Source organism: Streptosporangium sp. NPDC023963 (assembly GCF_040639135.1).
GTDB lineage: Bacteria > Actinomycetota > Actinomycetes > Streptosporangiales > Streptosporangiaceae > Streptosporangium.
Genome location: NZ_JBEZZK010000002.1, coordinates 127,375 through 185,045, shown reverse-complemented (window position 1 = coordinate 185,045; position 57,671 = coordinate 127,375). Strand labels below are relative to the sequence as shown.

Here is a 57,671-nt window from a genome sequence, read left to right as displayed (position 1 = left end):
CGGTATCTCGACATCAAGGCTTTGACTTCAAGAAAGGGAGGCAGCCGAGAATGTCCGACTTCAAACCCGGGCTCGAAGGCGTTGTAGCTTTCGAGACGGAGATCGCGGAACCGGACAAAGAAGGGGGCGCCCTTCGTTACCGGGGCGTCGACATTGAAGAGCTGGTCGGCCGCGTCTCTTTCGGACACGTGTGGGGCCTGCTTGTCGACAACGAGTTCCAGCCGGGTCTGTCCCCGGCCGAGCCCTTCCCCGTCCCCGTCCACTCCGGTGACATCCGCGTCGACGTGCAGAGCGCGGTGGCCATGCTGGCCCCCGCGTACGGCTTCAAGCCGCTGCTCGACATCGACGACGAGCAGGCCCGCGCCGACCTGGCCCTGGCCAGTGTGAACGCCCTGAGTTTCGTCGCGCAGTCCTCGCGCGGCCTGGGGAAGCCGATGGTCCCCCAGAGCGAGGTCGACAAGGGTGAGAGCATCGTCGAGCGGTTCATGATCCGCTGGCAGGGCGACCCCGACCCCAAGCACGTCAAGGCCATCGACGCCTACTGGACGTCCGCCGCCGAGCACGGCATGAACGCCTCCACCTTCACCGCCAGGGTCATCGCCTCCACCGGAGCCGATGTCGCCGCGGCGCTGAGCGGTGCGGTCGGCGCCATGTCCGGGCCGCTCCACGGCGGTGCGCCCGCGCGCGTGCTGCACATGATCGAGGGCGTCGAGCAGGTCGGCGACGCCAAGAAGTACGTCCAGTCGGAGCTCGACAAGGGCCAGCGCCTGATGGGCTTCGGTCACCGCGTCTACCGTGCCGAGGACCCCCGGGCACGCGTGCTCCGCCGCACCGCCAAGGAGCTCGACGCACCGCGTTACGAGGTCGCCGCGGCGCTGGAGAAGGCCGCGCTGGAGGAGCTCCACGCCCGCAAGCCCGACCGGGTGCTCGCCACCAACGTCGAGTACTGGGCCGCGGTCATCCTGGACTTCGCCAAGGTTCCCTCGTCCATGTTCACCTCGATGTTCACCTGCGCCCGCACCGCGGGCTGGGCCGCCCACATCCTGGAGCAGAAGCGCACGGGCAGGCTTGTCCGCCCCAGCGCCGACTACGTGGGTCCGTCCCAGCGCTCGGTCCAGGACGTCCCCGGAGCCGCCGAGGTCGTCCACTCCTTCTGAGTCCCCTCCCGTACGGCTGTCGCGCGGCGTCTCGCGCGGCAGCCGTCGCCGGTTCCGGCCCCCGCGCCCCCCGGGCCCCCCGCGCCGTCCCGCCCGGCTCGGACCGCCCGGCCCCGCGATCACCCAGCCCTGCCCAAAACCCTCCCACGGCTCGTCTCAAAATCCGGACCCCGTCCTGGTCCGATCCTCGGGCTCAGTAGGCTGGTCGGGTGGCTGACATCGTGATTCCCTCTGACATCAAGCCCGCCGACGGCCGTTTCGGCTGCGGGCCCTCGAAGGTGCGCCCCGAGCAGCTGTCGGCTCTCGCGGCCTCCGGATCCGCTGTCCTGGGCACCTCCCACCGCCAGAAGCCGGTCAAGTCGCTGGTCGGGCGCGTTCGCGCGGGGCTCTCCGAGCTGTTCTCCCTTCCGGAGGGGTACGAGGTCGTCCTGGGCAACGGCGGCACCACCGCGTTCTGGGACATCGCCGCCTTCGGGCTGATCCGCGAGCGGTCCCAGCACCTGCACTTCGGTGAGTTCTCCTCCAAGTTCGCCTCCGTGGCGGCCAAGGCCCCGTGGCTGGGCGATCCGACCGTGATCAAGTCGGAGGTCGGCAGCCACCCCGAGGCCCGGCTGGAGGAGGGCGTCGACGTCTACGCGCTCACCCACAACGAGACCTCGACCGGCGTCGCGATGCCGATCAGGCGCGTGGGCGAGGAGGGCTCGCTCGTGCTGGTCGACGCCACCTCGGGGGCGGGCGGCCTGCCCGTCGAGGCGAGCGAGTTCGACGTCTACTACTTCGCGCCGCAGAAGAGCTTCGCCTCCGACGGCGGCCTCTGGATCGCCCTGATGTCCCCGGCCGCGCTGGCCAGGGTCGACGAGATCGCCTCCGGCGGTCGCTACGTCCCCGAGTTCTTCAGCCTCCCGGTGGCGATCGACAACTCCTCCAAGGACCAGACGTACAACACCCCGTCGGTCGCCACGCTCTTCCTGCTCGCCGAGCAGATCGAGTGGATGAACGGCAACGGTGGCCTGGCCTGGACGACCGCCCGCACGGCCGACTCGGCCCAGCGCCTCTACACCTGGGCGGAGAAGACCTCCTACACCACCCCGTTCGCGGGTCCGGAGTTCCGCTCCAACGTGGTCGGCACGATCGACTTCTCCGACGGCGTCGACGCCTCCGCGATCGCCAAGGTCCTGCGGGCCAACGGCATCGTCGACACCGAGCCCTACCGCAAGCTCGGCCGCAACCAGCTGCGCGTCGCGATGTTCCCCTCGATCGACCCCGACGACGTCGAGGCCCTGACCACCTGCGTCGACTACGTCGTCGAGCGCCTGTAGTCCCCGGCTCCCGCCCGGGAGCCGCGACGCTTTCCCGCCCGGGCCGGCGGTGACGGCGGTGACGACCGCGGTCTCCGCTCCCGTCCCGGAAGCCGGACTCCCGGTTCCCCGGGCGGGAGGCCGGGTGTACTCGGCCTTTGTGGTCGGTACGGCTAGGGCAGCGTGCTCGGGGTCCCGCCCGTCCCCGGGGCGTGCGCCTGCTCCCCCGCGCGCCGCGCCAGCTCGTGCAGCAGGCGCAGGGCGTCGTCCGGATCCACCCCCTCCGCGAACCGCGAGAGCACCGGAGCCCGGTCGGGACTCCCGGCCAGGGCCGCGAGCATCAGCCCGGCCACGTGTTCGTCCCGGGAGCGGCTGGCGGTGTAGCGGAAGGCGTTGCGCACGGGTGCCCGCTCCAGCAGGCCCTTCCTGACGAGGCGCTCGGCGACGGTCTGCACCGTGGTGTAGGCCAGGCTCCGTTCGGCGTCCTGATTCAGCATGTCCTGTACCTGGCGAACCAGCAGTGGCTGCTTACAGCCCCACAGCACGTCCATGATCGCGCGTTCCAGGGATCCCAGGTTCACCCGCGGCCACCTTTCGAGGGTCGCGCCCGGCTGTGATGGCCCTGGAACATGTACGGGCACGCGGCCAGGCAGGTTCACACATGAAATTTTGTCACATTGTCACTTAAATCAACCGATGCGGCCATAGCTGGTGAATTCCAGCAGTATTTTCTGTCGCTTGGTCATGGAAGAAACCACCCGCCGGCCATGGAAGAAACCGCCAGGAAAAGGCGTCCGGCCGAAACACGCCGACGCCGGATTCGGCCGCCGGGCCGCCGGCCCTTCGCCCGCACCGGTGCCGGCCTCGCCGGTGGGCGCCGCTCAGGAGCGACCTCATTCGCCCGTGGAGACCGCGTCCGGCCGACCCTGACTCCGGAGATTCCAGCGGTGCCACGAAGCGCCACATAGCGCCTACAGCCCCATACAGCGCCCTTCTGCGGACGAGGCCCCCGAGTTCGGGCGGCAACGGGTCGCGGGGGCGGGGGCGGGAAAGGCCCCCGCCCGGAACTCACAGGGCCCGGAAAGGCCCCCGCCCGGAACCCGCGAGGCCCGGAAAGGCCCCCGCCCGGAACTCACGAGACCCGGAAAGGCCCCCGCCCGGAACCCGCGAGACCCGGAAAGGCCCCGCCCGGGAAGGCGGCCGGTGGGCGGGCGCCTCAGTAGGCGGGGGTGACGGCCCGGCGCCTGCGGCGCACCACCCAGGCCGCGATGACGCCACCGACCAGCCCGAACAGGTGCCCCTGCCAGGAGATGCCCGACTCGCCGGGGAGCACGCCCCAGATGATCGAGTAGTAGGCGATCGCCACACCGACACCGATCACGATGTCGAGGGCGCGACGGTCGAACAGGCCACGGGCGACGACGAATCCGAAGTAGCCGAAGACCAGACCGCTGGCGCCGACCGTGATGGCCGACGGCGAACTGGTGAACCAGACGCCCAGACCGCTGACCAGGACGATGATCAGGCTGGCGGCCAGGAACCGGCCGATCCCGCGCAGCGCGGCGAGGAAGCCGAGGATGAGCAGGGGCAACGAGTTGGCCATCAGGTGGCCGAACCCGGCGTGCAGGAAGGGGGCGAGGAAGATGCCGCCCAGGCCCTCGGGGTTCCAGGCCCGGATGCCGTAGACGTCGAACTCCCCCGGCAGGACGTAGTCGGCGACCTCGATCACCCACATGGCACCGACCACGAGAACGTTGATGATCGCGGCACCCAGCGCACCCGCGGCCAGATTTCCCGCCCTGCGCTTCAGAAGATCGCCGGAGGATCGGCCGGTGGGGGACATCCCGGTCGGGTGGTCGTTCATGCACTCTCCTGGCCTTGGAGCGGTGGCGTGGATGTCAAGTGCCCCCGCCGCACCCGTCCACACCTTTACCGTACGCACTCCTGGCCGTGAACGCGCCGGGCGCGACCCCGTGGATCGCGCCCGGCACACTGTGTTTCCGCGTTTCCGCGTTTCCGCCTCTTCCGAAAGGACTACTCGCCCTTCCACCGGGGAGCGCGCTTCTCGGCGAAGGCCGCCGCCCCCTCCATGGCGTCCTTGGAACTGAACACCGGGCTGATGATCTCCCCTTGTTTCGTGAACATCTCGTCGCGGCTCCAGTCCGCCGACTCGACGATCACGCGCTTGGTCGCGGCGAGCGCCAGCGGGGCGTTGGCGGCGATCCGCTTCGCGAGCTCGACGGCCGTGGCCAGCGCCTCGCCCGCGGGCGTGACGTGGTTGACCAGGCCGAGCTCGTACAGCCGGGAGGCGGGGAAGTGGTCGCCGGTCAGGGCGATCTCCATCGCGATGTGGTACGGGATGCGCCGCGGCAGCCGCATCACGCCGCCCGCCCCCGCGACCAGCCCTCGCTTGGGCTCGGGAAGCCCGAACTTGGCGTCCTCGGAGGCGATGATGATGTCGCAGGCCAGCGCCAGCTCGCAGCCTCCGGCCAGGGCGTAGCCCTCGACGGCGGCGATGAGCGGCTTCCTCGGCGGCGCCTCGGCGATGCCGCCGAAGCCCCTCCCCTCCACGACCGGGAAGTCCCCGGTCAGGAACCCCTTCAGGTCCATACCCGAGCAGAACGTGCCGCCGGCGCCGGTGAGGACGTAGGCCGCCACGTCCTTGCGCTCCTCCAGCTCGTCCAGCGCACCGGCGACGCCCCGGGCCACCGCGCCGTTGACGGCGTTCCTGGCCTTGGGGCGGTTGATCGTGATGACGGCCACGCCGCCGTCGACTTCGACCAGAACCTCGTCAGACACCGGGTGACTCCTACTTGGGCTGGAAGCGGATGCCGCCGTCGAAACGGACCGTCTCGGCGTTCATGTAGTCGTTCTCGATCAGCGAGCGGACCAGGTGCGCGAACTCGGCGGCCTGTCCCATGCGCTTGGGGAAGACCACCGGCGCCACGAGCTTGGCCTTGAACTCCTCGGCGTTGGCCGAGAAACCGTAGATCGGGGTGTCGATGATGCCGGGGCAGATGGTGTTGACGCGCACGCCGATGGCGGCGAGGTCGCGCGCGGCCGGGACGGTCATGCCGACGATGCCGCCCTTGGAGGCCGAGTAGGCGACCTGGCCGGTCTGCCCCTCCAGCGCCGCCACCGAGGCGGTGTTGATCACCACGCCGCGCTGGCCGTCCTCGTCGACCGGCTCCGTCTTCGCGATCGCGGCGGCGCCGATGCGCATGAGGTTGAAGGTGCCGATCAGGTTGACCTCGATGACCTTGCGGTACGAGGCCAGATCGTGGGGTGAGCCGTCACGGCCGACGGTCCGGCTGGCCCAGCCGATGCCCGCGCTGTTCACCACGACGCGCAGCGGCCTGCCGGTCGCCACGGCCGCGTCCACGGCCGCCTGCACCTGCTCCTCGTCCGACACGTCGGCCTTGACGAAGACGCCGCCGAGCTCGTCGGCGAGTGACTTGCCGCGCTCCTCGTTGAGGTCTGCGATGACGACGGTGGCGCCGTGCGCGGCGAGGTCGCGGGCCGTGGCCTCGCCGAGGCCGCTGGCACCGCCCGAGATGATTGCTGCTGCTCCGTTCAGGTCCATGAGCGGACTTTAACGCGCGGACCGAATGAAGTTCTACTGGGGGTGGCTAAAACTCTCCGCCACCGATGTCCATGGCCGGTACCGGCTAGATCTCCCCGACGGCGCTGCTCACGTCGGGATAGACCTTGATCCGCCGGTCGAGCCCCGTCGTGCGGAGGATCCGGGCCACCGGCGCCTGGGGGGCCGCCAGCGAGACCCCGCCGCCCTCGCTCGTGGCCAGCCGCCACGCCTCGATCAGCACGGAGAGGCCGCTGGAGTCCATGAAGGACAGGGCGGTGAGGTCGAGGACCAGCCGCGCGCCGTCCAGCTTGATCGCGTCACGGACCTCGTCCCGCAGGAAGGGAGCGGTGAACAGGTCGAGCTCGCCCTCGACAGCCACCACCACGGCGTCCCCGACGGCGCGGCGAGCCAGCCGTAGCTTCATCAGTCCTCCTCGCGCCCGAAGGGCAGACCTACTTTACTTCGCCGTCACTCCGCGCGAGGTCATGCGCGATTGTTCACAGCAAGTTCGCGCCGACCGCGCTCCGGTGTACAGGATCCCAGGTCTGAAGATCCCGGAGTCAGGGCGCGGCGAAACCGTACGGCAGTTCGAGCCGGTGCGCGGCGAGGAGGCTCGCGTCGGCGAGGATCTCGCGGGTCGGCCCGTCGGCGGCGATGACGCCTCCGGAGAGGATGAGCGAGCGTTCGCACAGCTCCAGCGCGTACGGCAGGTCGTGGGTGACCATCAGGACGGTCACGTCGAGCCCCCGCAGGATCTCGGCGAGCTCGCGCCGGGAGGCCGGGTCCAGGTTGGACGACGGCTCGTCGAGGACCAGGATCTCCGGCTCCATGGCCAGCACGGTCGCGACCGCGACCCGGCGGCGCTGGCCGAAGGACAGGTGGTGCGGCGGCCGGTCGATCGTCTCCAGCATGCCCACGCGCTCCAGCGCGTTCTTGACCCGCCGCTCCAGCTCCTCGCCCGCGACCCCCATGTTGGCCGGGCCGAAGGCCACGTCCTCGCGGACGGTCGGCATGAAGAGCTGGTCGTCGGGGTCCTGGAAGACGAGCCCGACCCGTCTGCGGATCTCCATGAGCGACCCCTTGCCGACCGGCAGCCCCGCCACGGCCACCGTGCCGTGCCCGGCGGTCAGGATGCCGTTGAGGTGCATCACCAGCGTGGTCTTGCCCGCGCCGTTCGGCCCGAGCAGCGCGACCCGCTCACCGCGCTCCACCCGGAGGTCCACGCCGAACAGCGCCTGCGTGCCGTCGGGGTACGCGTACGCCAGACGGCTCACCTCGAGCGAGGGCGGCGGCGGGGACGCGGCCGAGGTCGGCACAGGCGGCGAGGACGGCACGGTCACGCGAACCCCCAGCTCCCGAGTAGCACGGCGAGTGCCGCACCCGGCAACATACCGGCGGCGAGCCACTGCCGCGAAGCGGCGGAGAGATCCTGGATGACCGGCATCGATCCGGTGTAGCCCCGGCTGAGCATCGCCAGGTGCACCCGCTCGCCCCGCTCGTACGAGCGGATGAACAACGCCCCCGCCGACCTGGCGACCACCGGGATGTGCCGCACGTCCCTGGCCGCGAACCCGCGCGACTCCCTCGCCACCCGCATCCGGCGCATCTCGTCCAGGATCACGTCCATGTAGCGGAGCATGAACATGGCGATCTGCACCAGCAGCGGCGGCAGCCTCAGGCGCTGGGCGCCCAGCAGGATCAGCCGCGGCTCGGTGGTGGCCGCGAGCAGCACGCTCGCGACCACGCCCAGGGTCGCCTTGGCCAGGATGTTCCAGGCGGCCCACAGGCCCGCCACGCTGAGCGAGAGGCCCAGGAAGGTCACCCTCTCGCCGAACCCGATGAACGGGATGGCCAGCGCGAACACCACGAACGGGATCTCGACCACCATCCGCCGCAGCACGAACCCCGCCGGGACGCGCGCGAGGGCCGCCACGGCGGCCAGGAGCACGGCGTACAGCCCGAAGGCCCAGAACCACTCGCGCGGGGTGGCGACCACAACCAGGGCGAACCCGGCCACCGCCACCAGCTTGCACTGGGGCGGCAACCGGTGCACGAGCGTGTCGCCCGGCCGGTGCAGCTGGTGATGGTGCCCCGCTCCCATCAGACGGAGACCTTCTCGTCACGGTCGTCCCTGCCGGTGCCGCCCTCCTCGCGGCGGCGCACGGCGTAGAACACCCCGCCGCCGACGGCCAGGGTCACCCCGACGCCGATCAGCCCGGCCACGCCCACCGGGATGCCGCCCACGTCCCCGTAGTCGGCGAGCGGCTGCTCGCCCAGCGCGTGGTCGGCCGCCTGGCCGATGAAGCCCTTGTCCTCGGCGACCCGCTCCAGGCCGTCGGGCGAGGAGGAGGCGTAGAAGCTGACGAGGCCCGCCAGCAGCGCCGCCACCGCGACTCCGGCGGGCAGGAACCAGCCGGGACGGCGGGCGGCGACCGGCGCCGAGGACCCCGGGGTCTCGGGGGTGACGGTCACGTCGCCGTCCGCGCCCCGCAGGACCAGCGGCGCGACGAGCTCGCGGGCGCCGTACACCAGGTCGGGCCGGATCGCCAGCACGGTGCTGACGGTGACCGCGGTGATCAGGCCCTCTCCCACGCCGATGAGCAGGTGCACGCCGCCCATGGCGGCGGCGACCGTGCCGATCTCGATGGGCGCGGTGCCGCCGGCCCAGAACAGCAGGGTGAACGCCAGCGCCGAGGCCGGCACCGAGACCAGCGCCGCGACGAACGCGGCCGCCACCACGGCACCCCTGCTCCGCACGCTCCGGGTGATCAGGCGGAAGACGCCCCATCCGACCAGCACGGCGACGAGGCCCATCAGCGTGATGTTGACGCCCAGCGCGGTCAGCCCGCCGTCGGCGAAGAAGAACGCCTGCACCAGGAGGACCACCGCCACACACAACACCGCCGTGTACGGGCCGACGAGTATCGCGGCGAGCGCGCCGCCGAGGAGGTGGCCGCTGGTACCCGCGGCGACCGGGAAGTTGAGCATCTGGACGGCGAAGATGAAGGCGGCGACCAGTCCGGCCATCGGGGCGGTGCGGTCGTCGAGCTCACGGCGGGCGCCACGTAGGCAGACGGCCACGCCGGCGGCGGCCACCACTCCCGCCGACACCGAGACGGCGGCGTTGAAAAAGCCATCGGGTACGTGCACAACAAGCCTCCGAGATGCGGATTTGCTCCCAACTTTAGGCCATGGGCTTGTAGTTGCAAGAATGTGGCATTAACGAACGATACGTCTGATGAAAGTTCTGGGGCCGAGAGTGCGGACCACCGTGCTGAGCCGGCCCTTCCCCGCCGTGGCGTAGGGCCTGACACTCCACCGGATCGCGCCGCGCCACCACGTGCGCGGCTGCTCGATCACCTCCGGCACCGCCTCGATCCTGAAGCGCGCGGGCGGCCCGCCCAGGTCGAGCTCCAGGTAGGCGTCCCAGGTGCCGGGCCCCAGCCGCCCCATCGCCTGTGAGGCCGTGAACGTGCCGCCCGCGCCGACCGTCACCGGCTCGCGCCGCTCCCGGCTCGACTCGCGCTCCCGCCAGACCAGGGAGCGCACCGCGTCGGCCGCCGGGGCCGCCGGGGCCACCGCCCCCACGCTGACCTCGCCGTCGAGCACCAGCCGGTGCCCGGCCGCCCAGCGGGCGCGCACCAGCCTGGCGCCGCCCGGCACCGCGACCACGTGCCCGCCGATGTCGAGGCTGAGGTTGCCGTACGGGTGGGTGAAGTACGGAAGGGCGACGACGTCGCCGACCACGCGCGGCGCGGGCGGTGCGATCAGCCCCTCCCCGTCGGCGCCCAGGCGCGCGAGCCGGGGAACGCCCTCGAAGGCGACGCTCACGTGGACGTCCCAGATGCCGGAGGACAGGGTGGTGACGTCGACGATCCCGGTGAACCCCGCGCAGTCGCCGGTCACCGGGACCACGACCTCGTCGGACGGGCCGGGGTCCACGTGCCGGCGCCGCAGCACCAGGGCGAGGTCCCCGCCGGTGATCTCCGGGCGGTCGTGGCGCTCCAGCGTGCTCAGCGCGACCTTGCCCGAGATCGCCAGCCGCCCCTCCCGTTCGCGCTCCCAGCCAAGCGCGGTGAGCTCCCTGCGGACCGAGGCCGACTCGATGTGCGCCAGCCGCACCAGGCGGTCGATGTCCTGCAGCGCGGCGATCCGGCTCCGGTCGATCGCGGGGAGCCGTTCGCGGACCCCGTCGGTCAGCCACCGCTCGCACATGTCGGCGACCTCGGCGGCGATCTCCTTGCGCTCGACCTCCCCTGCCTCCAGAAAGGGCCTGCCGAGGTTGCCGAAGGCGTCCATCCGGAAATGACGCCGCAGGAGGTGGTCGCGGAGATCCCCGGGGCGTACGTGGGCGAGCATCAGCTCGATCGGCCGTCTGATCATCCGCAGCCAGGAGACCGGGTCGCGACTCCCCTGCCGCTGCATGATGCTGGTGCCGTCCGGCCGGGCGACCAGGTGGTAGCAGTCGTAGTCGGCGACCACCGAGATCACGTTCGCGTGACAGTAGGCGTGGGTGGTGAAGACGACGTCCTCCCCCACCAGGAGGGTCTCGTCGAAACGGATGGCGTGCCGCTCCAGCATCTCCCTGCGGAACAGCTTGAAGCAGCTCAGGCTGTTGTAGACCGCGCTGTCGCCGAGGGGCACCCGCTCGGCGTTCTCCTTGAACATCGAGATCGGCACCTTGCGGTCATGCCCGACGATCTTGCCGAGCACGATGTCCGAGCCGTTGCGGTCGGCCATCGCGAGCATCCGCTCCAGCGCCTGGGGGCCGAGATAGTCGTCCGCGTCGCAGAAGAAGACGTACCTGCCGCGCGCGTGGGAGAGCCCGACGTTGCGCGGGCGCCCCGCGCCGCCGGACGCCTCCTGCCTGACGACGCGGATCACCCCGCGGTGGCAGGAGGCGTACAGGTCGAGCAGCGCGTCACCGCCGTCGGTGGAACCGTCGTCGACGACCACCACCTCCAGGGCGACGCGCTGGATCAGCAGCGAGGTCAGGCACCTGTCGAGATAGGGCCTGCAGTTGTGGAGGGGGACGATCACGGTGACGTCGACGTCGGACCGGATCGCCTCCTCGCTCGTGATGTCACGGCCGCCCCGCTCCGTGCTCGTGATATCGCAGCCGTCCCGCTCCGTGCGGACTCGCTGGAGGATCGTTACTGTCACCGCCGCGCCCCTCGTCGGTCACTTTCCGCTTATCTAGCGTCTCAGTATGTGACGAAGGGCCGTCCGTACGGGGCGAATCCACAGGGTTGCCCCCTCGGATCTGCCGGCGCGGGAGACCGCGTAGGGGGTGAAACGACCGTTTCGTACGCCTTGCGGCGTACCGCGGACCTCGCTGGACCTCGCTGGACCTCACCGGATTTCGTCACCGGCCCGGGCGGGGGCGTCGCGGCCGCCGACGTCCTGACCCTCGCCGTCCCGACCGTCGCCGTCCCGACCGTCGCCGTCGAGGTCGTCACGAGCGGGGTCATCACGACCGCACGGCCCCCGGGCCGCCTCGAGCGCGCGCCGGCGCCGGCGGCGCGACAGCCAGGCGAGGACGTACAGAGCCGCCGCGACCGCGATCAGCGCCCCGAGGAAATGGAGCGGGAAGATGACCAGCGTGAGGCTCCGCCGGGAGGTCCCGCCGCTGCCGGAAACCGACACCGTCGCGCGGCAGACGCACATGAACGGCGGATCCGCCCACCTGGCGGTGACGCTCCTGCCGGCCCCGCGGGGCAGCGTGAAGTCGGGGAACGGCACGTCGTAGCCGTTCACCCCCACTTTCAGGCTCCGCGGGGCGAGGAAGTCCCGGTGAACGGTCCCGACGTTGTCGACGGTGGCGGTGAAGTCGATGGGACCGCCCGTCGTGAAGCCGCTGGGAGTGGTGAGGTCGCCGACGTTCACGGAGGTGTCGATCGGCCCCGGAACCGTGAGGTAGATCGGCGTCCCGATCACCCGGTCGAGCTTGATGTCGCCCCCGCCGGCTCCGGCGGGGACGGCGAAGAGCAGGGCCACCTGGTACCCGCCGGACTCGGGCCGGGGCGGGGGGTCGATCCGCACGGTGACGCGCCGCTCCGCGCCGGGGGCGAGACGGAAGTCCGCCGGCGTGACCCTGAGCCAGCCGGCGGCGGAACGGGGGGCGTCGCGCTCGAAGACCATCTCGCCGGTCCCGCCCACCCTGAAACTCGCCTTGTCGACGACCATGTCGACCGCCGACCGACCCCGGTTGACCACCTGGAACGACTGGGGGACGTCGATCTCCTCCGGACCGACGACCAGGCGTGCCGGACTCACCGTCAGGGAGAAGTCCGGATCCGGGGCCGGGCCGGACGCGCCGGAAGCCCCGGAACCCGTCACCGACGCCATGCAGCCCATCACGAGAAACGCGACGATCCCGCGCCGAAGCCCTCCGGCCACCGCACATCCCCCTACCGTCGTGGAACGCCGCCGGGGCTCGCCCGGGCCCCCACGCCCCGGCCGGACACTTCGCCGGACGCTCGGCCCGCCACCGCACTCGCCGTCACCGCGCCCGCGAGTACCCGCAAGATCCCGGACACCCCTCGGCCAAAGATCCCCTCAAGATCTTTTTTACGCATGGTAGTTATTTGATCACAGATTGCGCAAGCTCCGGGGGACGTGTCGCCCGCGCCGCCGGCGCCTCGCGACTCTCGCCCGCGCCGGATCGGCCCGATCTCCGTCACGCGGTTCGGCGCGGCGAGGACTCCGGACGGGAGGCGACCGCTCGCCGCGGTGAAGCACCGATCAGGACTGGACGTACAGCGCGACATGAATCGCGCCCGATGTGTCAGTCATAGTCGGTGCACGTCGCGTACCAATCGCCGGTCAAATGATCGAACGAGGACACGCCGAGATCCTCCACACGTCCATCCGGGACATGGGCGAACCCGCACGTGACGAGCATTCCACCGGCATCGGCAATATCAAGACGCGTGACGCCCTTCCAGCGCTGCGCGGTGTCGACGGTGAAGAGGCCGACGCGCTCCTCTTCGAGCGACAACCCCTCCTGTTCGGGGAGCGACCGCGCATAGCCGGTGAGAGCGGGCTCGGAGATCAGGAAAGCCGCCCGCATCGGAAGCCGGGAGTTCGCCAGGGCGAACGCGAGCACTCCGATGAGGGGCATCGCGATGATCCATGGGCTACGCCGGTAGCCGCTGTCCCGGGTAATGAGGAGAGAGATCCATATGAGGCCGGACAGGAGCCACGCGGGGAGGGCCGACAGAGCAAGAAACTGGTTGCCACCGGGATAAGCCGCAGCGAAGAGCGTCAAAACGGCACCCACGGCAGCGGGACCGAAGACGAGCGCCGATCGCCACCATCGACTTCTGTCGGGTGCCTGATGCTGGAGATCCGCGGCTGAGGGGGTGGCTGCCATGCGAGGGACCCTAGCCCGGTGGACAGGATGATGCTCGGAATGTCTTCCGCGCAGGCCATCCGTGACGGGCGTGATCTGCCGGCATGCCGGTCAGGGCCGCGACAGGGCCATCGCGGAGGCTTGGGCAAGGCGCCCAAGACGGGAAGATCCGGCTTCCACCTCAACCACTTAAGGTTCTTGCGATGTAACGCCGACCATCCCGGAGGCGTGACTGTTGCGGGTCGCCATTCGGAATGCGGGACGCTCGGCCGTCAGATGTCAGGCAGTGTGGCCTCGATGAGAAAGCGGTGATTACGAGTGGTGAATGCGCCCTCTGAGCAGATGCGCTCATGGAGACTCCGCAACGGCCGTTCGTAGTGTTCGAGATCGAAGTCGTGGATTTGCCACGGGACGGCTCGTAGGTGGAAGACCACGGCACCTACGTCATGGAAGGCATGGTCGATCATCTCTTCGCGAGCGTCCAGAACACGAAACCCGTGGCGCTGAAGGCGATCCACCGCGACGGCCGGCGTCCATGCCTCTGGATCGGGGGCAGGTGCGCCAAGGGCGAGGTTCAGTTCCAGATCATTGCGGGTGCCGACCTGTTGGGTGAGAAGTCGACGACGGTGGCGCAGCCGCCGCCTTGATGAGGGAGTGTTTCGGGTCGCCGGCGCCCTGGTCGGGATCGGTGGCGGGAAGATCCGGCCCTCTCCACCTACGGACCTTGCGTTGAGAACCTGGATCATCCCTGAGTCTGAGACCCCTGCCGGAGGCTTCTCGGTCTTGTCACTGCTCGTCTGCGGGGACCCCGTAGAGGTGCTGGCGGACGGTGGTGTCGTGTTCGAGGATGTGGTCAACGGTGTGCCAGTAGGCGGAGAGCCAGGGGTGCTGAAGAGCTTCGTCGCGATCGAGCTTGTGACCGTAGAGAGGTTCGTCGGGTACGACGGAGGCGGCTGGAACGAGGGTGCATGCGGGGTCGGGGTTGTTCGCGACGGGGCCGACACGGCATCCGAAGGTGACGCGGTTGGAGCCGGTGGGGGTCACGGGGTCGTCTGGGTCCCATGCGTCGTCAAAGACGACATCGATCCATGCCTCGTGAACTCCATCGTGGTGGTAGCAGGAGGCGTAGTAGATGGCGTAGGCGCCGTCGTCGCTGTTGATGAACCCTGTTACGCGTTCGAAGGGAGTTCCGCAGCAGTCGCAGGTTCCTGTGTGGACCTTGCGTTCTGGGTCTATTTCGAGTCTCACGGGTCGGATTATGATGGCACAGTCTTGGCTGCGTGGGATGTCGAACGTCGCATGGCGGCCGAGATTTGCACGGGTGGCGGCGGTGCGGCCCATCGACGGCGGGTGGGATGGGTATGGCGGGTGCGAGGTGCGGCGCGCGGCCCTGAGTCCCGCCGCCGGCTGGGACCGGCGCCCACGCCGCATGCCCGGCCGGCGGGCGGCGGGCCGTGCGGCGGCGCGCAGCCCCGCCCCTTCGATAACCCATGAGAACAATCCGGCAAGTCACTCGTGTGGCTGTGACGATCCGAGCAGACGAGCATCAAGGAAGCCGACGTGCGGCGCCGGCGCAAGGAACGGCTCGGCGTCGTCGGGTTCCCCGGCCTCTCGCCCGTCACGTTTCAAGGCGCGTTTAGGGTGTGGCCATGAGCCGATGGACGCGCGCCGCCGCCGACACCGGCCTGGCGATGCTCGTCGGGATCCTGGTGGGCATCGCGATGAGCGTGGCGACCGAGCCCGTCCTCGGATCACGGCCTCCCGACGCGATCGCCTACGGTCTCGCCGCGGTCGTCGGAGGGGTTCTCCTGTTCCGCAGACGTTCGCCGCTGGGCGTGCTCCTCGCCACGGCCGCGTGCCTCCTGCTGTACTACGGGCTGGAATATCCAGGAATCACCCCGTCCGTTCCCCTGGCCCTCGCGCTTTACACCGCGGCGTCGGGAGGACTGCTGGTGTGGTCGCTCGGTGTCGCCGCGCTCTTCGTCGTGCTGGGGCTGACGATCCGCCCCCTGCATCTCGGCGAACCGATCCTGCCTGTCCTCACGGATATGACGGCTCAGGCAGGGCTGCTCCTCGCCGTCGTCCTACTGGGCGAGACCATGCGCAGCCGGAGGGTACGGCTCGCGGAGGCCGGGGAACGGCTGGCCCTGGTGGAGGCCGGACGGGAGCGCGAGGCGGCCCGGCGGGCGGCGGAGGAGCGGCTGCGGATCGCCGGGGAGATACACGACGTGCTGAGCCACACGATCACCGGGATGACCATCCAGGCGGCGCTGGCCGACGAGATGCTCGACAATCGGCCGGCCGACGCGCGGACGGCTCTGCGCGCCATCCGCACGGCCGCCAGGGAGGCCACGATCGAGCTCAGGTCGACCCTGGGACTCCTCAGGACGAACGACGGCGAGACCCCGCCGCGCGTACCGGCTCCGGGCCTGGCCCAGGTCGGCGAGCTGACCGGACGGGCGCGGAGCGCCGGTCTGGAGGCGACGGTCATCGTGAAAGGCGAGGCACGGCGGCTGCCTCCCGCCGTGGACCTCGCCGCGTTCCGTGTCGTGCAGGAATCGGTGACGAACACGATCCGGCACGCGAACGCCGGCACGGTACAGATCACCCTGGCCTACGAGCCGGACGCGCTCGAGGTCGAGGTCGTCGACGACGGACGTCCCCGCGAGGGGCGTGACCGGAGAGACGAACACCCGGAAGCCGGGGGGACCTCTGGATACGGGCTCAGCGGAATGAGGGAGCGCGCGTCGTCCCTCGGCGGAACGCTCACGGCGGCGCCCCTTCCCGATGGCGGATTCTCCGTCCTCGTCAGGTTGCCGATCGGAGACCCCGCGTGATCCGGGTACTGATCGCCGACGACCAGACGATGGTCCGGGTGGGCCTGCGCGGGCTCCTGGAGAACTGCGACGACATCAGGGTCGTCGCGGAGGCCACGACAGGGGAGGACGTGGTCCGGCTCGTACGCGAGCTGCGTCCCGACGTGGTGCTCATGGACATCAGGATGCCGATCATGGACGGGCTGGAGGCGACCAGGCGGATCGCCCGGGACGACACGCTGTCCGCGGTTCGCGTGATCGTGCTCACGACTTTCGATCTCGACGAGTACGTCATGGACGGCCTTCGCGCGGGCGCGAGTGGCTTCCTCACCAAGGATGTCGAACCCGCCGACCTCCGGCAGGCGGTGCGCGTGGTCGCCCAGGGAGAGGCGCTGCTGTCCCCGGCCGCGACCCGCCGGTTGATCGCCCGGTTCCTCGCCCAAGAGCCGGCCCCTCGGGACACGGACGCGCTCGGCAGGCTCACGGGCAGGGAGCGCGAGGTCATGGCGCTCGTGGCGGCCGGGCTGAGCAACGAGCAGATCGGTGAGCGCCTGTCCATGAGCCCGGCGACCGCACGCACCCACGCTCACCGGACGATGGTGAAACTCGGCGCGCGCGACCGGGCCCAGCTCGTAGTGATCGCCTACGAAACCGGCCTGGTCCGCCCCGGACACGCCTGACAACCAGAACACGCCAGACAATCTAAATATCCAGCCAGAACGCACTCGACGGCCGGGACACACCCGGGGGAACACCCGGCGGCAACGGCGCACCGGCGGCCAGGACACACCCGGCGCCGTACGGCTCCCGTCCGGCCGTCCATACGGTGATTCGCGTAGCCGGTGTCGGCATCGGGCGGATGCGAGCGCCCCCGCCGGGAACCTAGCGTCGGCGCCCATGTACGAGTTCGCGGTGAATGTCGACAGCATTTTGGTGATCCTGCTCCTCGTCGTCTGGAGCGCCGCAGGTATCCTCGCGGGAGGTCTCCCAACGCGCCGCCGGGCCCGGCTCCTCCTCGCGCTGATCGGCGTGGGGACGGTCGTCACAGTGGCCCGGGGCATCGGCACCGGCCTGCTGTGGTCGAACGGCTGGGTCTTCGTCGCCGACCGGGTGCTGGTGGCACTGCCCCTGCTCGCCGTCCCGATGGTGGCGATGTTCGCGCTGGCCGTCCCAGCGCTACGGCGGATCGCCGGTCGACGTCAAGCGACGGACGGAACGGCGGAGACGGCGGAGACGGCAAGGACGGAGAGGACAGAGAGGACAGAGAGGACGGAGAGGACACCGGAGACGGCGGGAGCACCGCCGGCGCCCTTCCCGGTTTCCGTCCGGGTCTCCGTGCGGACGACCGCGGTGGCAGCCCTGCTCGGCGCCTTCATGGAGTACCTCTCCCGTCCGCTCCCGCCGTACGGCGCGGACATGGCGATCTACGCGGGCGTCCTCCTCGTGGCCGCGGCAGCGTCCCGGGGGCGAAACCCCCGTCCTCGCCGGGCCGGGACCAGGCGGGCCGTGGCCGTCACCGCCCTGGTGGCGACGGCCATCACCGGCGCGGGCGTCTACGAGATGCGGACGAGCCTTCTGCCCGACCGGATGTCCATGATGGGCCACGGCGACGTGGACTACGGAGGAGGTCCCGGCGGTTCCCACCACGGGAGCCGGGCATCGGGCGCCCCGGCCGTCAAGGCCGTCGACGCCGCCGACCTCACCGGCCCGCGCACGGGCACCCCCGACCGCGCGTTCACCCTGACGGCCCGGGAGACGAGCATCCGGCTCGGCTCCGGCGCCGTGCTCGACGCCTGGACCTACAACGGCCAGGCACCCGGGCCCGCGCTGACCGTACGCGAGGGCGACCTCGTCCAGGTGACGCTCGTCAACAGGCTTCCCCGCGAGGGGGTCACCATCCACTGGCACGGCCTGGACGTGCCCAACGCCGAGGACGGCGTCGCGGGCGTGACCCAGGACGCCGTACAGCCGGGTGAGAGCCACGTCTACCGGTTCCGCGCCGACCAGGTGGGCACATTCTGGTACCACACCCACCAGAGCCCCCTCGTCGGCGTGCGGCGCGGGCTGTTCGGCTCGCTCGTGGTACTCCCCCCGGAAGGCACCACGGGCGAGGACATCACCGTGATGGCCCACAACTGGGAGCGTCCCGACGGGCTGGTCGCGGCGTTCGGCACGTCGGACACGCTCGACCGCCGACCGGTGAGACCCGGCACCCCGGTACGGCTACGCGTGGTCAACACCGACAGGAACGCCTGGTCGGACGTCGAGTCCAGGAACCTCGTACTGCTGGGCACGCGCTTCCGGGTGGCCGCCATCGACGGAGTCGACCTCGACGGCCCCTCCGAACTCGGCGGGGTGCGGCTCTCCGTGCCCGAGGGCGGCCGGTACGACCTGACCTTCGTCATGCCGGATCGGCCGGTCCTCCTGGCCGACCTCGCCAACCCCCGGGCCGGACTGCTCCTGAGCCCCGGCTCCGACGGCCCGGTGACCGCGCCCTCGATTCCACCTGACGCGCCGCTCTTCGACCCCGCGACGTACGGCACGCCGGCTCCGGCCCCCTTCACTCGCTTCGACCGCGATTTCACGGTCATCATCGACGACAGGATCGGCTTCCACGACGGCACCCTCCATTTCCTGCCCACCGTCAACGGGCGCGGCTTTCCTCACACCCCCGTCCACATGGTCCGGCAGGGTGAAGTCGTTCGTATGACGTTCGTGAACCGCAGCCACCAGGTCCACCCGATGCACCTGCACGGGCACCACGCCCTCGTGCTTTCCCGAAACGGCCGCCCGACCACCGGGAGCCCCTGGTGGATCGACACCCTGGCCGTCCAGCCTGGCGAAACCTACGAGATCGGATTCCGCGCGGACAATCCCGGCGTCTGGATGGACCACTGTCACGACCTCGGCCACGCGGCCGACGGCATGGTGACGCACCTGGCCTACGAGGGGGTCTCCACTCCCTACGAGATCGGACACGGAACCCCCAACCAGCCGGAATGATCGGGTCGCGAGCCCAACTCGCGTCCGGGGAGCGGGCCGGGGCCAGGGGTCAAGGTGGAGCGCCCCACCGGACGAACGACCCTGCCCCCTGGCCCTGGTCTGCTTGGCTTGCCCTGGGACGACGGCGACGGGAAGATCTGGCCGGCAATCACCTACGAACCCGACTCCCATCCTTGACGATCATCCCGAAGCCGGAGTTCCCCCGTCTTCTGTCGACATAGTCGACTACAAGGCCACCAGCACAGAGATGAGCACGAGGGCGGCGAAGAGAGCGATGACGATGCCTAGGCTGAACAGGAAGCCGGATCCTCCGAGCCCTTTCCTGTTAGAGCCGCTAAGGTCGACCACTACGGTTTTGGCAATCACGTCATGTAGGCATCGGCGCTTCGAATCGCCGAATATCCACAACATGTCGACCAGGTTGAGCAGCATCCCGATATACGGCACTGACGTCATAACGGGGTAGATAAGAGCGCGAATTCCCGCATGACGGAGGCTCGGCGGTTCTCCGGTTGCACTGGACACTACCTTCAAGCGACAGAGTCGCTTGCCAAGCGTCTGACCCCACAGCGCGTGCTGTACCCAGAAGTAGGCGGCGAGGAGGACGGTGATCGCGACTTCGACCGGCCAATTGGGATTCCCCGCGTAAGGGTTGAGATAACTGATGAGGACCGATTCGTCAGACACCTCGACATCTTCAAGCAGCGGATAGACCGGCGAGACTGCTATGAAACAGATCAGGCCGTCGATAAGGGAGGCTGCAAAACGGTGACGTCTCGCAGCGAGAGTTCGTGTTGTTAGAGCTTGGGGGGCGGTTGTCATGCCAGTCAGTGTGCCGGATGACTTTGACATGTGAAACCAGAGAGGCTGGAGATTACGAGGGGCGGCGCGGCGCCGGGGTCGGCGCGTTGGTTGGGTACGGCGGGTGCGCGGTGCGGCTACGGCCCGGGGCGCCGCCGGCCGGGACCGGCGCCCACGCCGCACGCCCGGACGGCGGGCGGGTGGAGGGCCGTGCGGCGGCGCGGCGCGCCGCCGCTTGACACGGGCGGCGCTGATCTACCAGCACGCCAGCCAGGACCGGGACAAGGTCATCGCCAAGGCGCTCGGGCAGGCGTTCAAGCGGGCACGGGCAGGCGGGCACGAGAAGCCATCGGGCACGGAACGGGCACGGAAGATCATAAAGTTCCCCTGAACGGCGAAAGGCCAGGTCACCGGATATCGGTTGACCTGGCCTTTCACATGCGAGCCGACGAGGGGAATCGAACCCCTGACCTACAGTTTACAAGATCTCGGCACGCGACCCTGTGACCTGCTGCGGCGCTGGTCAGAAGCGGTCTCACCCTGTCCGTGAGTCCCCGTCATTCCCCCTTGTTCCCCTGCCTTACTGGCACGCGAATGGCACGGTCACCTAGTTCCTCCAACTGGCCAGAGGTTGAGAATGTTCCTGGCAACAGCTGTCACCGGCACGCCGGTGGTGTTGATGACAATGGTGTTCTCGGAGCCGTTCGCCGTGATCGTTTTGACTTGGGTCATCGTACGTTCCAGTTGCGCTTCGGCTCCCGAGCCGATCTCTCGTCGGTAGACACGGTCCTTCAAGGTCTGTCCGTCAGCTGTAAGCCGGATTGTGGTGATCTTCGCGTCTGGGAGAGCTTCGGTGATCCAGGCAAGTTCACGATCTATGTCAGTGAAGACGCCGGTGAGAATGAGACGGGTGTGCCCAAGGGCCATGTAGTTGGACCACAGAGCGGAGAGGTTTCGTCGAGCCAGGTCGGCCCCATCTGGTGATGGATGCACCCGGTCAAGCTCATCGGTGTCCAGCAACGCGTGTGAGACGTCAGCCTGGGTGAGCTGGTGGGCGACCTCATAGGCCGTGGAGGACTTTCCGACCCCAGCAGGACCGCAGATCACAAGAACTTGATGCGAAGCCATGGGCGTACCTTGTCGTCGGTGCTTCTCGGCGTCCACCGGTTTTGTGACCTGACCGTCTCGCCGCCGCTGGCACGGCTTGAGAACCCCGTGCGGACGCACGCACCCCGCCTCGCCGAATCTTCCCGTCTGCCTCGTCCCACCCCGGAGGGGCAACAGCTCGGGGACGGAGGGGCAAGGTCGTCTTCGCGTGTACGTCAGCCGGTAGGCGTTTCTCGTTCATGGAATGCCAACGGTCACAGACGGCCTTGATCCGGAGGAGTCGAGATGTTGGGCTTGCCTGGGACGAGGCAGACGGGAAGATCCTGCTTCTACCCCAGCCACCTACGAGCCGGGGTCCTACTCATGACGATCATCCCGGAGCCGAGCACCCCCGCCGGAGGCAGGTTCTGCTCCGGGCCGCTTTTCGAGTACCGCGCATACGAGTGCGCCGATCATCAAGCCTATCCCTGCCTTAACCTGGATGTCCTGTACGTCATGGACTCCTCCATGAACGACCGAGAAATAGGTGACTCGGATGAGAATCAAGGAGCCGAGGACAAGGAAGGAGGTCCGAAGAGCGCGGGCCGCAAAAGGTCTGGGCGCGCCTGAGCGACGATTCCGCAGGTAGTAGCTGCCAAAGATAAGTAGCAAAGCGAGCAGGGTGGTCAAGAGGAAAAAGCTGGTATGTCCGAGTGTGTATGCAAAGGCGGGTTCAGACACGGATCGCACAAAGTTATCAACGGGCTCAAAGGGGTCCACGGCAGAAGCATAGGGCAAATCAACCATCCCACAGTGAACAATCTAGTAGTGAGATCCAGCATGTCCCTGGATGATCGACATGACGGTGACAGAGTTCCCGTCGGACTGCTACTCAGACGATCTAGTTAGCAGGGAACCTCTCGATACAACTCCACTCGAATGCCAGCGCTGAGCATAGCCGGGCGCCGACCGCATAAGACGAAGACAGTAGGACGCTCCCGACTGAACGTGACGGTGCGGCGGCGTGCTGCTGGAGTCGGCGAGCGGCTTAGGTACGGCGGGTGCGCGGGTCGGTGGACGGCCCGGGGCGCCGCTGGCCGGGACCGGCGTCCACGCCGCACGCCCGGGCGGCGGGCGGCAGAGGGCCGGGTACGGCAGCGCGGCGCGCCGCCGCTTGACCTTGATCAGGGAGTGCTTCGGGTCGCGGGTGCGCTGGTCGAGATCGGCGGTGGCAAGGTGCTGGACGAGACGCCCAAGTCGCGAGCCGGTCGGCGGATGGTGTCCATTCCCCTGGAGATCATTCCGGACCTGCGGGTGCACCTGGAGATGTTCGCGGAACCGGAGGAGAACGGGCGCGTCTTCACCGGCCCCAACGGCGGGCCTTTGAAGCACTCGGGATTCCGCCGGACGTGGAACAGGGTCCGTGCGGCTGCCGGGCTTCCCGATCTCCATTTCCACGATCTCCGCCACGTCGGCAACACCCTGGCCGCCTCCAGCGGGGCGACTCTCAAAGAGCTGATGTCCCGGATGGGGCACTCCTCCACGCGGGCGGCGCTGATCTACCAGCACGCCGGTCAGGACCGTGACAAGGCCATCGCGGAGGCTCTGGGCAAGGCTCTCAAGGTGGCACGCAAGACGGCCACGAAGAAGGCCAATGGCACGCGGGTGGCACGGAAGGGCAAGAAGTCCGCTTAACGATCAAAGGGCCAGGTCACCGTATGCCGGTTGACCTGGCCCTTTGCTGCGAGCCGACGAGGGGAATCGAACCCCTGACCTACAGTTTACAAGACTGTTGCTCTGCCGATTGAGCTACGTCGGCACGGTCGCCAGACGAGTGTAGTCGGCTTACTCCCCGTACGTCACCGAGGTATGCCCTGCCGATCGCGAACCGTTAGGAACGGCGGTGGCGGGCGACCTCGTAGAGGGCGATGCCGGCGGCGACCCCGGCGTTGAGGGACTCGGCGGCGGCGTGCATCGGGATGCGGACGACCAGGTCACACGACTCGCGGACCAGGCGGGACAGGCCCTTGCCCTCGGAGCCCACGACGACGACCAGCGGGCCGTCGAGGAGGTTGGCCTCACCGATGTCGACCGTGCCCTCGCCGTCCAGGCCGATCACGAACAGGCCCGCCTCGCGGTACTCCCGCAGGGTGGCGGTGAGGTTGGCGGCGCGGGCGACCGGCAGGTTGGCCAGCGTGCCCGCCGAGGTCTTCCAGGCCCCGCCGGTGACCCCTGCCGAGCGGCGGGAGGGGATGACCAGGCCGTGGGCGCCGAACGCGGTCGCCGAGCGGGCGATGGCGCCCAGGTTGCGGGGGTCGGTGACGCTGTCGAGAGCGACGATCAGCGGGACCTCCGCGGCCTCCTGGGCCACGCGGACCAGGTCGTCGGGGTGGGCGTAGTCGTACGCCGGGATCTGCAGGGCGATGCCCTGGTGGATCCCGCCCTCGGTGAGGCGGTCGAGCTTCTCCCTGCCGACCTCCAGCATCGCGATGCCCCGGTCGGCGGCGATGCGGACCGACTCTTTGACGCGGTCGTCGTTGTCGATCCGCAGGGCCACGTAGAGCGTGCTGGCCGGAACCCCGGCCCGCAGCGCCTCGACGACGGGGTTGCGCCCGCCGATGTGCTCGGGCGCGTCGTCGCTCCGCCGGGTGCGGACCGGGGTGCGCGGGGAGGAGGACCTGCCGGTCTTCTCCTCGCGCTCGATCCGCTCGGTGCGCGCCTTGTCCTTGTGCCAGTGCCGCAGATGCGCCGGCGGGGTGGCTCCCCTGCCTTCCAGGCCACGACGGACGTTGCCGCCCGTGCCCTTGGTCGGACTCTTCTTCTTCGCGGGTCGCCCGGACCCTTTACCCCCACCAGCCATGGTCTATAGCGTACGGCCTGGTTTCACCGCGAGAGTTCCCAGCGTGGCCCCTGGGGGGTGTCCTCGACGTGGATACCCGCGTGGGAAAGCTGGTCACGGATGCTGTCGGCCGCCGAGAAGTCCTTGCGCGCCCGCGCCGCCTGCCGCTGTTCCAGCGCGACGGCGACCAGCGCGTCGACGGTCGCCCGCATGCCGGTCTCGCCGCCCGAGGAGCGCCACTGCTCCGAACGCGGGTCGAGACCGAGGACGTCGAGCATGTTCTGCGTCTCGGCGAGCAGCCTGGCCACCTGCTCCTTGTTGCCCTGGGCCAGCGCGACGTTGCCCTCGCGGACCACCTCGTGCACCACGGCGAGCGCCTGGGGGGTGCCCAGGTCGTCGTCGAGGGCGTCGGAGAAGGCCTGGGGAAGCGGCGCGTGGGCGTCGACGTCGTGGATGACCTCGGCCGCGCGGGTGACGAAGCCCTCGATGCGCTGGTAGGCCGAGGCGGCCTCGAACAGCGCCTCCTCCGAGTAGTCGATCGAGGAACGGTAGTGCGGGGCCGCCAGGTAGTAGCGGAGCTCGACCGGGCGGACCTTCTTGGTGACCTCGGGGATCAGCAGGGAGTTGCCGAGCGACTTGCTCATCTTCTCCGCGCCGATCTTGAGCATGCCGTTGTGCATCCAGTAACGGGCGAAGCCGTCGCCGGCCGCCTGGGACTGGGTCAGCTCGTTCTCGTGGTGCGGGAAGATCAGGTCGACGCCACCGCCGTGGATGTCGAAGGTGGGCCCGAGATACTTGGTCGCCATGGCCGAGCACTCCAGGTGCCAGCCGGGGCGACCCCGGCCCCACGGGGTCGGCCAGGTCGGCTCACCGGGCTTCTCGCCCTTCCAGAGCGCGAAGTCGCGCGGGTCGCGCTTGCAGGAGTCGGTGTCGGTGTCGCCCGCGGCCCGCATGTTCTGGAGCTTCTGGTTGGACAGCGAGCCGTACCGGTCGGCGTAGGACATGACGTCGAAGTAGACGTCGCCCTCGGCCGCGTAGGCGTGTCCGGCGGCGATCAGCCGGTCCATCAGCTCGATCATCTCGGGCACGTGACCGGTGGCGCGGGGCTCGACGGTGGGGGGCAGGCAGCCCAGCACCTCATAAGCCCAGGTGAAGGCCCTCTGGTTGCGCTCGGCGACGACGAACCACGGCACGTTCTCGGCGGCGGCGACTCTGATGATCTTGTCGTCGATGTCGGTGACGTTGCGGCAGAAGGTCACCTCGTAGCCGGACCTGATCATCCAGCGGCGGAGCACGTCGAAGTTGACGCCCGAGCGGATGTGCCCGATGTGCGGGGGAGCCTGCACGGTGGCACCACACAGGTAGATCGAGGCCCGGCCGGGTTCGACCGGGACGAATTCGCGGACAGTGCGTACGCTGGTGTCGTATAGCTGCAGGCTCACGAAGGCAAGGCTAATGCCTCACCTCCCCTCACAAACCGAGTTGCGGGACGTTGAAGACACTCAGCAGAGTGTTTTATGACCATTAGCGGCGAATGTCGCTCCGTTGATCTGGCAGAACGGCATCGCGACAGAGGGCGCGGCCGATAGTGATCCTGGCGATCACCCTCTCCACCTGGAGATTCCGCTCGCCCCCGGTGTTCGTGCGTCATCTCCTGGACGAGCGCCCCGTCGGGATCATCCTGTCGAGGTGGCCGTCCCTCTCACCTCCACGCGGCGATGACGCAGCGATAACGTGGATGAGTAGCGGTAAGGCCCGGCAGGGAGCCTGCCCTCTGCCTCGACCGCCCTCGGAAACTTCTCCGATCATGCTAGATGCCGATTCTGTAGGCTCAAAGGGCCATGGACGTCAAATCCCCCGGGGCGGCAGGCTCGATCTCCCGCCCGTCCCCGCTCCCGCCCCTGCCCACCGCAACCGCCGCCGAGCCGAGCCGGGTGGCCGTCGCCCTGCGCCGCGCCGGGATCGCCGTCACCGGAGTCGGCGTGGCCGCGCTCACCGCCGCGGCCTGCGTACTCTCCTTCGAGGATCTGCGCGCCCTCGCCGTGGCGGGCAGGGCGCCCGCCGGCCTCGCGTATCTGTATCCCGCCGCCTTCGACGCCCTGCTCGTCATCGCGATGATCGGCGTGCTGCTGCTGCGCGGCGGCTGGTGGCCGGTGCGGCTGCAGGCGGGCGTGATCCTGACGCTGCTGTTCGCCGGCGCGGCCGCCGCCGAGGTGTCCACCGCCATGCGGATGGCGGTGGACGAGGGGCGCGCGGCCGTCGTGGTCGCCGTCGCCCCCTGGGTGATGCTGATCCTGGCCCTGTGGCTCTGGCTCCTGCTGATCAAACACGCCGCCGCCCGGAGGGCCGCGAGCGACGCGGCCCCGTACGGCCTGTCCTCGTCCGAGCGCGACATCGTGCCGTTCCCCGAGGCGAGCCGGGCGGTCCCGAACCGCCCCGGCGCGCCCGACCCCGAGGAGCGGTGGCAGGACCCGCCGGCCCACCCCGAGCACCCCGGCCAGCCCGGCCAGCCCGGTCAGCCCGGCCACGAAGACCATCCGGGTCATGAAGACCATCCGGGTCACGGGAAACGTCCGGGTCATGGGGACCACCCCGGTCACGGGGACCGTCCGGGTCACCCAGTGCATCCGGGGCATCTGGTGCACCACTCCGCGGCGGAGATCATGCTCGACCCGCATTCCGCGCCTCCCCTGGAGACCGCCCCGCACCACGACCTCCCGGTGGGAGAGCCGGTGGTCGGTCCCACCGCGGCACCGGAGACGCCCGAGGTCACCGACATCCCGCAGGACCCGCCGCCTTCGCGGGAACCCGTGGCCCCCCGGCCGGGCAAGCCGATGCGCTGGGGCGACCTGGTCCGGCCGCGCCAGGGCGACCTGCTCGTCCACCCGCCCCGCCCGGCCGTACGGGCACCCGAGCCCGAGAGCGGCGGCAGGGTCAGCGAGCGGGTGGAGACGTGGGACAGCGACACCGACCTTCCCCGGGAGCAGGCGGCCGAGGTGAGCGAGCGCGACGCCGACACCCAGCCGATCCTCGCCGTGAAGGACCGCCCGGCGAGTGTCCCGCCGGGCGGGACGGCCGCGGAGCAGGCGGCGCCGACGCCCGCGGAGACGGCCTCGGGGGGCGCCGCGAAGGCGCCTGCGGCGAGGGAGAGGCGCACGGGCCGCAAGGCCGGAAAGTCCCCTGACCCGGCGCACGGCGCCGAGGCCGCCGAGACCGGGGAGGAGGCCGAAGCGCGGTCGCACGACGAGGACGGCGCCGCGGCACCGCCCTCCGGGCGGATGCGCAGCACGCCCGTACCCCCGGGTGAGTGAGAGATCGAGGGCGAGCGGGGGACGGACCTGATCGCGGGAGGCGGATCTGATCCGCTTCCAGGTGGCCGTCGAGCACGACACGAACCCCGAACCTGACGTTCCGGCGACCCGGCTCCCCCGCGATCCGACGGCCCGTCGATCCGTTGGCCCGGTGCCGCCCGTTGGCCCGGTGCTGCGCGACCGGCCGCGGACGCCCGTCGGGCAGGGCGGCAGGGCGTCGAGCGTGACCACGGCCGGCGGCCCCGGTGCTGCGGTCGTACGCCCGTCGGGTCAGCTCCGGGGCCTGGGAGGAGCTGACCCGGTCTTCGGGCCGTCGCTCAGCAGGGGCTCTCCGCCGGGTTGGCCGAGAACGCTGAGATCGGCTACGTGGTCGGCGTCCTTTCGGCCCCGCCGCACGCGCTGGGTGGGTGGTCCAGGCGTTCGAACACCACGTTCTCCGTGTGAGAAGGCCGGTGGTCCCGGGCCTTCATCGCCCGGTCGGCCACGCCTCCGGGCCGTTCCCCGGGCGGTCCGTCGCTCCGCGGGTGGTTCCGCTCGTGGTGGACGCGTGGTGGGTCCGCCGGGGCGGCTACTCGCGGTGAATCCGCCGGAGCAACTGGCAGTCGGCCGGGGCGGTACGGCCTCAGGCCCCGTTCAGGCCCCGTTCAGGCCCCGTTCAGGCCCCGTTCAGGCCCCGCCGTCGCCCGGCCGCCGGACAGGCCGGCCGGGCGACGGCGGGGCCGGGGCCGCACGCCGCGATGGAACCGAGCGGCGGTCTCCTGCCGGAACCGCCGTTCACCACCGGGTGCTGGACCGGCCCGCAGCTATTCGCTCACACATGTGTGAACGGCGCCCCGCTGCGGACCGGCGATTTGCTCACCTCCGGGCCCGGGTCAGGATCGGCCGGAAGCCGGTTCGGCAGGCTGCTCGAACCGGCCTTGAACGACCGAGACCCGCTCGGCAGGCCAGATGGAACCGAGCGGGTCTTCTCCCGGAGCGCGATGACATCGTGCGCGTCACCGCGATTGCCTCCGGACCGGAGGGGGTCCAGTCGAGTCTCGGCGAGGTCACCGGAATGGTTCACCCGGGTGTTCGCTAGACCCTGGAGCGCTTGAGACCCGCGACCAGGCCGACACCGACGATGGCGAGGCCCACCTGCATGACGAGTTCGATCCAGTCGATACCGTCCGTGGTGGCGACGCCGAGGACCTGGGCGAGGGCGGTACCGATAAGCGCGGCGACGATGCCGACGACGACGGTCAGGATCACTCCGATCGCCTGCCTACCGGGAAGCAGGAGACGACCAAGGGCGCCAACGACCGCGCCGATAACGATTGCCCCGAGAATGGACGCGATAGTCATGTTCAACCTCCCAGTGATCGTGAGACCTTCACTCTCACAGGGAGGTGGCTACCCCCTGAGTCACGGTTATTCCTACCGGCGGCAAAAAATCCTTCAGTGCGTCTTTCTCGCCTGCATCTGGACGACGAGGAGCACCGCGAGCACCGCGAGTGCCAGCTGGATGATGTGCTCCCACCAGTCGATCCCTCGCGTGTTGGCCAGACCGAGCGCTCCGGCGATGAGCGAGCCGATGAGCGCGGCGACGATGCCGACGATGAGCGTCAGGCCGATGCTGATGTTCTGACGCCCGGGAAGGATGAGACGCGCCAGGGCACCGATGATGGCGCCGATGATGATTGCGGAGACAATCGAGACGATCATGTCCGGCTCCCCCTGTTACGAGACACGGTCACCAAGGGGTTACCCAGCGCATTCATTGATCACGCTAAAAGAAGGGGTGGCCCGTACCGCGCCAGGAAACGGGCCACCGCCTCGATATGGATCGACGAGCATTCCGCGCCGCCCGCCGGAACGTTTTCCACGTTCCGTACAGAAGACGCCTGACACCCGCTACAGGTTCACCACGATCGCGGTCGCGACGGCCGCCACGCCTTCGCCGCGCCCGGTGAGGCCGAGCCCGTCCGTCGTGGTGGCGCTGACGCTCACGGGAGCCCCCACGGCGGCGCTGAGGGCCTTCTCGGCCTCGACGCGGCGGGGGGCGAGCTTGGGACGGTTACCGATCACCTGGACGGCCACGTTGCCGATCTCGAAGCCCGCGGCACGCACCTTGCGCGCGGTCTCCTCCAGCAGGGCGGCACCCGAGGCGCCGGCCCACCGGGGATCGGACGTGCCGAACAGGCCGCCGAGATCGCCGAGACCCGCCGCGGACAGCAGGGCGTCACAGGCGGCGTGGGCCGCGGCGTCACCGTCGGAGTGACCGGCCAGGCCGGTCTCGCCGGGCCAGTGCAGACCGGCGAGGTGAAGCTCGCGGCCAGAAGCGAACGGGTGGACGTCGACCCCGACGCCCACCCGTGGAAATGTCTTGTTCAGGAGTTGAGAACCTCGTCCAGCAGGGCCTCGGCCTTGTCCTCGTTCGTCTTCTCCGCGAGCGCGAGCTCGCTGACGAGGATCTGCCTGGCCTTCGCCAGCATCCGCTTCTCTCCTGCGGAGAGTCCGCGCTCCCTGTCTCGCCGCCACAGGTCGCGAACGACCTCGGCAACCTTGTTGACGTCACCGGACGCCAGCTTCTCAAGGTTCGCCTTGTAGCGTCGGGACCAGTTCGTGGGCTCTTCGGTGTGAGGCATTCGAAGCACGTCGAAGACGCGCTCAAGGCCCTCTTGTCCGACGACATCGCGAACACCGACGAGTTCTGCGTTGTCAGCCGGCACCTGGACGGTAAGGTCGCCCTTGTCGACCTTAAGAACCAGGTAGGTCCTTTCCTCACCCTTGATGGTTCGGGTCGTGATCGCCTCGATCCGAGCAGCCCCGTGGTGGGGGTAGACGACAGTGTCGCCGACCTGGAAAGTCATGTGACAAGTACCCCTTCCGCTGTACTCAAGAGTACCACGTATCCACAGCCTCCCGGAACAGTGAAATCACCATAACTGCAGGTCAAAGCCGCATCTTATGACTTGACAAGTGCTCAAGTGTGTGAATCAGAGGGGCAAAAAGCACTTATGACCTGCGTTCAGTGGCTTCGGATGATGAGGCGGGTCGGCGGGAAACCCGGTAAACGTCGCCGATAGGGTTGCCCTTGCCCTATCTCACGCGTGACAAGGAGAACTCGCACCGTGACCCGCAACATCCGCCACCGGGCGATCGTCGCCGCGGCGTTCCTCGCAGCCGCTCCGGTCCTGGCCGGCTGCGGTGCCGGATCCGACGCGATCACCAACAAGCCCTACTCGCCGACCGAGGCGCTCTCGGTCAAGACGAAGGGCATCGACATCTCCCAGGCCTTCTTCCTGGGTCCGGACTCCGGCGCGACGCTGCCGGCCGGGGCGGCCACGCCGCTCTACCTGTCGGTGGTCAACACCAACGCGGGCTCCGACCAGCTCGTCGGTCTCGGCATCGACCCCGCCCTCGGTACGGCGAAGGTGAGCGCACCCGTGACGCTCCCTCAGGACCAGCGGGTGAACGTCGGCAAGCCGACCCCCACGATCCTCATCGAAGGGCTGAAGAAGCCGCTCAAGGGCGGCGAGGGACTCAAGGTGCAGCTGCAGTTCGCCAACGCCGGCATCGTGCAGCTCACGATCCCCGTCATCACCCGCAGCCGCGAGTTCACCGCCTACCCGCAGGCTCCCGGCGCCTCCGCGGCCCCCACGCCGTCGCCCACCCCCTCCGCCACCACCGGGGACGAGCACTCGGGCCACTGACCCTCCGGGGCCGGTGACGGCCTCCGGACACGCCGAGGGGCCGTACGGCGCGGGCACGCCGTACGGCCCCTCGGATCGTCCGGAGTCGAGCGGTCGCCCGGGGCGGGCACGCCCGGCCGGGCGGCGCCCCAAAAGCGGGCGACCGTCCGGGAGCGGGCGGGGTGGCTCAGACCTCCGCGGCTCAGACCTCGGCAGGTCGGAGCTCCGCGGCTCAGACCTCCGCGGCTCAGACCTCGGCGGGGTCGAACTTGTAGCCCAGCCCCCGCACGGTGAGGATGCAGCGCGGGTTGGAGGGGTCGGACTCGACCTTGGCCCGCAGCCGCTTGACATGCACGTCCAGGGTCTTGGTGTCGCCCACGTAGTCGGCGCCCCAGACCCGGTCGATGAGCTGGCCCCGGGTGAGCACCCGCCCGGCGTTGCGCAGCAGCACCTCCAGCAGCTCGAACTCCTTCAGGGGCAGCTGCACCGGCTCACCGCGTACGGCGACGATGTGGCGGTCGACGTCCATCCGGACCGGACCGGCGGCCAGCACCGCCGACTCCAGCTCCTCCACGTCGCCCTGGCGGCGCAGCACCGCGCGGATGCGGGCCACCAGCTCTCTCGAGGAGAAGGGCTTGGTGACGTAGTCGTCGGCGCCGAGCTCCAGCCCGACGACCTTGTCGATCTCGCTGTCCTTGGCGGTGAGCATGATGACGGGCACGTTGGAGCGCTGCCGGAGGGAGCGGCAGACCTCGGTACCCGGCAGGCCGGGGAGCATCAGGTCGAGCAGCACCAGGTCGGCGCCGTTGCGGTCGAAGGTTTCCAGCGCCTCCGGCCCGGTGGTGGCCACGGCCACCTCGAAGCCTTCCTTGCGCAGCATGTATGACAGGGCGTCGGAGAACGATTCCTCGTCCTCGACAACGAGCACGCGAGTCACTGCGCGGCCTCCAGGGGAATCGTGACTGTTGCTGGTTCCGTGACCGCCATGCCGCCGAAGGCGGGCAGGCGGAGGGTGAAGGTGGAACCGGAACCTTCCTTGCTCCACACCGTGACCGCCCCGTTGTGGGAGGCGGCCACGTGCTTGACGATGGCCAGGCCGAGGCCCGTGCCACCGGTCGCCCGCGAACGTGCCGCGTCGACGCGGAAGAACCGTTCGAAGATCCGCTCCTGGGCGCTCTCGGGGATGCCGATCCCCTGGTCGCTCACGCTGATCTCGACGGATTCGGTGTTGGGGCCCGCCGCACGGGCGCTGACCACGACCCGGGTGTGCTCGGGGCTGTAGGCGACCGCGTTGTCGATGAGGTTGCGCAGGGCGGTGACGAGAAGCTCGTCGTCGCCCCATATCCGCAGGCCCTCGACCCCGCCGGCGACGAGGGTGATGTCCTTGGCCGCCGCGGTGGTGTTGCAGCGGTCGATGGCCTCGTGCACCGCCTCGTCGATCAGGACCGGGCCCGGGGTGGGGATGGGCTCGGCGCCCTGGATACGGGAGAGGGTGATGAGGTCCTGGACGAGGTAGGTGAGCCGGGCCGCCTCGTGTTGCATGCGCCCGGCGAAGCGGGTGACCGCCTCGGGGTCGTCGGCGGCGTCCTGGATGGTCTCGGCCAGCAGCGACAGCGCGCCCACCGGCGTCTTGAGCTCGTGGCTCACGTTGGCCACGAAGTCGCGGCGCACCGCCTCGACGCGGCGGTGCTCGGTCTGGTCCTCGGCGAGGACGAGCACCTGGCCGTGCGAGCCGAGCGGGGCGACCCGCACCGCGAAGTTGGTCGACTCCTGGCCGAACTTGTGGCCGGCCACCTCGATCTCGCTCTCGCGGATCTCGCCGTCCCTGCGTACCTTCCTGGCCAGGGCGAGCAGCTCGGCCGCCATCAGGTGATCTCCCTTGACCAGGCCGAACGCGCGTGCCGCCGAGCTGGCCCGCAGCACGCGGTCCTCCTTGTCGAGCACGACCGCCGAGGACGGCAGCACGGCCAGCACCGAGGCGACCCCCTGCGGCAGCGCGCCGGGCTCGACGCCGTCAACCGGTGTCATCGCACTCCGCTGTCCATGGGTATGGCGGACGACCATCACGGCCAGCGCTCCCACGACGAAACCGGCCAGTGCGGCCAGGCTCGCCATCAGCTCACTCACGTGGTCCTCCCGTAGGCTTCACGCCCTCGATGGTAGGTCGGGCTTTTCCCATTGAGGACTGCTAAGGGGGCATGACCACGGCCTTTCCCATAAAGTTCACTTTACGGTCGAGGTTCGTTCACCGTCACCGCCCTACGGTGAGTCCCATGCGCGACGCCTATCACGAAGAACTCGACGCCCTCACCGAGCGGCTGGTCGAGATGACCCGGCTCGTGAGGTCGGCGATATCGCGGGCCACCACCGCCCTCCTGGACGCCGACATCCACCTCGCCGAGAGCGTCATCTCCCAGGACGAGGAGGTCAACCGGATCTTCGCGGAGATCGAGGCCTCGATCTTCGACCTGATGGCCAGGCAGCAGCCCGTGGCCGTGGACCTCAGAATGATCATCGCGGCACTGCGGATGGGCACCGACCTGGAGCGCATGGGCGACCTCGCCGAGCATGTGGCCAAGATCGCCCGGCTGCGCCACCCCGAGTCCGCGATCCCGCCGGAGGTCCGCGCCACCATCCTGGAGATGGGGCAGATCGCCGAGCGCCTCGTCACCAAGACCGGCAGCTGCATCGCCTCGCGCGACGTGGAGTCGGCCCTGGAACTGGAGTCCGACGACGACGCCATGGACAAGCTGCACCGGAGGCTGTTCAAGATCCTGATGGCCTCCGACTGGAAGTACGGCGTCGAACCGGCCATCGACGTGACGCTGATCGGCCGCTACTACGAGCGCTACGCCGACCACGCGGTCCGCGTCGCGCACGACGTGGTCTACCTGGTGACGGGCTCCCGCCCCCAGGACACCTCCGCTTTCTGACGCCCGCCGGCCCTTCGCCGGTCCCCACGGACATCTTCTTGAAAGGAGGGAGGGCCCGCCGGATCCGGCGGGCCCTCCCTCCTTTTGTGCGTTCCGGGTGACTTTTCTTCCGTTCCCGATGACTCTCGTTCGTTTCGGGACGCCGGGGCTACTTGCCCTGGTTGGCCACGGCCTCGATGGCGGCCTCGGCGGCGGTGGGGTCGAGGTACTGCCCGCCCTTGGTGACCGGGTGGAAGGCGTCGTCCAGCTCGTACCGGAGCGGGATGCCGGTGGGGATGTTGAGCCCGGCGATCTCGTCGTCGCCGATCCCGTCCAGGTGCTTGACCAGCGCCCGGAGCGAGTTGCCGTGCGCGACGACCAGCACGTTCCTCCCCTGCGCGAGGTCGGGCACGATCTGGTCGTACCAGTACGGCAGCATGCGCTCGACGACGTCCTTGAGGCACTCGGTCCTCGGCATCAGCTCGCCCGGCAGGAGCGCGTAGCGGGCGTCGCCGGCCTGGGAGAACTCGTCGTCGTCGGCGATCGGGGGCGGCGGGACGTCGTAGGAGCGGCGCCAGAGCATGAACTGCTCGTCACCGAACTCGGCCCGCGTCTGCGCCTTGTCCTTGCCCTGCAGGGCGCCGTAGTGGCGCTCGTTGAGCCGCCAGGACCGGGAGACCGGCAGCCAGAGCAGGTCCGCGGCGCCCAGCGCGAGGTTGGCCGTCTGGATGGCCCTGGTCAGCAGGGAGGTGTGCACCACATCGGGACGCACCCCCGCGTCGAGCAGCAGCCGCCCGCCGCGGCGTGCCTCCTCCTCGCCCTTGGCCGAGAGCCCCGCGTCCACCCATCCGGTGAACAGACCCTTTGCGTTCCACTCACTCTCACCGTGCCGAAGCAGCACCAAAGTCGACATGCCGACAAGCTTAGTGGGCGCTTGCTTGGCGTCTCCGGCACTCCACCCGCCCTGAGCCCGCCCTCAGCCTGACCTCAGCTCGCCGAGCCCGCCCTGAGCCCGCCCTCAGCCTGACCTCAGCCCGCCGAGCCCGCCCTCAGCCTGACCTGAGCTGCCCTGGGCTGCCCTGGGCATGGCGCGTCGACGCGGCCTGACCGCCCGCCCAGGCCCGGCCCTCGGAATCGCGGCTCCCGGGGTCTCCCCGCCCGCGGGGCGGCGGGAAGGGGCGCTCTCAGCGCTCGGGGTCGGCGAAGCGGGCGAAGGCCTGGAGGTTGGCGAGCGACTCGCCGCGCTTGGCGCGCCACTCCCACTCTCGCCGGATCGAGGAGGCGAAGCCCAGCTCCAGGGCGCGGTCGAAGCCCTCGTCGGAGTAGGTGAGCACGCATCCGAGAAGGCGGTCGACCTCCTCGTCGGTGACCGCCCCCAGCGGGACGCGGCCCACGAGATAGACGTCGCCGATGGGGTCGAGGGCGAAGTGCACCCCGTACATGGAGCCGTTCTTGGTGAGGAGCCAGCGGTAGAACTCGGCGTGGTTCTCGTCGGGCTGACGGCAGAAGAACGCCTCCACGTGCAGTGCCTGGTCGCCGACGATCAGCCAGGTCATGGTGGCGAGCTTGTGCTGGCCGGGGAGCTTCACCAGGAAGGCCCCCGGCCGGGGCTGCTCGTAGGAGGCGTCCGCGCTCTTCAGCGCCGCCTCGATCACTTCACGCATGGGCCCAGCTTACGAGCGGGCCTCACGAACAGCGCGCCGTCCGCTCCGCGAGCGCCCCGCTCCGCGAACGCCCCGCGCGTGGGCTTCGCGGGCGGGCCTTTAGGAGTTGACCGCGATCGGGAGGCGGTGCAGGTTCGTCATCGCCCCGGCGTAGACGTCCGCCAGCCGGGCCGCGGTGGCCGACCAGCCGAAGGCCGCCGCGTGGGCCACCGCGCCCGCCGACAGCGTCTCCCGCCAGGCGGGCTCGTAGACGAACCGGCGGAGCACCCGCGCCCAGTCATGGGCGTCGTGCCCCTCGACGAGCACCCCGGACACACCGTCGCGTACGGCGGTGCGCAGCCCGCCCACGGACGCGGCGGCGACCGGGGTGCCGCAGGCCTGGGACTCCAGGGCCACGAGGCCGAACGACTCGTTGTGGGAGGGGACGACGGTCACGTCGGACGCGCGGTACCAGTCGGCCAGCTCGTGCTGGGGCGCGGGGGGAACGATCCTGACCACGTCGGAGATCCCCAGCGAGGCGGCCACGTCGGTGAGGTAGGAGGGCCTGGCCAGGCCGTTGCCGCTGGGGCCGCCGACGCAGGCGACGACCAGCCTCGACCTGAGCGAGGGGTCGTCGATGAGCATCCTGGCCGCCGCGCGCAGCAGCACGTCCGGGGCCTTCAGCGGCTGTACGCGGCCCACGAACAGCATCACGTGGGCGTCCTGCGGCAGCCCGAGCCGGTGACGGGCCGCGCCCTGGGAGGCGGGCTGGAAGACTCTGAGGCTCACGCCGGGGTTGACGACCTCGACGCGGGCCGGGGCGGCTCCGTACAGCTCGACGAGCTCCCTGGCCTCGGTCGGGGTGTTGGCCACCAGGCGGTCGGCGACGTCCACGACCTGTTGCTCGCCCACCACCCGGGCGGCCGGCTCCGGCCTGTCGTCGGCGGCGAGCAGGAGGTTCTTCACCTTCGCCATGGTGTGCATGGTGTGGACCAGCGGCAGGCCCCAGCGCTCCTTGGCCAGCCAGCCCACCTGGCCGGAGAGCCAGTAGTGGGAGTGGATGACGTCGTAGCGGCCCGGCTCGTACATGGCCTCGGTGCGCAGCACCCCCGACAGGAAGGCGCAGAGCTGGCCGGGCAGGTCGCCCTTGTCGAGCTCCTCGTACGGACCGGCGGTGACGTGGCGGACCGAGACGCCCGGGACGATCTCCGCGACCGGTGGCAGGTCCCGGGACGTCTGCCGGGTGAAGATCTCCACCTCCACCCCGAGTTCGGCCAGGCGTTTCGCCACTTCGACGATATAGACGTTCATCCCGCCCGCGTCCCCGGTCCCCGGCTGGTCCAGGGGGGACGTGTGCATGCTGATCGTCGCGACCCGGTTGACCCGCCGTCGCCTCACCGACACCACCTCCGAGAGGGCTCAACCATGGAAAAATCAGCAACATTCCCGACACATAGCCGCGCCAGGTCCGGACGGGGCGGCCCCTGCGGTTCCTGGCAGGATGGGTGTCCATGAAGAGGACAGCCGTTGTGACAGGGGCCAGCAGTGGGATCGGCGAGGCGACGGCCCGCAGGCTCGCCGCCGAGGGCTTCGAGGTGGTGGCCGCGGCGCGGCGCAGGGAGCGGCTCGACGAGCTGGCCGCCGAGGTGCCCGGCATCCGCCCGGTCACCCTGGACGTGACGTCACAGGAGTCGGTGGACGAGCTGGCCGCCTCGCTGGAGCGCTGCGACGTGCTGGTGAACAACGCAGGGGGCGCGATCGGCCTGGAGCCCGTGGCGAGCGGGAAGGTCGCCGACTGGCAGCGGATGTACGACGTCAACGTGATCGGCACGCTCCGCATGACCCAGGCGTTGCTGCCCAGGCTGATCGAGTCGGGCGACGGCGTGCTGCTGATGCTGACCTCGGTGGCCGGGCTCGTCTCGTACGAGGGCGGCGGCGGCTACAACGCGGCCAAGCACGCGCAGACCTCGATGACCGAGGTGCTCAGGCTGGAGCTGGTCGGCCGGCCGGTCAGGATCGTCGAGGTCGCCCCCGGGATGGTCCACACCGAGGAGTTCTCGCTGAACCGCTTCCGCGGCGACTCGGCCGCCGCCGGACGGGTCTACGAGGGCGTGCCCGACCCGCTCTCCGCCGACGACGTGGCCGACGCCATCGCCTGGTGCGTGACCCGCCCGGCCCACGTGAACATCGACCGCCTCGTCATCCGCCCCCGGGCCCAGGCCGCCCAGCACAAGGTCCACCGCGTCTGATGTGCCGAAGCCGCGTCTGATCGTGCGGAGGCCAACGGAGAAGCCGGTAGGGGCGATCACCAGGGGGACGACCGGGCACAACCGCCTGCGGCGGGCCGACCGCTGGATCGTCGCCGCGCACGGCCGCCTGCTGCGCTCCGCCGTCCGCCCGCTGGTGGTCGACCTGGGGTACGGGGCCTCGCACACCACGACCCTGGAGATGTTCCTGCGGTTGCGCGTGATCTGCCCCTCGGTCGAGGTCGTCGGCGTCGAGATCGACCCGGCCAGGGTGGCGGCGGCCAAGCCGTACGAGCGGCCGGGACTGTCGTTCACGCTGGGCGGCTTCGAGCTGCCGGTGTCGCGGCCGCCCCTGCTGGTCAGGGCGTTCAACGTGCTGCGGCAGTACGGGGAGGCGCAGGCGTGGGAGTACTGGGCGATGCTCTCCGAACGGCTCGCGCCGGGCGGGGTGATCGTCGAGGGCACCTGCTCGGAGGTGGGCCACCGCGCGGTCTGGGCCGGGCTCGACCGCTCGGGGCCCCGGACGCTCACCCTCTCGGCCCGCTTCGACGCCTTCGAGCGCCCCTCGGACCTGGCCGACCGGCTGCCCAAGACGCTCATCCACCGCAACGTCCCCGGCGAGCCCGTCCACGCCTTCCTGCGCGACTTCGACCGGGCCTGGGCCGTCAACGCCCCCCTGAGCTCGTACGGCTCCCGGCAGCGCTGGATCGCCGCGGCCGAGACGCTCACCGGGACCTGGCCGCTGGCCGGGCACCCGCCGCTGGGCGGCCGGGGGCGCTGGCGGCTCGGCGAGATCACCCTTCCCTGGGCCGCGGTCGCCCCGAGGTGACGTCGAAACTTTGGTAAGGCAACCCTAAGTTGTCCACATATATTTGGTAAAGTCCGCGTATGGCAGAACTGCGGTTCGTGGTGGACCCCGAACTCACCCCGGCTCTCACCGGCGAGCTCGTCGAGTGCTGGACCGAGGTGGTCAACGCCGGAGGGTCGGTCGGCTTCGTCCCCCCGGTCACCTCCGACGACATCCTGGAGACGGCGACCGCCACCTTCGCCGCCTGCGACACCACCCGCGACAACCCCGACCATCTGCTCGTCGGGTTCGACGCGGACGACCGGGTGGCGTGCTGGCTGGTCCTGGGCGACGGGAAGTCGTGGCTGCGGGCGCACTGGCGCTGGGTGTGGCGCGTGATGGTCGATCCCAAGCACCAGGGCAGGGGCTACGGGACGCTGCTCATGCGGGCCGCCGACGACGCCGCCCGCGGCCTGGGGGTGGAGGCGCTGCACCTGACGGTCCGCGGCGGCACCGGGACCGAGGGCTTCTACGGCCGGCTGGGATACGTGGAGGTCGGCCGGATCCCGCGGGCGATCCGCCTCGCTCCGGGCGACGACCGGGACGAGATCTACATGGTCAAACAGCTGTGACACAGGTCACTCGACAACCCGTAGTACTACCCCTCGTGGTGCGGGAGTTAGGCTTGGATGCGTGAAGGGTCTCGGCGAGCTTGAACGCAGCATCATGGACATCATCTGGGCACAGCCATCTCCCGTGACGGCGCGGGAGGTCGGGCGTCTGATCGCCGACCGCGATCTGGCGCCCACCACCGTGATGACCGTGCTCGACCGGCTCACCCGCAAGGGGTTCCTGCTCCGCACCCGGGACGGGCGCGCGTGGCGGTACGCACCGGCGGAGAGCCGCGACGCCTACGTCGCGGAGCTTATGCTGGAAGCGCTGGATATGACCGGTGACCGGTCGGCGGCCCTCACCCGGTTCGCCCAGGCCGTCACCGGCACCGAAGCCGACATCCTGCGCAGGGCCCTGACGGACCTGGAGGAGCTGGAGGACGAGTAGATGACCGCGGCAGCCCTGGCGACGCTCGCCCTGGTCTGCGCGGTCGGTGCCTGGCGGTTCACCCGGGCGCGGTGGACCTACCGCGCTCCGCACGTGGCCATCGTCCTGTGGCAGGCACTGGGGGTCACCTGGGGTCTGGCCGGGACGGGCGCCCTGCTCGGTTACGCGCTGGAGCCCTACGGCGAGGGCGTGCTGCACGGCCTGCACGAGTTCGCGGCCTCCTCGCTCACCGGCGGACGCGGGCTCCCCCGGCCGTACGAGCTGCCGAGGATCGTCGCGCTCGCCGCCGGGCTCACCGCGCTGGCCGTGCTGATCCTGGTGCTCCTCGCCGCGGGCGCGCAGACGTTCCGCGCCCGCCACCGCCACCGCACCCTGCTCGCCCTGATCGCCAGGGAGGACCCGGTGGTCCCCGGCGTGCGGGTGCTCGACCACCCGGGCGCCACCGCCTACTGCGTGCCCGGCCTGCGCTCCCAGGTGGTGGTCAGCGAGGGGGCGCTCAAGCTGCTCTCCGCCGACGAGCTGAGCGCGGTGCTCGCCCACGAGGCCGCCCACGTGCGCGAGCGGCACGACCTGGTGCTGCTGCCCTTCGCCGCGCTGCGCCGGGCGCTGCCCTGGTCGCGCGTGGTCAGGGACGCGCAGAGCGAGGTCGGCCTGCTCGTGGAGATGGCCGCCGACGACGTCGCCCGGCGCTGCTGCTCCGCGCGCCGCCTGGCGACCGCCCTGCTGCGCTTCGGCACCGCGGGCGCCGTCCCGGCCCCGCACGGCGCGCTGGGCGCCGCGAACTCCACCGCCGCCGTGATGGCGAGGGTCGAGCGCCTGGTGAACCCGATCCCGGTCCTGCCGCGCGGGATCCGCTACGCCATCGTCGCCTTCTCCGTCGCCCTGACGTCGTCGGCGCCGCTGCTCTGGCTGGCCCCGTACTGAGAGCCGCGCCAGGGCCCGTGGCGGGCCCCGCCGGGGCCGGTCCCGCGATCCGTGGCGGGCCCCGCCGGGGCAGGTCCCGCGTCGACCCGCCTTGAAAACGTTGACCCGCCTTGAAAATACGGCCGGCTCGCATACCGGGCCCGGGTCTCCCCCTGGAGTTCCGGCCGGATTCGTCCGTCTATAGCCAAACTCACCCCAAAGTGCTTGCAAGTGTTAGCCAACCCGTTTGCAATAGCAAGCACGATGCGGCAGACTCGAGCCATGGCACTACCCAAGGTCGGCTCGATCGGTGAGTACATCCGCGAGCAGCGCACGCACGCGAAGATCTCCCTGCGACAGCTCGCCGCGGCGGCGGGGGTCTCCAACCCCTACCTGAGCCAGATCGAGCGCGGGCTGCGCAAGCCCAGCGCCGAGATCCTGAACCAGATCGCCAAGGGTCTGCACATCTCGTCGCAGGCGCTCTACGTCCAGGCGGGCCTCATCGAGGAGCGCGAGCCGGACAGCGACGTGCTGACCGCGATCAGGGCCGACCACCTCATCACCGAGCGCCAGCGCCAGGTGCTGATCGACATCTACGAGTCGTTCCGCAAGGAGAACCAGCAGGCCGAGGCCCCGGACGACGACGTGCAGACCTCCCAGAAAGCACGTGTCGCACCGGAGCCCCGGCGGGGTGACGCGGACTCCTCGCCTGACGACGAGGCGCCGCTCCCCGGGGAATACCTCACCGCGTTGAAGCCCTACGCGGTCCCCCCGAGCAACGGCCACATCACCGAGGAAACCAAGGAAGGTTAACCCATGCCCATCACCGCCGAAGTCAAGAAGCTGGCCGAGTCCAAGCCGTTCTACGCCGTCGCCGGGGCCGGCGACTTCGCCGTCGAGAAGCTCCTCGAGCTTCCCGAGCAGATCCAGAAGCTGCAGGGCCGCCGCGAGGAGATCCGCGAGGCCGCGAAGGACCTCCCGGAGAGGGCCAGGCAGCTCGCCGGCAAGGCCGAGGGGTACGCCAAGGACTTCCCCGTGAAGGCGCGCGACTACGCCGACCAGATCGCGGGCAGGGCCGGCGAGCTCTACGAGGAGTTCGCCAACCGCGGCCGCAAGGTCGTCTCCAAGACCAGCGGCGAGATCGCCCTGGAGCTGGAGGAGGTCTCCGAGGCCGCCGAGCCCGCGATCGCCGCCGCCCGGACGCCCAAGAAGGGCACCCGCACCTCGAAGTCCACCACGACCGGCAGGTCGACCACGAGCGGCCGGTCCACCACGCCCAGGGGCTGAGCGAGTCCCCTCGCGGACTCCGGTTCCACGGCCCGCCCCGGCGTCGTCTCCGGTGCGGGCCTTCGACGTCCGAGGGCCCGCGCCCGGCGAGGGCGGGAAAGCGGGCCGGAACGAGCGGGCGCGAGAACGGGCCGCCAAGCCCGGCCGGTACGAACCGAGGACGACCCGAACGGGGCTTTCGGCATTAGGCTGAGGGAGACCGGCGAGGCGAACGTTCTGGAGAGACGATGATCGAAATCCACGGTGCCCTGGACCTGGTCTTCTGGATCCTGGCCGTCGGAGTGTTCGCGCTGTCGGGCTGGGCGCTCGTGCACGCGGTGAAGACCCCGGCACGGGCGTTCGCGGTCACCGGCAAGCAGACCAAGAACCTGTGGCTGGTCATCCTCGGGCTGGCCGCGTTGTTCGGCTTCGCCGCCGCGGTGCAGTACCTCCCCGTGCTGAGCATCTTCACGATCGCGTCCGTCATCGCCTCGGGCATCTACCTGGCCGACGTGCGTCCCGCCGTGCGGGAGATCGGCAAGGGCGGCGGCAACCAGGGGCCGTACGGACCCTGGTGAACCGGTCCCGGGCCCGCCGTTTCGCGCGGGCCCTGGACGGCTGCGGAAAACCGGGTTGCCCGGCGAGGTTCCGGCCGGTAGACACACCGGATGATGTTCGCGCGCAAGCCCACGCTCCCCGGAGAGCACGTGACGCTCCGGCCGGTCGGCCCCGAGCACGTGGACGGCCTCTGGGAGCTGGTCAACGACCCCGAGACCGTCCGGCTGACCGGTTCGCACGGCAAACCCGACTACGAGGGGCTCAAGGCCTGGTACGGCTCGCGGGGCGAGCACGGCGACCGGCTGGACCTGGCGATCTGCGCCGCCGGGGACGACGCCTACGTGGGCGAGATCGTGCTCAACGAGCTCGACGCCGACAACCTCTCCTGCAACCTGCGCATCGCGCTGATCGGCCCCCGGGCGTACGGCAGGGGATACGGCACCGAGGCGATCCGGCTCACCCTCGACCACGTCTTCCGCACCACGCCGCTGCACCGGGTGGCCCTGGAGGTTTACGCCTTCAACGAGCGGGCAGCGCACGTCTACCGCAAGATCGGCTTCGTCCAGGAGGGCGTCTGCCGTGACGCCCTGCGCCTAAACGGGGAATGGTATGACTCCGTAATCATGGCGATACTTGCCCCTGACTGGGTTGTCAGGGAAATTTGACATACACATGGTGATTTTTCGGAAACATCTTTTGACACTTCCGAAACAATGCTAGGTTCACTGGGAGCGCTCCCACCTGTGCAGGATCTTGGTGTGGAGGAAGTTATGACCGATCTACCCACACTCGCCCAAGTCGCCGCAGAGGCAGGGGTCTCCCCCGCCACGGCGTCTAGGGTACTCACCGGTTCAGTCAGAGTCAGCACGTCGACTCGTAGGCAGGTGCATGACGCAATATCGCGTCTCGGTTACGTAAGGCATCGCGCTCCCCGTGGCGGCTCCGGCCGCCGGTCCGACCAGGTCGTGGCCATCGTGGTCTGCGAACCCGCGCACCGGCTCTTCACCGAGCCGTTCTACGCGCGGATGATCACGGCTGCGGAGGAGGTCCTCACCGGGCACGGCGTGCCGCTCGCCGTGATGACCGCCACGGCGGCCACCTCCACCATCGCCACACCGCCGCTCGTCGCCGGAGGCATCGACGGCGTCCTGCTGATCGGCGCACGGGACAGGCATCCGCTCGTGGTGACCCTGGCCGCCTCGGGCATTCCCGTACGGAGTGCGGGCCGTCCCCCGGACGGCATCGACCTCCCCCACGTCGACATGGACAACCGCGACGGCGGCCGGCAGGCGGCGGAACACCTGCTGCTCGGCGGCCGGAGGTCCATCGGCGTCATCGCGGGCCCACCGGCCCTTCCGGCCGCCCGCGACCGGCTCGACGGGTTCATGCAGACCCTCGCCCTGGCCGGGATGACCGGCGTGCCGGTCGCGTACGGCGACTTCAGCCACACGTCGGGGGTGCACGGCATGCAGTGGCTGCTGCGCAGGATGCCGCACGTCGACGCGGTATTCGCCGCCTCCGACGTGATGGCGGCCGCCGCGCTGCAGACCCTGCGCCGTGCCGGTCGCCGGGTGCCGGAGGACGTGGCGGTCATCGGGTTCGACGACGCCCCCGCCGCCCGGCGGACCTCCCCCACGCTCACCACCGTCCGCCAGCCGGTGGAGGAGTTCGCCGCGCTCGCCACCCGGCTGCTGCTGCTCTCGATGGGCTCGGCCGGTGCTCCCCGTGACAATCCCGTCCTCCCCACTGAGCTGGTGGTCCGTGAGTCCGCCTAACCAGGTCGGGCTTCGCGCGGGAGATCTGCTCACCCGCAGATACCTGCTGCTGGAGCGGATCGCGTGGGGTGGCATGAGCGTCATCTGGCGCGCCTTCGACCAGTCGCTCCAGCGGATGGTCGCCGTCAAGCTGCTCGACGGCGAGCTGGGCGTCGACCAGGGGGAGCGCGAGCTGATCCGCAGGGAGGCGCGTGCCACCGCGCGCCTCATCCACCCCGACGCGATCGAGGTCTACGACTACGGGGAGACCGTGACCTCGCACGGTCGCCTGGCCGCGTACGTCGTCATGCGTCTGCTGGAGGGGCGCCCGCTGGCGGACCGGATCAACGAGGGCCCGCTGCCGTGGGCGGAGGCGGCGACGATCGCCGCCAGGCTGGCCACCGTGCTGGCCGCCGCCCACGAGCGGGGCATCGTGCACCGGGACGTCACCGCCGAGAACGTGCTGCTGACCTCGTCGGGCGCCAAGCTGCTCGACTTCGGCATCGCGGCGTTCATCGGGGAGGACGCCGACGACCGGGCCTCCGACTACGGGACCCCGCCCTACGTGGCGCCCGAGCGGCTCACCGGCACGGTCGCGGACCCGGCGAGTGACGTCTACGCGCTGGGCGTGCTGCTGTTCGAGATGCTCACCGGCGATCCCCCGTACCCGGAACGGACCTGGGAGGAGATCGAGAACGTCCGCCGGGAGGGACCGCCGCCGGTGGCGGAGGTGCCGGGCATGCCCGGCCGGATCGGCGCGCTCTGCCAGGTCTGCCTGTCGCACCGGCCCGAGGCCAGGCCCAAGGCGCAGGAGGTGGCCGACGACCTGGCCGCGGCCCTCAGGCCCCCGGCCACGACCCCGGTCCACTGGACGCGCGCGCACGGGCTGGTGGGCTGGACGGTGGTCGCGACGGTGGCGGCGCTGCTCGCGGGTCTCCTGGTGTGGAGCCGGATCTCCGGCTCCTACGAGGAACAGATGGCAGCTCCACCGGGTCGCGGGACGGCGCCGCCCACGGTCCTCGACCCCACCACCGCCTATCCCGAACCGGGTACGACGCCGCGCCCCAGTCCCTCTCCGTCCGGCGCCTCCCCGAGGCGGGGCGGGCAGGCGGCGGAACCCGCACCGGGAGTGGAGGCGATCCCCTTCTCCACCCCCAATCTCAACCAGAGCGTGCGGCGCTTCAACGCGGTGCTGGCGAGGGGGGAGGACGAGGGCAGGATCCGTCCGGACGTGGCCCTGGACCTGCGGCAGGTGCTGGCCAACAGCGTCTGGGGCTCCCGCGACCTCGCCCCGATCCGGGGAAAGATCGCCGACCGTCACCGGGAGGGTTCGCTGCCCGACGACTTCCGCCACGCGCTGGAGGCCCAGCTCCTGCTCGTGTCGGTCGCGCTGACCGGCTAGGAAGACGAGACGTACGACCAAGCCCCCTCGAATCCGCCTCAGGTGGAGGGGGCTTAGGTTTCGGCCGCCGGGACGCGATTTCGGAGCCGCCGGCCGGGCCGCGCGGTGCGCGACTCCCGCCGGCCTTCGAACGCCGGCGAGCTTCGCGCGGACGTGCCCGTCCCTCCCGCCACCCGCGACACCGGCCGGTGAAACTTTCACCTCGTGCCCGCCGCGGCGATCGTCGCACAGGGCGAGATGGGAGGGGTCGCGGCCGCCGTGGAAAGGCGCCGCCGGCGCCGGCGGCGGTTGACGGGAACGGGGTGGGCGCCGAACCATGGCGAGCGCGACCGGCCGCACCTTTCGATCGCGGGGGCCCTCCCCTCGCGTACAGATCCCGTCCTCGAAGGGCTCTAGATGAAAGTCCTGCGTGTTCGCAGGTGGTCGGCGGCGCTCGCGGCGCTCGTGGTCACCTCGGCGCTGGCGGTCGCGCTCGGCTCCTCCCCGGCCGGTGCCGCGGGCGGAACCGGCACCGGCTACCTGCGCACCTCCGGTAACAAGATCGTTGACAGCACGGGCGCGACCGTCCGGTTGACCGGCATCAACTGGTTCGGCATGGAGACCGACAACAAGACCTTCCACGGGTTGTGGTCGAGCAACCCGTGGAGAGGCCAGATCGACAAGATGGCCTCGCTCGGTTACAACACCCTCCGCGTGCCGTTCTCCAACGACGCCCTCAAGCCCGGCGCGGTGGCCAGCGGCGTGAACGACTTCGTCAACCCGGACCTGGTGGGCAACAGCCCGCTGCAGATCCTCGACAAGGTCATCGCGTACGCCGGAAGCAAGGGCATGCGGATCATCCTCGACCGGCACCGGCCGACCGCGGCCGGGCAGTCGCCGCTGTGGTACGTCGCCGCGACGCCGGAGAGCACCTGGATCAACGACTGGAAGGCGCTCGCCCAGCGGTACGCGGGCAACACCACCGTCATCGGCGCCGACCTGCACAACGAGCCGCACGCCGAGGGCACCAATCCGGCCGCCACCGGGGCGTGCTGGGGCTGCGGGGACACCGCGCGCGACTGGCGGCTGGCCGCCGAGCGGGCGGGCAACGCGGTGCTGTCGGTCAACCCCAACTGGCTGATCTTCGTCGAGGGCGTGAGCTGCCCGAGCGGGGGCCTGTCGAACGTCTGGGACAACGACCCGAGCAACGACGAGGACTGCGGCTGGTGGGGCGGCAACCTGTCGAAGGCCGGGGAGTTCCCGGTGCGGCTGAACGTGGCCAACCGGCTGGTCTACTCGCCTCACGACTACGCCACCTCGGTCTACCGCCAGACGTGGTTCGACGCACCGAACTATCCGGCGAACATGCCCGCGATCTGGGACAAGTACTGGGGCTACCTCTACAAGCAGAACATCGCCCCCATCATGCTCGGCGAGTTCGGGACCACCATGCAGGCGGCCGTGGACAAGGTCTGGCTCCAGGAGCTGATGAAATATCTGGGCACCGGGGTGAACGGGATGTCGTTCACCTACTGGTCGTGGAATCCCAACTCGGGTGACACCGGGGGCATCGCCAAGGACGACTGGACCTCCATCAACCAGGACAAGCAGGACATCCTCCAGCCGTACCTGATCCCGCCGGTCGGCGGCGGCACGCCCACCCCCACGCCGACACCGACCCCGGGGACCACGGCCTGCGAGACGTCCTACGCGCTCACGAACTCCTGGCAGGGAGGCTTCCAGGCCGCGCTGACCGTGAAGAACACCGGGACCTCGGCCTGGAACAACTGGTCGGTGAGCTGGACCCTGCCGTCCGGGGTGACGCTCGGCAGCGGCTGGAACGCCACCGTCACGCAGAGCGGGACCACCTTCACCGCGAAGGCCCCGGGCCACGCGGCCAACCTCCCGGCGGGTCAGTCCGTCGTCGTCGGCTTCACCGCCAACGGGCCCTCCACCCCGGGTGCGTCCGGAATCACCTGCACCTGATTTTCGACTCTTCGTTCACGGAACCGTCGAGGGCGTGCCGCCGAGCGGCACGCCCTCTCGTGGTGTGAACCGTGGCCGGGACAAGGACGCGGCCCTTCGTCGTGCGGACGCGGCCTTTTGTCGTGCGGACGCGGCCTTCACCGCCGGATCCGTCCTCCCTCGGAACATCCCGGGCACCCCCACAAACAGCAACATAGCCATATCTCTCTTATATGCCTCGATAACTACACAATAAAACACCCCGCATGTCGTATAACAGATACGACACCGCCGATCAGTAGGGTCAGAAAAAATGGCGCATCATCGGCAATGCGCCTGGACGGAGAAATACCAAAAGAAAAGGACAGCATTGTGACAAGAGTTGGTCACTCGCGTATCGTTCCGCGAAATACCGCCCGTTCCTGGCTGGCCGGGGTCCTGACCGTCGCGGTCGCGCTGGGCTGCGTCGCCGCGACACCGCGGGTGGCGAGCGCGGCGACGGCACCGGACCTTCTAACGGCCGCGGACTACGCGGTCCTGGCGGGGACGACGGTGACCGCCGACCCCGGCCCCACCGTGGTCACCGGAGATCTCGGGGTGAGCCCGGGGTCGGCGGTCACCGGCTTCCCGCCCGGCGTCGTGGTCGGCACCGTCCACGCCGCCAACGCCGACGCGGCGCAGGCCCAGGTCGACCTGACCGCCGCCTACGACGACGCGGCGGGGCAGCTCGCCACCTCCCTCCCGACGGAACTCGGCGAGACCACCGTGACACCGGGCGCCTACGACTCCGCCTCGGGCACCTTCGAGATCACCGGGGAGCTGACACTCGACGGGCAGGGTGACCCGAACGCCGTCTTCATCTTCAAGACCGCCGCCACCCTGGTCACCGCGTCCGCCAGCACGGTGAACCTCACCAACGGCGCGCAAGCGTGCAACGTCTTCTGGCAGGTCGGAAGCTCGGCCACGCTGGGCACCGGCTCCAGCTTCGTCGGGAACATCCTCGCGCTCACCTCGATCACCGCGACCACCGGCGTGAACGTCAACGGCCGCCTGCTGGCCCGCAACGGCGCCGTCACCATGGACACCAACCTCGTCACGCCGACCGACTGCGAGGGCCCGCCGCCGAGGGAAGACAGGACAACCGCCACCACGCTGAGCGCGGTGTGCTCCCAGAGCGTGGCGGGCCGGCTCATCCTCACCGCGACCGTCACGGCCTCCGGGCCGACACCGCCCACGGGACCGGCCGAGTTCTTCTCCAACGGGGTGCGCCTGGGCACGGCCCAGATCGACGCGAACGGCCGCGCCACCCTGGCCGTGACCGACCTCGGACCGGGGACCTACCTCGTGGCAGCCTTCTTCCGCAACGCGGATCTGGACGCCAGCGCCTCGGCACCGCAGCCCGTGGTCGTCGGCCCGAACGGCCTCTGCCCGCCACCGCCACCGCCGTCGGCACCGGCGGCGGTGGCGGTGAACCAAAAGGACAAGGACCGTCAGAGCATCAGAAACAACCAGAGCAGCGGCAACGCGATCAAGATAAGGGACCGCAAGCGCAAGCATCACCGCCACCACTCGTGGGCCAGGTGCTGCCGCCACCGGCGCTAGTGTCCCGTGCCGGGAACTCACCCGGCACATCCGTGCGCCGACCCGCGTGTCGTCCCCGGGCCCGTCCATGCCCGGTCTTCCCGCGCTTCGAGACCATCGAGGGCGTGCCGCCAGGCGGCACGCCCTCTCGTCGTGGAAACGGACCCGTGAACGCCGCCGGGCCGTGACCGACGGAACGACATCCCACTGAATATCGCCACAAACATCAACATGACCGCATTTTCATTTGTCCACGAATAAGTAACACGACAAAACAACCCGCATGTCGTACGGCGACCACGGCGCCGCCGATCAGTAGTCTCGGAAAAACGGCGCATCATCGGCAATGCGCCTGGACGGAGAAATACCAAAAGAAAAGGATGAAACCGTGACAGTAATTGGTCACTCCCCTATCGTTTCGCGAAATACCGTCCGTTCCTGGCTGACAGGGGCCGTGACGGTCGCGGTCGCGCTGGGCTGCGTCGCCGCGACACCGCGTACGGCGAGCGCGGCGCACATGACAGGCACCGCAGGCACGACAGCGCCGGTACCGGTACCGGTGGCGCTCGGCGCGGCCGCGGAATTCGCGGTCCTGGCGGGCACGACGGTCGCCGGCACCGGGGCCACCGTCGTCACCGGCGAGGTCGGGGTGAGCCCGGGCTCGACGACCGCCGGATTCCCGCCGGGCGTCGTGGTCGGCGCCGTCTACCTGGACGACTCCGTCGCCGAACAGGCCCAGGAAGACCTGGCTGTCGCCTACGCCAACGCGGCGAGGCGGCCCGGCACCGCCTCCCTCCCGGCGCAGCTCGGCGGGACCACGGTGGCGCCGGGCGTCTACAACTCCATCTCGGGCGCCTTCCAGATCGGCGGGGAGCTGACCCTCGACGGGCGGGGGGATCCGAACGCCGTCTTCGTCTTCAGGGCTCCCGCCCTGGTCACCGCGCCCGCCAGCACCGTGCGGCTCGTCAACGGCGCACAGGCGTGCAACGTCGTCTGGCAGGTCGGCGGTTCGGCCTCGCTGGGGGCCGGATCCCGCTTCGCCGGGAGCGTCCTCGCGCTGACCTCGATCAACGCGGCCGGTGGCGCGACCGTGAACGGCCGCCTTCTGGCCCGCCTGGGCACCGTCAACCTGGACGGCGCCACCGTCACACGATCCGCCTGCGCGGTCGTGCCGCAGCGAAGGACCGCCACCAAGCTGGCCGCGTTCTGCGATCCGGGAGCGCCGGGTCACCTCACCCTCATCGCGACCGTCACGACCTCGGGAGCGGCCCCCGCGGCCGGGCCGGTCGACTTCTTCGCCAACGGGGTGCGCCAGGACCAGTCCCCGTCGGACGCCGCGGGCCACGCGAAACTGATCGTGAACAAGATCCCGCCGCGCACCCATGAGTTCGTGGCGGCCTTCGCGGGCACGAACCGGCTGGAGCCCAGCGCCTCATCGGTGCTGACCGTGCCCGTCGGCCCCGAGGGCATCTGCCCGGCGTCACCGGCGAGCCCGGCGGCTCCCGCTCCCGCCGCCACCTCGGGCGACGGCGCGAAGGGCCGGGGTGCCGCGAAGCGTCCGCGCAGCTACACCCTGTTCGGGCCGAAGAACCGCGAACGCAAGCGTCACCACCACCCACGATTCCGGCAGCATCGCCACGCGCGCTGACAGGACGGGCCGGAGAACTGTGAATCCGCCCCACCGGCCGACGGCCGGTGGGGCGGGCCGCCGGCGGGCGCCGCGTGCGGGTCAGCTGAGCTTTTCCTTGAGCTTGCCCAGGGGGCCGGCCTCGGTGCCGAGGGCCGGGCCCGCCGGATCGCCCATGCTGCCGTCGTAGGTGGCGTACAGCTTGGGGTCGGGCGGCGGCGGGCCGGCCGGGCCGCCGAGCGGCTGGGGATCGAGGAGGTAGGAGAACTCGTGACGGCCGTCCGGCTGCGGGCCGGACGCCCAGCCGCCCAGCGTCCCCTCGGTTCCCTCCGACAGGTCCCAGATCGCCGAGGCGTGCTCGGCGTACTCCTCGTCGAACAGGTCGTCCGGGACGACGACGTCCTCCAGGCCGTCGGTCTGGAGCTCCTCGATGGCCTTCAGCCACATGTTCTGGTGCAGCGTGTCACGGGCCAGGTTGAACTTGAGCATGTCGCGCACGCCCGGGTCGTCGGTCATGTGGTAGAGCCGCGCGGTCTGCAGGCGGCCCTGGGCCTCGGCGGCGACGTTGGCGCGGAAGTCGGCCAGCAGGTTGCCGCTCGCCACGATGTAGCGGCCGTTCCAGGGGTAGCCGTTGCTGTCGGCCAGCAGGGGACCCCCTCCGGAGACGATGACCTGCTGGAGGTCCATGCCGCCCATCACGGCACCGACCACGGGGTCGGCGGCGGCCATCTTCGTGGTCGCGGTGGCGGGCGCGCCCTCCAGGAGGCGGGCGATCATGGTGGCGATCATCTCGACATGACCGATCTCCTCGGTCGCGACGTCCATGATCAGGTCCTTGTACTTGCCGGGCATCCGGCAGTTCCAGCCCTGCATCAGGTACTGCATCGTCACGGTCATCTCGCCGTACGCGCCGCCGAGCAGTTCCTGGAGCTTGTGGGCATAGACCGGGTCGGGCTTCTCCGGCTTGGCCTCGAACTGCAAATGCTTGGTGTGCAGGAACATCAACCGCTCCTCGGCTCTGGCCCCGGGTGGAGCCGTCCGGGACCGCACGCCGCCTGCCGGCGGAAGGGCGCGACCCCGCTGGTGGACACAGGCGGGGGTCACTTACAGATCCCACCAGACGCACCGATGGATCACAGGAGTGACACACCCGTACACATCAGTCGCGATCCAAAATTTCCGTCAGATCGTTATCGGCCGCGCCGGACACGGGCCGCGGGGCCGTGCGGGCCCGAACGCGTGTCCACAAGCAAGCACTCGGGCAGCAAGATCGAAAGTCATGAAACTTTCATGGTCCGCGAAAAAGGCCCTCCGGATCGCAGCAGCCTGACGGCATGGGCCACGAAACATCGGCGTAACCGGGGGCGCATGCCATTGACATCCCGTTCACCGTCTCCAGAATCCCTTATGGGAGCGCTCCCACCCCCTCTCTCCTTTGCTTGATCCGATGCGGCGCCACCACCAGCGACTTCGCATCGATCCCCATTCACGGAGGCCCATTTCATGCATTTGTTCCCCAGTAAAGCGGGAGCGCTCCCACGCTTCCGGAGAAGGATCGCCGCGCTGGCGCTGATCAGCCTGGCGGCCGGGACGACCACCGCCCTGGCCGCCTCCCCAGCCCTCGCCGCCGTCTCCTGCGATGTGACGTACAACACCACCGACTGGCAGGGCGGCTTCACCGCCAACGTGTCCATCAAGAACCTGGGTGACCCGCTGACCGGCTGGACCCTCGGGTTCAACTTCCCGACGACCACCCAGAGGGTCTCCCAGGGCTGGAGCGCCACCTGGGCGCAGAGCGGCCAGGCCGTCACCGCCCGGAACCTCGCCTGGAACGGCAACCTGGCCACCGGCGCCTCGACCAGCATCGGCTTCAACGGCAGCTGGTCCGGCTCCAACCCCAAGCCGGCCGCCTTCACGATCAACGGCACCACCTGCGGGGGAACCCCCGTCAACCAGCCGCCCACGGTGAGCATCACCAGTCCGGCGGCCGGGGCCACCTTCGCCGCGCCCGCGACGGTGCCGATCACCGCCACCGCGGCCGACAGTGACGGCTCCATCGCCAAGGTCGACTTCTTCAACGGCACCACGCTGCTGGGCACCGACACCACCGCGCCGTACGCCTACAACTGGACGGGCGTCGCCGCCGGGAGCTACTCCCTCACCGCGAGGGCCACCGACGACAAGGGCGCGGTCACCACCTCCGCCCCCGTGGGGATCACCGCCACCGCCGACTCGGCCCCCGCCGTGGTCCTCACCCCGGCCACGATCGCCGTCCCCGAGGGCGGTTCGGCCAACCTCGCGGTCAAGCTCTCCAAGGCCCCGTCCGCGAACGTCACCGTGACGACCGCCAGGACGAGCGGCGACACCGACCTGACCGTCGCCTCCGGCGCGTCGCTGACCTTCACCACCGCCAACTGGAACACGGCCCAGACGGTACGGGTCGAGGCGGCCGAGGATGCCGACGAGGCCTCCGACAGCGCCGAGTTCACCTCCACCGCCACCGGCCACACCGCGGCCAAGGCGACCGCCACCGAGGTCGACAACGACTCGGAGGGCGGCGACAACGAGTACATCCAGCGCTTCACCGAGATGTACAACAAGCTCAAGGACCCGGCGAACGGCTACTTCTCGCCGCAGGGCGTGCCCTACCACTCCGTCGAGACCTTCCTGGTCGAGGCGCCGGACCACGGGCACGAGACCACCTCCGAGGCCTACAGCTACTACCTGTGGCTGGAGGCGGCGTACGGCAAGGTGACCGGCGACTGGACCAAGTTCAACGAGGCCTGGGCCTCGATGGAGAAGTACATCATCCCGGCCACCGCCGACCAGCCGACCAACGCCAACTACAACCCGTCCAAGCCCGCCACGTACGCCGGCGAGTGGGACGACATCAAGCAGTACCCGTCCAAGCTGGACGGCGGCGTGAGCGTCGGCGTCGACCCGATCGCGAACGAGCTGAAGACCGCCTACGGCACCAGCGACGTCTACGGCATGCACTGGCTGCTGGACGTGGACAACACCTACGGCTTCGGCCGCTGCGGCGACGGGACCACCAAGCCCGCGTACATCAACACCTACCAGCGCGGCCCGGAGGAGTCGGTCTTCGAGACCATCCCGCAGCCGTCCTGCGACACCTTCAAGCACGGCGGCCCGAACGGGTTCCTGGACCTGTTCACCGGTGACAGCTCCTACGCCAAGCAGTGGAAGTACACCAACGCCCCCGACGCCGACGCCCGCGCCGTCCAGGTGGCCTACTGGGCGCACACCTGGGCCAAGGAGCAGGGCAAGGAGGCCCAGGTCTCGTCCACGATCTCCAAGGCCGCGAAGATGGGCGACTACCTGCGCTACGCGATGTACGACAAGTACTTCAAGAAACAGGGCTGCACCAGCACCTCGTGTGCGGCCGGAACCGGCAAGGACAGCTCGGCCTACCTGCTGAGCTGGTACTACGCCTGGGGCGGCGCCTACGACACCTCCGCCGGATGGGCCTGGCGGATCGGCTCCAGCCACAACCACTCCGGCTACCAGAACCCGATGGCCGCGTGGGTGCTGTCCAGCGTGGACGCGCTCAAGCCCAAGGGCGCGACCGCCGTCCAGGACTGGACCACCAGCACCAAGCGGCAGATGGAGTTCTACCGCTGGCTGCAGTCGTCCGAGGGCGCGATCGCCGGTGGCGCCACCAACAGCTGGCAGGGCCACTACGCGGCCCCGCCGTCGACGCTGCCCACCTTCTACGGGATGGCCTACGACTGGCAGCCGGTCTACCACGACCCGCCGTCCAACCAGTGGTTCGGCTTCCAGGCGTGGTCGATGGAGCGGGTCGCGGAGCTGTACTACGCGACCGGCAACGCCGACGCCAAGCTCGTGCTGGACAAGTGGGTCAAGTGGGCCACCGACAACACCACGATCAACGCCGACGGGACCTACCAGATCCCCTCGACGCTGGTGTGGACCGGCCAGCCCGACACCTGGAACCCGAGCAACCCCGGCACCAACTCCGGGCTGCACGTGAGCATCAGGGACTACACGACCGACGTGGGCGTGGCCGGCTCGTACGCCAAGGTGCTGATGTACTACGCGGCCAAGTCCGGCAACGCCACGGCCAAGGCCGTCGCCAAGGGCCTGCTCGACGGCCTGTGGAAGAACAACCAGGACGCCAAGGGCGTGTCGGTCACCGAGACCAAGGCCGACTACAGCCGCCTCAACGACCCGGTCTACGTGCCCCCGGGCTGGACCGGCAAGATGCCCAACGGCGACACGATCAACTCCAGCTCGACCTTCATGTCGATCCGGTCCTTCTACAAGAACGACCCGGACTGGCCGAAGGTGGACGCCTACCTGAAGGGCACCGGCCCCGCGCCGTCCTTCAACTACCACCGGTTCTGGGCGCAGGTGGACGTCGCCGTCGCCCTCGCCGAGTACGGACGCCTCTTCCCCTGACCCCCCGCCCCCGGGTCCGGCCCTCCCGCGGGCCGGGCCCGGGCCCGACCCGAGCCCGAGCCGAACCGGACCCGGGCCCCTGAGACCTCGGGGCGTGGTAGCACCCCTGACCTGCCGCCACGCCCCGAGCACCACCTCCGAGAGGCACACCCCCCATGAAGAGAAGTCTGGCGGCGCTCGCGCTGCTGGCGCTGGCGGCCGTGCCGGTGACGGTGCCCGCCACCGGCGCCCAGGCCGCGGCGCCCGCCTTCGCGTACGGCGAGGCGCTGCAGAAGTCCATCTGGTTCTACGAGGCCCAGCAGTCGGGGACGCTGCCGAGCTGGAACCGTGTCAGCTGGCGCGGCCCCTCCGGGCTCGGCGACGGCCAGGACGTCGGGCTCGACCTGACCGGCGGCTGGTACGACGCGGGCGACCACGTCAAGTTCGGCCTGCCGATGGCGGCGAGCGCGACGATGCTGGCCTGGGGCGCGGTGGAGTACCGCGACGCGTACGCCTCCTCCGGGCAGCTCACCCACCTGCTGAACAACCTCAAGTTCGTCAACGACTACTTCATCAAGGCCCACCCGTCGGCGAACGTGCTGTACGGGCAGGTCGGCAACGGCGGCAAGGACCACGCCTGGTGGGGGCCGGCCGAGGCGATGCAGATGGAGCGGCCCGCGTACAAGATCGACGCTTCGTGCGGGGGGTCGGACCTGGCCGGGGAGACGGCGGCGGCGATGGCGGCCTCGTCGATCGTCTTCCGCCCGACAAATCCGACTTATGCCGACACGCTGGTGACGCACGCCAAGCAGCTCTACACCTTCGCCGACACCGTGCGGAAGAAGTACAGCGACTGCATCACCGACGCGTCCGGGTACTACCAGTCGTGGAGCGGCTACAACGACGAGCTCGTCTGGGGCGCGATCTGGCTGCACCGGGCCACCCAGGACGCCTCCTACCTGGCCAAGGCCGAGTCGTACTACGACAACCTCGGTACCGAGCCGCAGTCCACCATCAAGTCCTACAAGTGGACGATCGCCTGGGACGACAAGTCCTACGGCGCCTACGTGCTGCTGAACAAGCTGACCGGCAAGCAGAAGTACCTCGACGACGCCAACCGCTGGCTCGACTACTGGACGGTCGGGGTCAACGGACAGCGGATCAGGTACTCACCCGGCGGCCACGCCGTGCTCGACCGGTGGGGGTCGCTGCGCTACGCGGCCAACACCTCGTTCGCGGCGCTGGTCCACTCGGACTCGATCACCGATGCGACGCGTAAGGCGAGATATCACGACTTCGCGGTCAGGCAGATCAACTACGCGCTCGGCGACAACCCGCGCAACTCCTCGTACATGATCGGGTTCGGCGCGAACCCGCCGAAGAACCCGCACCACCGCACCGCGCACGGCTCGTGGACCGACCAGATGACCAACCCGGTCGAGACCCGCCACACCCTGTACGGCGCCCTCGTCGGCGGCCCGCCCGACCCCGACGACAAGTACACCGACAAGCGCGACGACTACGTGATGAACGAGGTCGCCACCGACTACAACGCGGGCTTCACCAGCGCCCTCGCCCGCCTCTACCGCGAGTACGGCGGGGCCCCCGCCGCGAACTTCCCCGTGGCGGAGACCCCCGACGGCCCCGAGATCTTCGTGGAGGCCGGGGTCAACGCCTCCGGCTCGGCGTTCACCGAGATCAAGGCCATCGTGCGGAACCAGTCGGCCTGGCCGGCCCGCTCGCTGACCAACGGCTCGTTCCGCTACTACTTCACCCTCGACGGCAGCACGACCGCGAGCCAGGTCTCCGTGTCGTCCGCCTACAACCAGTGCAAGGCCCCGACCGGGCCGACCCTGCTGTCCGGGAAGACCTACTACGTCACCATCGACTGCTCGAACACCTCGATCGCCCCGGCGGGGCAGTCGCAGCACCGGCGCGAGGTGCAGTTCCGCATCGCCAGCACCGGGACGTGGGACCCGTCCAACGACTGGTCGTACACCGGTATCGCCACCACGCCGGGCGCGACCCCGGTGCGGGCGCAGAACATGACGGTCTACGCGGGCACGACGAAGGTGTGGGGCAACCCGCCCGGCGACGAGCCGGTGGACACCGCGGCGCCGTCGCGGCCGGGCAAGCCCGCTGCCTCGGCGATCACCGCCACCGGCGCCACCCTGACCTGGACCGCCTCCACCGACAACGTGGGCGTCAGCGGCTACGACGTCTACCAGGGGACGACGAAGGTCGCCACCGCCACCGGCACCTCCCACACCCTCACCGGCCTGACCCCCTCGACGGCCTACACCGTGTCCGTGGTGGCCAGGGACGCGGCCGGCAACTCCTCCACCGCCTCCGAGAGCACCGCGTTCACCACGACGGAGGCCCCGGAGGACGACACCGAGGCCCCGTCGCGGCCGGGCAAGCCCGCCGTCTCGGCGATCACCGCCACCGGCGCCACCCTGACCTGGACCGCCTCCACCGACAACGTGGGCGTCAGCGGCTACGACGTCTACCGGGGAACGACGAAGGTCGCCACCGCCACCGGCACCTCCCATACCCTCACCGGCCTGACCCCCTCGACGGCCTACACCGTGTCCGTGGTGGCCAGGGACGCGGCCGGCAACTCCTCCACCGCCTCCGAGAGCACCGCGTTC

General features: G+C 69.9%; 53 protein-coding genes, 1 tRNA gene and 1 pseudogene. 28 read left to right on the top strand and 27 right to left on the bottom strand.

All coding sequences use genetic code 11. From position 1 onward, the window contains the following. Positions 1-50 precede the first annotated feature (50 nt). Together AB0F88_RS06980 and serC are read left to right on the top strand one after the other, a co-directional pair. Positions 51-1,157 (top strand): citrate synthase 2, encoded by a 1,107-nt coding sequence (locus AB0F88_RS06980; RefSeq protein ID WP_362678323.1) that lies wholly within the window; start codon positions 51-53, stop codon positions 1,155-1,157. A gap of 209 nt (positions 1,158-1,366) precedes the next feature. Then, entirely contained in the window at positions 1,367-2,476 is a 1,110-nt protein-coding gene (gene serC, locus AB0F88_RS06975) for a phosphoserine transaminase (protein ID WP_362678321.1), read from the top strand. Positions 2,477-2,628: 152 nt separating this feature from the next. Here the strand turns inward: serC and AB0F88_RS06970 are convergent, their stop codons facing one another. The 11 genes from AB0F88_RS06970 to AB0F88_RS06920 form a co-directional block, all read right to left on the bottom strand. Further along, positions 2,629-3,036 (bottom strand): BlaI/MecI/CopY family transcriptional regulator, encoded by a 408-nt coding sequence (locus AB0F88_RS06970; RefSeq protein ID WP_362678319.1) that lies wholly within the window; start codon positions 3,034-3,036, stop codon positions 2,629-2,631. 635 nt (positions 3,037-3,671) lie between these two features. Continuing rightward, entirely contained in the window at positions 3,672-4,319 is a 648-nt protein-coding gene (locus AB0F88_RS06965; protein WP_362678317.1) for a rhomboid family intramembrane serine protease, read from the bottom strand. Positions 4,320-4,489: 170 nt separating this feature from the next. Further along, complete coding sequence (locus tag AB0F88_RS06960; RefSeq protein ID WP_362678315.1) at positions 4,490-5,254, bottom strand: crotonase/enoyl-CoA hydratase family protein; 765 nt, start codon at positions 5,252-5,254, stop codon at positions 4,490-4,492. Positions 5,255-5,264: 10 nt separating this feature from the next. Beyond that, positions 5,265-6,038 carry an SDR family NAD(P)-dependent oxidoreductase gene (locus tag AB0F88_RS06955; protein ID WP_362678313.1) on the bottom strand — a complete coding sequence of 258 codons (774 nt, stop codon included), beginning with the start codon at positions 6,036-6,038 and terminating at the stop codon, positions 5,265-5,267. Positions 6,039-6,123: 85 nt separating this feature from the next. Beyond that, positions 6,124-6,462: an STAS domain-containing protein gene (locus AB0F88_RS06950; protein ID WP_344750334.1), complete on the bottom strand. Its 339-nt coding sequence runs from the start codon at positions 6,460-6,462 to the stop codon at positions 6,124-6,126. 136 nt (positions 6,463-6,598) lie between these two features. After that, positions 6,599-7,312, bottom strand: a complete 714-nt coding sequence (locus tag AB0F88_RS06945; RefSeq protein ID WP_362678311.1) for an ABC transporter ATP-binding protein — start codon at positions 7,310-7,312, stop codon at positions 6,599-6,601. A gap of 62 nt (positions 7,313-7,374) precedes the next feature. Continuing rightward, positions 7,375-8,139 carry a cobalt ECF transporter T component CbiQ gene (gene cbiQ, locus AB0F88_RS06940; protein ID WP_362678309.1) on the bottom strand — a complete coding sequence of 255 codons (765 nt, stop codon included), beginning with the start codon at positions 8,137-8,139 and terminating at the stop codon, positions 7,375-7,377. Further along, a complete protein-coding gene (locus AB0F88_RS06935) occupies positions 8,139-9,188 on the bottom strand; it encodes an energy-coupling factor ABC transporter permease (RefSeq protein WP_362678307.1) in 1,050 nt (349 codons plus the stop codon). Before AB0F88_RS06935 ends, cbiQ begins: the two co-directional genes overlap by 1 nt. A gap of 69 nt (positions 9,189-9,257) precedes the next feature. Continuing rightward, the gene (locus AB0F88_RS06930; protein ID WP_362678305.1) at positions 9,258-11,201 is read right to left on the bottom strand and encodes a glycosyltransferase family 2 protein; all 1,944 of its coding nucleotides are present in this window, start codon (positions 11,199-11,201) and stop codon (positions 9,258-9,260) included. Between the two features lie 189 nt (positions 11,202-11,390). Beyond that, positions 11,391-12,437, bottom strand: coding sequence for a hypothetical protein (locus AB0F88_RS06925; RefSeq protein WP_362678303.1), 1,047 nt, complete (start codon positions 12,435-12,437; stop codon positions 11,391-11,393). A 388-nt stretch (positions 12,438-12,825) separates the two neighbouring features. Further along, positions 12,826-13,413 carry a hypothetical protein gene (locus tag AB0F88_RS06920; RefSeq protein WP_362678301.1) on the bottom strand — a complete coding sequence of 196 codons (588 nt, stop codon included), beginning with the start codon at positions 13,411-13,413 and terminating at the stop codon, positions 12,826-12,828. 401 nt (positions 13,414-13,814) lie between these two features. Here AB0F88_RS06920 and AB0F88_RS06915 point away from each other — a divergent pair, with 401 nt between their 5' ends. Continuing rightward, on the top strand, positions 13,815-14,039 hold the full coding sequence (locus AB0F88_RS06915; protein ID WP_362678299.1) for a hypothetical protein: 225 nt from the start codon (positions 13,815-13,817) through the stop codon (positions 14,037-14,039). A 139-nt stretch (positions 14,040-14,178) separates the two neighbouring features. On the opposite strand, the gene AB0F88_RS06910 is transcribed toward AB0F88_RS06915, so the two are convergent. Beyond that, complete coding sequence (locus tag AB0F88_RS06910; RefSeq protein ID WP_362678297.1) at positions 14,179-14,640, bottom strand: hypothetical protein; 462 nt, start codon at positions 14,638-14,640, stop codon at positions 14,179-14,181. A gap of 401 nt (positions 14,641-15,041) precedes the next feature. On the opposite strand from AB0F88_RS06910, the gene AB0F88_RS06905 reads away from it, so the two are divergent. From AB0F88_RS06905 to AB0F88_RS06895, 3 genes are all read left to right on the top strand, one after another. Beyond that, the gene (locus tag AB0F88_RS06905; protein ID WP_362678295.1) at positions 15,042-16,229 is read left to right on the top strand and encodes a histidine kinase; all 1,188 of its coding nucleotides are present in this window, start codon (positions 15,042-15,044) and stop codon (positions 16,227-16,229) included. Then, on the top strand, positions 16,226-16,888 hold the full coding sequence (locus tag AB0F88_RS06900; protein ID WP_362678293.1) for a response regulator transcription factor: 663 nt from the start codon (positions 16,226-16,228) through the stop codon (positions 16,886-16,888). The genes AB0F88_RS06905 and AB0F88_RS06900 overlap by 4 nt, the downstream gene beginning before the upstream one ends. Positions 16,889-17,105: 217 nt before the next feature. Continuing rightward, a complete protein-coding gene (locus AB0F88_RS06895) occupies positions 17,106-19,211 on the top strand; it encodes a multicopper oxidase family protein (protein WP_362678291.1) in 2,106 nt (701 codons plus the stop codon). 225 nt (positions 19,212-19,436) lie between these two features. Here the strand turns inward: AB0F88_RS06895 and AB0F88_RS06890 are convergent, their stop codons facing one another. Beyond that, a complete protein-coding gene (locus AB0F88_RS06890) occupies positions 19,437-20,033 on the bottom strand; it encodes an RDD family protein (RefSeq protein WP_362678289.1) in 597 nt (198 codons plus the stop codon). Between the two features lie 214 nt (positions 20,034-20,247). Here AB0F88_RS06890 and AB0F88_RS06885 point away from each other — a divergent pair, with 214 nt between their 5' ends. After that, positions 20,248-20,403, top strand: coding sequence for a hypothetical protein (locus AB0F88_RS06885; RefSeq protein ID WP_362678287.1), 156 nt, complete (start codon positions 20,248-20,250; stop codon positions 20,401-20,403). Between the two features lie 212 nt (positions 20,404-20,615). Here AB0F88_RS06885 and AB0F88_RS06880 read toward each other — a convergent pair whose 3' ends face one another. Next, complete coding sequence (locus tag AB0F88_RS06880) at positions 20,616-21,140, bottom strand: hypothetical protein (protein WP_362678285.1); 525 nt, start codon at positions 21,138-21,140, stop codon at positions 20,616-20,618. 1,149 nt (positions 21,141-22,289) lie between these two features. Here AB0F88_RS06880 and AB0F88_RS06875 point away from each other — a divergent pair. Further along, entirely contained in the window at positions 22,290-22,793 is a 504-nt protein-coding gene (locus tag AB0F88_RS06875; protein WP_362678283.1) for a tyrosine-type recombinase/integrase, read from the top strand. A 51-nt stretch (positions 22,794-22,844) separates the two neighbouring features. Here the strand turns inward: AB0F88_RS06875 and AB0F88_RS06870 are convergent. The 3 genes from AB0F88_RS06870 to cysS all read right to left on the bottom strand — a co-directional run bounded on the left by AB0F88_RS06870 (position 22,845) and on the right by cysS (position 25,379). Further along, a tRNA-Thr gene (locus AB0F88_RS06870) sits at positions 22,845-22,917 on the bottom strand. 72 nt (positions 22,918-22,989) lie between these two features. Then, complete coding sequence (gene rlmB, locus AB0F88_RS06865) at positions 22,990-23,958, bottom strand: 23S rRNA (guanosine(2251)-2'-O)-methyltransferase RlmB (protein ID WP_362678281.1); 969 nt, start codon at positions 23,956-23,958, stop codon at positions 22,990-22,992. A 23-nt stretch (positions 23,959-23,981) separates the two neighbouring features. Beyond that, positions 23,982-25,379 carry a cysteine--tRNA ligase gene (gene cysS / locus AB0F88_RS06860; protein ID WP_362678279.1) on the bottom strand — a complete coding sequence of 466 codons (1,398 nt, stop codon included), beginning with the start codon at positions 25,377-25,379 and terminating at the stop codon, positions 23,982-23,984. A gap of 399 nt (positions 25,380-25,778) precedes the next feature. Between cysS and AB0F88_RS06855 the strand changes: the two genes are divergently transcribed. Beyond that, the gene (locus AB0F88_RS06855; protein ID WP_362678277.1) at positions 25,779-27,248 is read left to right on the top strand and encodes a hypothetical protein; all 1,470 of its coding nucleotides are present in this window, start codon (positions 25,779-25,781) and stop codon (positions 27,246-27,248) included. A gap of 1,074 nt (positions 27,249-28,322) precedes the next feature. Here AB0F88_RS06855 and AB0F88_RS06850 read toward each other — a convergent pair. The 4 genes from AB0F88_RS06850 to AB0F88_RS06835 all read right to left on the bottom strand — a co-directional run bounded on the left by AB0F88_RS06850 (position 28,323) and on the right by AB0F88_RS06835 (position 30,097). Further along, positions 28,323-28,589, bottom strand: coding sequence for a GlsB/YeaQ/YmgE family stress response membrane protein (locus tag AB0F88_RS06850; RefSeq protein ID WP_362678275.1), 267 nt, complete (start codon positions 28,587-28,589; stop codon positions 28,323-28,325). A 93-nt stretch (positions 28,590-28,682) separates the two neighbouring features. Continuing rightward, on the bottom strand, positions 28,683-28,949 hold the full coding sequence (locus AB0F88_RS06845; RefSeq protein ID WP_362678273.1) for a GlsB/YeaQ/YmgE family stress response membrane protein: 267 nt from the start codon (positions 28,947-28,949) through the stop codon (positions 28,683-28,685). A 189-nt stretch (positions 28,950-29,138) separates the two neighbouring features. Then, positions 29,139-29,597 (bottom strand): 2-C-methyl-D-erythritol 2,4-cyclodiphosphate synthase, encoded by a 459-nt coding sequence (gene ispF, locus AB0F88_RS06840; protein ID WP_362678271.1) that lies wholly within the window; start codon positions 29,595-29,597, stop codon positions 29,139-29,141. 17 nt (positions 29,598-29,614) lie between these two features. After that, a complete protein-coding gene (locus tag AB0F88_RS06835; protein ID WP_030924410.1) occupies positions 29,615-30,097 on the bottom strand; it encodes a CarD family transcriptional regulator in 483 nt (160 codons plus the stop codon). Between the two features lie 261 nt (positions 30,098-30,358). Between AB0F88_RS06835 and AB0F88_RS06830 the strand changes: the two genes are divergently transcribed. Next, positions 30,359-30,940, top strand: coding sequence for a copper chaperone PCu(A)C (locus AB0F88_RS06830; protein ID WP_362678269.1), 582 nt, complete (start codon positions 30,359-30,361; stop codon positions 30,938-30,940). A gap of 13 nt (positions 30,941-30,953) precedes the next feature. Beyond that, positions 30,954-31,148, top strand: a pseudogene (locus AB0F88_RS06825) (hypothetical protein); the annotation flags it as partial. A gap of 18 nt (positions 31,149-31,166) precedes the next feature. On the opposite strand, the gene AB0F88_RS06820 reads toward AB0F88_RS06825, so the two are convergent. Together AB0F88_RS06820 and AB0F88_RS06815 are read right to left on the bottom strand one after the other, a co-directional pair. Continuing rightward, positions 31,167-31,856: a response regulator transcription factor gene (locus AB0F88_RS06820; protein WP_362678267.1), complete on the bottom strand. Its 690-nt coding sequence runs from the start codon at positions 31,854-31,856 to the stop codon at positions 31,167-31,169. Further along, entirely contained in the window at positions 31,853-33,034 is a 1,182-nt protein-coding gene (locus tag AB0F88_RS06815) for an ATP-binding protein (protein ID WP_362680557.1), read from the bottom strand. Before AB0F88_RS06815 ends, AB0F88_RS06820 begins: the two co-directional genes overlap by 4 nt. A gap of 158 nt (positions 33,035-33,192) precedes the next feature. Between AB0F88_RS06815 and phoU the strand changes: the two genes are divergently transcribed. Next, positions 33,193-33,852 carry a phosphate signaling complex protein PhoU gene (phoU, locus tag AB0F88_RS06810; protein WP_362678265.1) on the top strand — a complete coding sequence of 220 codons (660 nt, stop codon included), beginning with the start codon at positions 33,193-33,195 and terminating at the stop codon, positions 33,850-33,852. A 148-nt stretch (positions 33,853-34,000) separates the two neighbouring features. Here the strand turns inward: phoU and AB0F88_RS06805 are convergent, their stop codons facing one another. The 3 genes from AB0F88_RS06805 to mshA form a co-directional block, all read right to left on the bottom strand. Next, positions 34,001-34,744: a phosphoglyceromutase gene (locus AB0F88_RS06805; RefSeq protein ID WP_362678263.1), complete on the bottom strand. Its 744-nt coding sequence runs from the start codon at positions 34,742-34,744 to the stop codon at positions 34,001-34,003. Positions 34,745-35,015: 271 nt separating this feature from the next. Next, positions 35,016-35,495 (bottom strand): YbjN domain-containing protein, encoded by a 480-nt coding sequence (locus AB0F88_RS06800; RefSeq protein ID WP_362678261.1) that lies wholly within the window; start codon positions 35,493-35,495, stop codon positions 35,016-35,018. A gap of 99 nt (positions 35,496-35,594) precedes the next feature. Continuing rightward, positions 35,595-36,878, bottom strand: coding sequence for a D-inositol-3-phosphate glycosyltransferase (gene mshA / locus AB0F88_RS06795; protein WP_362678259.1), 1,284 nt, complete (start codon positions 36,876-36,878; stop codon positions 35,595-35,597). Between the two features lie 107 nt (positions 36,879-36,985). Here mshA and AB0F88_RS06790 point away from each other — a divergent pair, with 107 nt between their 5' ends. The 14 genes from AB0F88_RS06790 to AB0F88_RS06725 all read left to right on the top strand — a co-directional run bounded on the left by AB0F88_RS06790 (position 36,986) and on the right by AB0F88_RS06725 (position 50,622). Beyond that, on the top strand, positions 36,986-37,723 hold the full coding sequence (locus tag AB0F88_RS06790; RefSeq protein WP_362678257.1) for an SDR family NAD(P)-dependent oxidoreductase: 738 nt from the start codon (positions 36,986-36,988) through the stop codon (positions 37,721-37,723). Between the two features lie 22 nt (positions 37,724-37,745). Then, entirely contained in the window at positions 37,746-38,549 is an 804-nt protein-coding gene (locus tag AB0F88_RS06785) for a class I SAM-dependent methyltransferase (RefSeq protein ID WP_362678255.1), read from the top strand. A 59-nt stretch (positions 38,550-38,608) separates the two neighbouring features. Then, positions 38,609-39,139, top strand: a complete 531-nt coding sequence (locus AB0F88_RS06780; protein WP_362678253.1) for a GNAT family N-acetyltransferase — start codon at positions 38,609-38,611, stop codon at positions 39,137-39,139. Between the two features lie 61 nt (positions 39,140-39,200). Beyond that, positions 39,201-39,566 (top strand): BlaI/MecI/CopY family transcriptional regulator, encoded by a 366-nt coding sequence (locus AB0F88_RS06775; protein ID WP_362678251.1) that lies wholly within the window; start codon positions 39,201-39,203, stop codon positions 39,564-39,566. After that, positions 39,567-40,490, top strand: a complete 924-nt coding sequence (locus AB0F88_RS06770) for a M56 family metallopeptidase (protein WP_362678249.1) — start codon at positions 39,567-39,569, stop codon at positions 40,488-40,490. 261 nt (positions 40,491-40,751) lie between these two features. After that, positions 40,752-41,282 (top strand): helix-turn-helix domain-containing protein, encoded by a 531-nt coding sequence (locus AB0F88_RS06765; protein ID WP_362678247.1) that lies wholly within the window; start codon positions 40,752-40,754, stop codon positions 41,280-41,282. Positions 41,283-41,285: 3 nt separating this feature from the next. After that, the gene (locus tag AB0F88_RS06760) at positions 41,286-41,756 is read left to right on the top strand and encodes a hypothetical protein (protein ID WP_362678245.1); all 471 of its coding nucleotides are present in this window, start codon (positions 41,286-41,288) and stop codon (positions 41,754-41,756) included. 227 nt (positions 41,757-41,983) lie between these two features. Then, positions 41,984-42,313: a DUF2516 family protein gene (locus AB0F88_RS06755; protein WP_362678243.1), complete on the top strand. Its 330-nt coding sequence runs from the start codon at positions 41,984-41,986 to the stop codon at positions 42,311-42,313. Positions 42,314-42,403: 90 nt separating this feature from the next. Continuing rightward, a complete protein-coding gene (locus AB0F88_RS06750) occupies positions 42,404-42,958 on the top strand; it encodes a GNAT family protein (protein WP_362678241.1) in 555 nt (184 codons plus the stop codon). Between the two features lie 48 nt (positions 42,959-43,006). Next, complete coding sequence (locus AB0F88_RS06745) at positions 43,007-44,068, top strand: LacI family DNA-binding transcriptional regulator (RefSeq protein ID WP_362678239.1); 1,062 nt, start codon at positions 43,007-43,009, stop codon at positions 44,066-44,068. After that, positions 44,055-45,449 carry a serine/threonine-protein kinase gene (locus AB0F88_RS06740; protein ID WP_362678237.1) on the top strand — a complete coding sequence of 465 codons (1,395 nt, stop codon included), beginning with the start codon at positions 44,055-44,057 and terminating at the stop codon, positions 45,447-45,449. The genes AB0F88_RS06745 and AB0F88_RS06740 overlap by 14 nt, the downstream gene beginning before the upstream one ends. A gap of 396 nt (positions 45,450-45,845) precedes the next feature. After that, positions 45,846-47,414: a cellulase family glycosylhydrolase gene (locus tag AB0F88_RS06735; protein ID WP_362678235.1), complete on the top strand. Its 1,569-nt coding sequence runs from the start codon at positions 45,846-45,848 to the stop codon at positions 47,412-47,414. Positions 47,415-47,765: 351 nt separating this feature from the next. Further along, entirely contained in the window at positions 47,766-48,995 is a 1,230-nt protein-coding gene (locus AB0F88_RS06730) for an ice-binding family protein (protein ID WP_362678233.1), read from the top strand. Positions 48,996-49,428: 433 nt separating this feature from the next. Then, entirely contained in the window at positions 49,429-50,622 is a 1,194-nt protein-coding gene (locus tag AB0F88_RS06725; protein WP_362678231.1) for an ice-binding family protein, read from the top strand. 81 nt (positions 50,623-50,703) lie between these two features. Here AB0F88_RS06725 and AB0F88_RS06720 read toward each other — a convergent pair whose 3' ends face one another. Beyond that, positions 50,704-51,603 (bottom strand): manganese catalase family protein, encoded by a 900-nt coding sequence (locus AB0F88_RS06720; protein WP_362678229.1) that lies wholly within the window; start codon positions 51,601-51,603, stop codon positions 50,704-50,706. Between the two features lie 501 nt (positions 51,604-52,104). Between AB0F88_RS06720 and AB0F88_RS06715 the strand changes: the two genes are divergently transcribed. Beyond that, entirely contained in the window at positions 52,105-55,041 is a 2,937-nt protein-coding gene (locus AB0F88_RS06715; protein ID WP_362678227.1) for a glycoside hydrolase family 48 protein, read from the top strand. A 155-nt stretch (positions 55,042-55,196) separates the two neighbouring features. After that, a partial coding sequence (locus AB0F88_RS06710) for a glycoside hydrolase family 9 protein (RefSeq protein WP_362678225.1) occupies positions 55,197-57,671 on the top strand: 2,475 nt, incomplete at its 3' end.

Coding starts and splice junctions, on each gene's coding strand:
- AB0F88_RS06980 (WP_362678323.1), top strand. CDS start 51: ATGTCCGACTTCAAACCCGGGCTCGAAGGCGTTGTAGCTTTCGAGACG.
- AB0F88_RS06965 (WP_362678317.1), bottom strand. CDS start 4,319: ATGAACGACCACCCGACCGGGATGTCCCCCACCGGCCGATCCTCCGGC.
- AB0F88_RS06955 (WP_362678313.1), bottom strand. CDS start 6,038: ATGGACCTGAACGGAGCAGCAGCAATCATCTCGGGCGGTGCCAGCGGC.
- AB0F88_RS06950 (WP_344750334.1), bottom strand. CDS start 6,462: ATGAAGCTACGGCTGGCTCGCCGCGCCGTCGGGGACGCCGTGGTGGTG.
- cbiQ (WP_362678309.1), bottom strand. CDS start 8,139: ATGGGAGCGGGGCACCATCACCAGCTGCACCGGCCGGGCGACACGCTC.
- AB0F88_RS06920 (WP_362678301.1), bottom strand. CDS start 13,413: ATGGCAGCCACCCCCTCAGCCGCGGATCTCCAGCATCAGGCACCCGAC.
- AB0F88_RS06905 (WP_362678295.1), top strand. CDS start 15,042: ATGAGCCGATGGACGCGCGCCGCCGCCGACACCGGCCTGGCGATGCTC.
- AB0F88_RS06895 (WP_362678291.1), top strand. CDS start 17,106: ATGTACGAGTTCGCGGTGAATGTCGACAGCATTTTGGTGATCCTGCTC.
- AB0F88_RS06890 (WP_362678289.1), bottom strand. CDS start 20,033: ATGACAACCGCCCCCCAAGCTCTAACAACACGAACTCTCGCTGCGAGA.
- AB0F88_RS06880 (WP_362678285.1), bottom strand. CDS start 21,140: ATGGCTTCGCATCAAGTTCTTGTGATCTGCGGTCCTGCTGGGGTCGGA.
- rlmB (WP_362678281.1), bottom strand. CDS start 23,958: ATGGCTGGTGGGGGTAAAGGGTCCGGGCGACCCGCGAAGAAGAAGAGT.
- AB0F88_RS06855 (WP_362678277.1), top strand. CDS start 25,779: ATGGACGTCAAATCCCCCGGGGCGGCAGGCTCGATCTCCCGCCCGTCC.
- AB0F88_RS06850 (WP_362678275.1), bottom strand. CDS start 28,589: ATGACTATCGCGTCCATTCTCGGGGCAATCGTTATCGGCGCGGTCGTT.
- AB0F88_RS06845 (WP_362678273.1), bottom strand. CDS start 28,949: ATGATCGTCTCGATTGTCTCCGCAATCATCATCGGCGCCATCATCGGT.
- AB0F88_RS06835 (WP_030924410.1), bottom strand. CDS start 30,097: ATGACTTTCCAGGTCGGCGACACTGTCGTCTACCCCCACCACGGGGCT.
- AB0F88_RS06815 (WP_362680557.1), bottom strand. CDS start 33,034: ATGGCGAGCCTGGCCGCACTGGCCGGTTTCGTCGTGGGAGCGCTGGCC.
- phoU (WP_362678265.1), top strand. CDS start 33,193: ATGCGCGACGCCTATCACGAAGAACTCGACGCCCTCACCGAGCGGCTG.
- AB0F88_RS06805 (WP_362678263.1), bottom strand. CDS start 34,744: ATGTCGACTTTGGTGCTGCTTCGGCACGGTGAGAGTGAGTGGAACGCA.
- AB0F88_RS06800 (WP_362678261.1), bottom strand. CDS start 35,495: ATGCGTGAAGTGATCGAGGCGGCGCTGAAGAGCGCGGACGCCTCCTAC.
- AB0F88_RS06790 (WP_362678257.1), top strand. CDS start 36,986: ATGAAGAGGACAGCCGTTGTGACAGGGGCCAGCAGTGGGATCGGCGAG.
- AB0F88_RS06780 (WP_362678253.1), top strand. CDS start 38,609: ATGGCAGAACTGCGGTTCGTGGTGGACCCCGAACTCACCCCGGCTCTC.
- AB0F88_RS06770 (WP_362678249.1), top strand. CDS start 39,567: ATGACCGCGGCAGCCCTGGCGACGCTCGCCCTGGTCTGCGCGGTCGGT.
- AB0F88_RS06765 (WP_362678247.1), top strand. CDS start 40,752: ATGGCACTACCCAAGGTCGGCTCGATCGGTGAGTACATCCGCGAGCAG.
- AB0F88_RS06760 (WP_362678245.1), top strand. CDS start 41,286: ATGCCCATCACCGCCGAAGTCAAGAAGCTGGCCGAGTCCAAGCCGTTC.
- AB0F88_RS06755 (WP_362678243.1), top strand. CDS start 41,984: ATGATCGAAATCCACGGTGCCCTGGACCTGGTCTTCTGGATCCTGGCC.
- AB0F88_RS06750 (WP_362678241.1), top strand. CDS start 42,404: ATGATGTTCGCGCGCAAGCCCACGCTCCCCGGAGAGCACGTGACGCTC.
- AB0F88_RS06745 (WP_362678239.1), top strand. CDS start 43,007: ATGCTAGGTTCACTGGGAGCGCTCCCACCTGTGCAGGATCTTGGTGTG.
- AB0F88_RS06735 (WP_362678235.1), top strand. CDS start 45,846: ATGAAAGTCCTGCGTGTTCGCAGGTGGTCGGCGGCGCTCGCGGCGCTC.
- AB0F88_RS06720 (WP_362678229.1), bottom strand. CDS start 51,603: ATGTTCCTGCACACCAAGCATTTGCAGTTCGAGGCCAAGCCGGAGAAG.
- AB0F88_RS06715 (WP_362678227.1), top strand. CDS start 52,105: ATGCATTTGTTCCCCAGTAAAGCGGGAGCGCTCCCACGCTTCCGGAGA.